Below are 56,630 nucleotides of genomic sequence, written 5' to 3'. Positions count from 1 at the left end.
TGCCCTTGCGGACGCCGGGCTCGGTCAGCAGCGGATCAGTCGAGGGTGAATTGAGCAGGGGATCGGTCAGCGACGGCGCCGTGATGGGGGACGGCGAGGTCGATGTAACCGGTTCGGCCAGCACCGGCGTAGCGGCGGCGGTGGCGACGAGCAAACTCAGGCGAAGCTTGATCATGGCGTCAGATATATCGTTGCTGGGTGGGCTTAGCGCATAAGCTGGTGGTGTTGGTGAAACCTTTGCAAGGTTCGGTGCCGTTGTGGAGCAGACTGCAGCAACCGAGCCATGCGCAGGGCGTTTTAGCCGGCGGACGATAGCCCGCTTTGTTGAAGAATTCGCAGCGCAGCCTGGCAGGGAACGAGAAATGTCTGCCAGTCGCCTGGGTTCTTCGGGTCGACATCATAACGAAATCCATTTTCGGGGGCGGCGGCACCCTTGGCGATGACACCGATCAAATTGCCTTTCTCGTCGATCACGGGGCCGCCGGAGCTGCCGGGCAGGGAATCGACGGTGGAGGCGATGTAGGTATACGGCGCACCGCGGAATTCGGCGCGGCCGAGGCCGACGAATTTGCCGCGGCTCCAGCGCTTCGTCTCGCTCATGCCCTTCAGCGATTTGCGCTGGGTGACACCGGGAAAGCCGATGGCGTAGATCTCCTTGCGCAAAGCGTCGTTGCAGTTGTGGCCGATCTGCAAAGGCGCACCTATCGGCGTCCTGGTGGGGGCCGTTACTTTGACGACGGCGATGTCATAGGCATCGTCGACCTGGACGGGGCGAACGTCACCGAGGCGGGCGGGGCGGGGCGCGCGTGTGATGCCGTCGGACTCAAAGCGCGGCTGGTTGATGTCGGCGGTGAGGTAGCGGTTCGGCTGCCGACAATCGTCGACGGCGTGGCCCGCTGTGATGAAGTAGAAGTCGGCGCGCTTGCCGTTTTCGCGCTTGCCGACGAGGAAGGCGCTGGCGACGTAGCGGCCGCCGCGGCCCTCGCATACGAAAGCGTACACAGAGTTCCACGCGGCGCGCACGGCGGCTGGTTGCTTGCCGACGAAGAAGCCTTCATCGGCTGCCGAGGGCAGCGGCGCGAAGGTGAGAGCAAGGAGATACCCGCAGAGGCGTTTTCTGCGTTCCCAAATATGCAAGCGCTGCCCCCGACCGGTTGAGCCCATCGACCCATCGATATGGAGCATTCGGGTAACGCTCGTCCAGCGAGAGCGGGGTTGCCTGCGGTTTAGGCGAAGCGCACGCCATAAATCGGCGGCAGGTGCTGAGCCGCGCATTGCCAGGAGTCGCCCTGATCCTCGGTCACCCAAAGGTTGCCCGTGGTGCTGCCGAACGATAGGCGATTGCCGGTGGTGTCGATATCGAGCGCGTGGCGATAGACGAGATCGTAAGCGTGCTTCTGCGGCAGTCCGTTGCGCAGGGTTTCGAAGCTGCGGCCGCCGTCGCGGGTGCGCGTCACGACGATCTCGCCGGACACGGGGATGCGCTTTTCGTCCTTAATGGCGGGGACGAACCAGGCGGTATCGGGTTCGGATGGGTGCACGGCCACGGCAAAGCCGAAGACGGAGGGGCCCGCTTCGGTGATTTCCTCCCAGCGGGCGCCGCAATTGTCGGACCGAAAGATGCCGTTGTGATGCTGGACCCAGAGGCGATCAGGGCTCTCGCGGCACTGCACGACGCGATGGGGGTCCTGAAGGTTGGGATCATATTGCTGCTCGGGCGGCATGTATGCGGCGCGCATGCCTTCGCCAGAGCAGTCCCAGGTGTCGCCACCGTCGAGCGAACTCCATACGCCGCCGCACGAGACGCCGATTTGAACGCGCTTTGAATCGCGCGGGTCGATGCAGATGGAGTGTATGCCGGGAAGGTCGGCGCCGCCGCCGACCCATTGCCGGCGCTTTGGATGATCCCAGAGGGAGCGCACGAGTTCCCAACTCGAGCCGTGGTCGCTGGAGCGGAAGAGACCGCCCGGGATTGTCCCACACCACAGCAAGCCCGGTTGATCGGGGCCGCCTGCTTCCAGCGCCCAGACGCGCACGGTCGACCAGGGAATGGGTCTGCCCCACATGTCGACGTCGTCTTCCTGGCCCTCGGGCTTCTCGGGAAAGGTGGGCGTGGCGCATTCTTCCCACGCGCCGTCACCCGACTTGCGGTGGAGCTTTACGCCGAAATGCCCGTGATCGAGCGCAACGTAGAGCGTGTCGTCGCGCGGATCGGCGAGCATCATCGACACGTTGTCGGCGAGGAAGTCGGTGCCGGAGATTTGCCAGGTGCCGTCTTGGCGAGCAAGTGTGAAAAGACCTTTGCGCGTTGCGACGTAAATGCGGTCGGACATGCTGCCTCTTCGGGTGGCTTTGCCTCAATGCGCCGAGCTAGCCGCCCGACAGGGCCTGCAATACGAAGATCTCTCCGTTCTCGAGGACGGGATCGGAGAGATTCACGCGATCCTGGACACGTTTGCCGTCGATGAAAATCACCATGTGCTTGCGCAGCGCGGATTGGTCATCGAGGACGTAAGCGCGAGCGCGAGCATTTCCGGCAAAGGCGGCATCGAGCGCTTCGCGCACCGTCGCAGCGGCTACGTCAACGGGCGGACAGGCGATGTGCCGCTGCAATGTTGGTGTGAAGGAGACGCGCGCCATGCTCTTGCAATTGGATCGTCTGTGATCAAACGACCGGGAGCATGCGGGCATTGCAGCGGCTTGTCCAGACGCTATTGCTTGTCCTCGCCGGGAGCATCGCCGAGCACGAATTGTAACAGTCCAGTCATGTCGTTCGACGTGCCGTCGGGCGGGAGGTCTAGCTGCTCGGCCGGAAGATTGAAGCGGTTCACCCAGTAGGTTGGATAGCCGAAGCTCTTGGCGCCGAACGCGTCCCAGCCGCCGAACGCAGCGAAGGCGATTTCATTCTTTTTCAGGCCAAGCCGCTCCATTCCGAGGGCGTACGCCCGGGGCTCGGGCTTGTAGCTGTGATTGACCTCCGTCGACAGCAACTCGTCGAAAAGGCCGGTGATGCCAGCGCGATCGGCATTGGAGCGGAGCATCAGCGGAGAGAAGTTGGCGATGGTGATGATGCGCACGCCGGCGGCTTTGAGCTTCTTCAACGCGTCGACCGTGTCGGGCCAGGGATCGAGCGCGAGATAGGCGTCGAGCAGGCGCGCGCGAACGTCGGGCGGCAACGGCAGCTTCATGGCCTCGGCGGTGTAGACGAGCGCCTCTTCGGTGACCTTGAAGAAATTGCTCTGACGATTGGTGATGGAGCGCAGGAAGCCGTAGTCGAACTGGCGGGCGCGCCAGGCCTGGGTGAATGCCACGCCCTTGCCAGGGAATTCCTTCTCGACCTTGGGAATGACGGAGTTGGCGTTGAAGAGGACGAAGTAGTCGAAGGCGACAGCTTTAAAGCGCGGGGCTGCGTTGGCCTTTGCGGCAGAGAAGAGCGCGCAAATGGCCAATAGGAATATCGAGAACTTGCGCACGATCCCTCCTAGAGGTGTCAAACTGCGCCCGACTGTCTACCGGTCGTCGCCGCAGGTCACGACCGGTAGAAGAGCGCAGGAGGAGATCTCAGAATGTAGGCAACCCGGCTGCAGTCGCTGGCGTCGCGAGACAGCTCAGTAGCCGTGACAGATGACGCTGCCGTTGATGACGTAGCAGTGATAGGGGCCAGGACTCGCTTGGGCCGCAAGCGATGCGACTAGCGCGGTGCCTGCCACGATCGCCGCGAGAACGGAATGGACCAAGAATGATTTGCCGGTTGTCATGTGTGGTCCCCTGAAAAAAGGAGAGATGGAAAATGCACTCTTGCTCCGCCCAGCCGATCTGAGCGGAGGTGCCACATCAAGTTGGCACAGGTAAAGCGCGGCGAAAAGCGCCAGACTCGGTCGATCCCACCGGGAATACCAGCCGCAAGCCTTAGTGGGCGAGGGCTTTGACGATCTCTTCTGTCATCTTCTTGGCGTCGCCGAGCACCATCACCGTGTTGTCGTTGTAGAACAGCGGATTGTCGATGCCGGCATAACCCGAGGCGAGCGAGCGCTTGTTGAACAGCACCGTGCCGGCCTTCCACGCCTGCAGCACGGGCATGCCGTAGATCGGTGAAGTCTTGTCGGTCTCGGCTGCCGGATTGACGACGTCGTTGGCGCCGATGACGTAGACGACGTCAGCCTGCGGGAACTCGGAGTTGATGTCCTCGAGCTCGAAGACTTCGTCGTAGGGGACGTTCGCCTCGGCGAGCAGTACGTTCATGTGGCCAGGCATGCGACCGGCGACGGGGTGGATGGCGTATTTCACCTCGACACCCGCCTTCTTCAATTGATCGCCCATCTCGCGTAACGCGTGCTGTGCCTGGGCGACGGCCATGCCGTAGCCGGGGACGATGATCACCTTGGAGGCGTTCTTCATCACGTAGGCCGCGTCCTCAGCCGAGCCGAGCTTAACCGGCTTCTGCTCGCCGCCGCCCGCAGGGCCAGCGGTCTCGCCGCCGAAGCCACCGAGGATCACGGAGATGAAGGAGCGGTTCATGCCCTTGCACATGATGTAGGACAGGATCGCGCCGGAAGAGCCGACGAGTGCGCCGGTGATGATGAGGGCGATGTTCGACAGCGTGAAACCGATGCCGGCGGCGGCCCAGCCGGAATAGGAGTTCAGCATCGACACGACGACGGGCATGTCGGCGCCGCCAATGGGGATGATGATCAACACGCCGAACAGCATCGACACGAAGGTGATGGCCCAGAACAGGGTGGGATCGCCGCCCGACTGGCAGAACAGGTAGATCAGGTAAATGAGCCCGGCAAAGAGGGCGATATTGATGAGGTGGCGCGCGGGCAGGATGATGGGCTTGCCGGACATGCGCGCCGACAGCTTCAAGAAGGCGATGACAGAGCCGGTGAACGTGATGGCGCCGATGGCGACGCCGAGTGACATCTCGATCAGCGAGGCAAAGTGGATGTTGCCGGTTTCGCCGATGCCGAAGGCGTCGGGCGCGTAGAGGGCGGCCGCGGCGACGAACACGGCGGCAAGGCCGACGAGCGAGTGGAAGGCGGCGACCAGCTCGGGCATCGAGGTCATGGCGATGCGGCGGGCGGTGACGGCGCCGATCGTGCCGCCGATGCCGATGCCGATGGCCAGCAGGATCCACGTGAGCGTCGTCTGCGGGTTGGCGACGGCAAGCGTCGTTGCCATGGCGATCAGCATGCCCAGCATGCCGAAGTAGTTACCCTGGCGCGATGTGGCGGGGCTCGACAATCCGCGCAGCGCTAGGACGAACAGCACGCCGGAGACGAGATAGAGGATGGCGGTGAGGTTGGGTGTCAGCATGGCAGGCGATCCCCGTGGGCGCTGTGGAGCGTCATCACTTCTTGTCGCCCTTCTTCTTGTACATGGCGAGCATGCGCTGGGTGACGAGGAAGCCGCCGAAGATGTTGATTGCGGCCATGATCAGAGCGAGGACACCGAACGTTTTGGAAGCGAGGGTGTCGCCCGAGAGGAAGCCGTCGACCGCGCCGTGCTCGACCGCGACGGCCAGCAACGCGCCGACGACGATCACCGAGGAGATGGCGTTGGTGACGGACATGAGCGGGGTGTGCAGCGCGGGCGTGACGCTCCAGACGACGTAGTAGCCCACGAAGATCGCCATTACGAACACCATCAGCTCGTGCACGATCGGGTCGACCGTGCCGCCGATGCCGCCGGCAGCGAATGCCGGGACAGCTCCCGATGCCGTCATGCCGGCAAGGAGCGCGAGTTTGAGCAACGGGGTTCGCATCAGGCCGCTCCCTGCAGGCTGGGGTGAACGAGGGCACCGTCGCGGGCGAGAAGCGTGCCCTTGACGATCTCGTCGTCCCAATTGATCGCCAGCTTCTTTTCCTTCTTGTCGATCAGAGTCTCGAGGAAGGCATAGAGGTTCTTGGCGTAGAGGCTGGAGGCATTGATTGCGAGGTCGCCAGCGAGGTTGAGCGGGCCGTAGATGCGCACGCCGCCGTGGTCGACGATCTCGCCGGGTTTGGTCAGCTCGCAGTTGCCACCGCGCTCGGCGGCGAGATCGACGATGATCGATCCGGGCTTCATGCTCTCGACCATGGCGCGGGTGATGAGGCGCGGCGCCGGGCGGCCGGGGATCAGCGCCGTGGTGACGACGATGTCCTGGTTCTTGATGTGATTGGCGACGAGCTCTGCCTGCTTGGCCTGGTATTCCACCGACATAGGCTTGGCGTAGCCGGCGGCTGTTTGCGCCTGCTTGAACTCGTCATCCTCGACGGCGATGAACTTGGCACCCAGCGAGGCGACCTGCTCCTTGGCGGCAGGGCGAACGTCGGTGGCGGAGACTTGAGCACCGAGGCGGCGGGCGGTGGCGATGGCCTGCAGGCCGGCGACCCCGGCGCCCATGATGAAAACTTTTGCGGCGGGAACCGTGCCCGCCGCCGTCATCATCATAGGCATGGCCTGCTGGAACATGGCCGCAGCATCGACGACAGCCTTGTAGCCGGCGAGGTTGGCCTGGCTCGAGAGCACGTCCATCGACTGCGCGCGGGTAATGCGCGGCATGAATTCCATGGAGAAAAGAGATGCTTTCGATGCGGCGAGGTTGGCTAAAGCGGCCTTGTCGCCGTAGGGGTCGAGCATTGCGATAACGAGGGCGCCGGGCTTCAGCTCGGCGACATCCGAGGCCGCGGGCCGGCGTACGCTAAGCAGGATGTCGGCGTCCCGCAGCGCATCGGCGGCCGTGGCCGCAATCTCGGCGCCGGCAGCGCGGAGCGTTTCGTCAGAGAAGCGTGAGCGCGTGCCTGCCCCGGCTTCCACCTTCACAGTGGCGCCGAGGGCCGCGAGCTTCTTGACCGTCTCAGGGGAGACCGCAACGCGCGGCTCATCCGCCGGTTCGGCCGTAACCGCAATAGTGACCATGCATCGTCCGATCGAGAGGGGTTTCTCTCGCCGCCGGTGCGAAGCGCCAGAATGAATTGGCGCCGAGCACTGCAGCGCGCGGCGCGAATTTCTTAGGTGAGGAAGAAGGCCATGCCGGCCAGCAGGAGCACCAGGAAGACAACTCCCACTTTCGCGAACAGCAGGAACTGCTTGTAGGTGTGTTCAGCCTGCCCGTAATCCATGTTGGGATTACCGCCGCTCAAATCGATCGCCACAGTTTTCTCTCCCCAATGCGTATTCTTTATATTTGACTTGGTACCTCAGTGGGCGCCGGCTATCAAGCACCCGAAGGGCCTAGTAAACCTGTCCCATCGTACGGGTTGTTAGTGGGGGCGGTGCTAGTCTGGTGATACGCAAGGCGGACGCGTTCATCATGGACCCCTATCAGCTTTTCCAGCGTCTGGCAGTCGCCCTCGCCATCGGCCTCATCATCGGCATCGAGCGGGGCTGGAAGCAACGCGCCGAGCCCGAGGGGGAGCGGGCGGCCGGTCTGCGCACGCTAACGCTGTCGGGCCTGCTCGGCGGCGTCTGGGGGGCGCTGGTCTATGGGGCCGGTGCCTGGGGGAGCATTGCGCTGGCCCTGGCGTTCGTCTGCTTCACGGTTGTCATCGCTGCATTTCGCTATCGCGAAATGGTGCACGAGGGCACGTTCGGGGCAACGACGGTGGTTGCCGCGATGCTGGCGTTTGCCCTTGGAGCGCTCGCGGTGCTCGGCGATCCTGGCCTTGCCGCTGCGGCCGGCGTTGCCACGGCGCTGCTTCTGGCCCTCAAGCAATGGCTGCATGCTTCGCTCGCCAAGCTGACATGGGAGGAGTTGCGCTCGGGGCTGGTCCTGCTGGCGATGACGGTAATCATGCTACCGCTGCTGCCGGACCGAGTGGTGACGCCGTGGTTCCCGGTCAACCCTCGCGAAGTGTGGCTGCTGACGATCTTCATCGCGACGCTTTCGTTCGCGGGCTACCTCGCTATTCGTGTTGCCGGGCCGGAGCTCGGCGCGCTGTTGTCGGGTGCTGCGGGCGGTCTCGTCTCTTCAACCGCTGTGACCGTGAACATGGCGCAGATGGCGCGGGCATATCCGACGCATCGTGAGATGTTCGCTGCGGCGACGATGGTGTCCGGGGCGATGATGATGGTGCGCGTGGCGGCTGTCGTGGCAGTGGTCAACGCCACCCTCTTGGTGAAGCTGGCGCTGCCCCTGGTTCTGGGGGCGCTAGTGCAGGCGGGGTTTGCGGCGCTCTCCGCGTGGCGCGCGGGCGCAGACAAGGAGGAGACGGCGCCTCTCACCCTCAAGAATCCGTTCGATCTCGTGTCGGTGCTGCAGTACGGCGCGCTGCTGGCGGTGATCATGGCGCTGGCGAATGGCATTGCCGTTTGGGCGGGGGCAATCGGTGCATATGCGCTGGCGGCCGTCTCGGGCATCCTCGACGTCGACGCGATCAGCATGTCGATGGCGCGCCTTGCTCCGCATAGCCTCTCGGCAACAAGCGCGGCTACCGCCATTCTCATCGCGGTCGGCGTCAATTCCATTTCGAAAGTGGGGCTTGGGATCAGCGCGGGCGGGCTGCGCTTCGGCAGGCTGCTCGGACCGGCGCTGGCGGCAACGCTGGTTGCACTCGGGGCGGGCTTCTGGGTGTCGATGGCGTGGTGAGCCGCCGCTTGTCTCGGCCGGTTGGCAACCGCGAAAACCCAGCAGCGCCCGTCGGCTTTCATCCGGCGCAAACGCCTTAGCAGCAGGGACACACGGAGCGATAAATGCGGACTGTTCTGCCGACAACGTAGAATGCGGAGTTGTGCAGCTTCTGATTGGTGGAGTAGACGGCGATGATTGCATGGATGAGCTCGCCCGATGCCTCTGCTCCAAAGAATACTCTGGTGCTGCGTGGTCGTTATATGCGCGAGCGTCGTTGCAGCTTGTGCGCCAGGCATTGACGACAGCAAATCGTTGAGCGCGCTCAAGAGCGCCAACGAAGGTGCCGCATTCTTGCAGATCAGCTACGGTGGTTTGCCCTGCAGGACTGGCAACGTCGCTTTGGCGACCGAGGCTGCGCCCGGACGTTTCCAGCTTTACAAGACGCTTATGGTGGGCGGCATGGCTGCCTCCGCCGCTTTGGCGCCTCGTCAAGTTTCCCTGCCCGCGGGGACGTACCATATCGGTTACGTGGCCTGCCAATCCGTCGGCGAGATGAAGTACATGATGGGAGTCGGCGAGCATGACGGCTCTGTTGTGTTGGGCAATCCCAGGCAATCGCTCGCCAAGTTCACGGTTTCGGCTGGAGAGGCCGTCAACGTTGGGAAGCTCAACCTGGAGCCGACCGACTATCTGGCTGACGCCGCGAGGATATCGGTCGCCGACATGGCACCAGACGTGATGCAGCAGTTGCGAGCCGAAGCTCCGGCGCTTTCGTCCTCCCTCGTTACGCGGTTGATGACGGTAACGTCGCCGGGGAAAGCCTACAGGATCGAGAGGGCACAGATTGGCCTCTGGTGAACGGTCGAGGCGCTGGATCGCGTCGGCTGCCGCGGGCATCGCCCTCGCGTTGGCTACGGTGCTGGCCGCGTGCACCAGCCACGTATCTGATGACCTCAACATGGATGCGCTCACGCAGAGCGGCGATGCCGTCATTCTGATGACGGCTGTGATCGATCGCAATCAGGAGATGTCCTGCAAGTCGGTCGCGCTGCGTACCCTCGACAACCAGATGCCGCGCTCAGTGAGCGGGAAAAAGGTATCGGACGTGAAGCTCGGCACCGGAACCATTCTGGATCCCGGTGCCGAGGTTACGGGCTCGGTCCAGATTGCTCCGGGAACCTACAAGGTGGTCGAGGCATCGTGCAGTCGTCCGGACAAGAGCGGAACGCTGAATGTCGTATCTGTCGACCCGAAAGGTTTTGCGACTTTCAGCGTTGCGGCGGGTGAAGTCGTCAATCTTGGAAAGCTCATCATCATCGAGGTTATCGCCAATCAACCCTCATTCATGCAGCCCGCCCGTTATGTCTATGTCTCGCACGTGACGGAGCTAAAGAGTGACCCGAGGTCGTCGCTCAATAAGGATCTTGCGGCGCGCTTGGTCGACCGGCCTATGACAATCAGTCATCCGCCCTTGCCGCAGGCGGAGCTGGCGCGCATTTGCCGTCTGCGACGTGAAGTTAAGGGGATCAGTTTGGCGACGAGAAGTCCGGCGGCGTGCACGTTGGCCGGTCTGTGACACGTCGCATCGGCGTACACGCCGGGGCGGTTGCCTAGGCAGCGATCACTTCGAAGGCTCCTGACGAAGCGACATGATGAACGCGGCGATGTCGTACATCTCGTCCTGCGTGAGGTGGTGGTTGGGCATCATCGGCGGGATCGACTGCAGCCATTCGACGACGCCTTCCTCCGTCTGCAGCGGCCGGTTGGCGACCGCAACGAAGCCAGGAACGCCCATCGGCCCACGCTTCTCACCCTGTGCGGGATTGAGATGGCATTCGGCGCAAAGTGTACGAGCGAGCGTCTCGCCCTTCTTGGCGTCGCCCACGTCCGCACACGCAGGCTGTAGCGGTGCGAGGAACAGCGCCACCGCCATTACCATCAGCGCGCGGGTCGGCAGCATTGAACTATCCCCGTATGGTTTGCAGCAAGACGCCGCCGAAGATTTGCGGTTTGCGGTGACTGCGCGTTGATACAGATCACAACGGCGCGTAGTGATCACCCTAGGATAATGCCTCGAAGGTCAAGTTGAGATTGGAGATGGTGCGATGGCAATCAACGAAGGCGGCCTCGATCGAGCTGTGCGGATCATCGCCGGATTGCTGCTCGTGGGTGTGGCGCTCGGACTTTATGGTCCTGAGTATCAGTCGATCTGGGGATGGATCGGTATCGTGCCCCTGATCACCGGGATTTTTGGCCGTTGTCCGGCCTACTCGCTGCTGGGCATCAATACGTGCAGCAAGCCCTGAGGCGAACGGCGCAAAAAGCGACAGGCGATCCGGGCGGACCGCCTGCGCGCGTTGGTCGATCGTGCGTTCAGCCTTTCGGCGGGCTGGACACGCACGAGGTCGGATGGTTGGCGTCGGAGCTGCCGGGGAAATAGAAGCAGCCGCAATAGGACAGTCCCTCGCAGCACTCGGATGTGGTCTTGCCATTGCACTGCTTGCGGGCGCCCTTGCCAGGTGTCTTCAGTTTGGCTGCGACCGGGCTGATGGGCGATTTTACTGTTTGATAGGTGCCCTGGCGCATTGCGTCCTGCGATGCGCCCGCTTGAGCGGGCGGAGCCAACAGGACGCCAGCCGCCACAAAAGCGGCTGCGACAAAGGCAGTCAGTCGAGAAATTTTCAAAGACGAAATCACGATCAATCTCCTTGGCGTTTCTGCAATGGCGCTGCTTGTCATTCGCAACGCCCAAGGAGATTTGCGGATCGAGACGGCTGCCGCTGTTACCGCGGTAACAATTCGCTTTCGCCGATGCGTGGATCAGGGGAGCGGAACGTGGCTCGCGGTGAACGCGGCGCGCTGGCGGCTCGTGAGTTCGTCGAGGTCGAAGCCGTCGATTGTCTCGTTGAACAGGCGATACCAGTTCTGACGCGCGCCCAGGTGCAGGAAAACGCCGCCGAGGCCGATGGCGGCGCGATCCATGAATACGAACTCGCGCGGGATTTTCACCGGTCCTTTGTCGCGCAGGATCTGGTGCACGGTCATCGCTTCCTTGCGGCCGTATTCGCCGGGGCTCGTGTGCTCGGCTATGGCGCGCTCGCGGTCGTCAAGGAGCGGCCCGTAGATGAAGCGGGCCCAGATGGTGAGGCCGTCGATCAGCTCGTTCGACAGGCCGGCAAAGCCCCACGTCTCGTAAGCGTGCACGACACGTTCGCGGTCACCCGCAAGGAGGCCTTGATAAAGGTCGATGACGCCCTGGACGAATTGCGGGCGGAAGCTGCGGATGCAGCCGTAGTCGAGCAGATTGATGCCCGCCGGATGCCCCGCCTGCTCGAATACGGTGTAATTGCCCAGGTGCGGGTCGCCGTGGATGACTCCGTAGTGGCTGAAGGGGAACCACCAGGCGCGGAACATGGCGCGAGCGATGGCGTTGCGGTCGTCGAGCGGCGCGTCCTTGTAGTCGAGCAGCTTAGCGCCATCGAGCCAGGTCATGGTGAGCAGGCGCTTGGTCGACAGCTCGGGGATGATCTCTGGTACGCGGATGAGAGGATCGTCCGCGAAGATGAGGGCGTAGAGCTGAGTGTGGTGCGCTTCCAGCTCATAATCGAGCTCTTCGCGCAACCGGGCGGCGATCTCTTTGAGGATCTCGCCCGTCTCGACCGCGGGGCTCATACGCGCATGGATGGCGAAGATCGCCCTGAGCTGCGTCAGGTCGGCTTCGACGGCGGAGGCCATGTCTGGGTATTGCAGCTTCACCGCCAGTGCGCGGCCATCGAGGGAAGTGGCGCGGTGCACTTGGCCGAGCGAGGCCGACGCTGCCGCTTCGACATCGAACGCGGCGAAGCGCGATGCCCAATCGGGGCCGAGCTCGACCTGCATGCGGCGCTTGGCGAATGCCGGCCCCATCGGCGGCGCGGCCGACTGGAGCTGCGTCAGCTCGCGCGCATACTCGGCAGGGATCGCTTCGGGAATGGTAGAGAGAAGCTGGGCCACCTTCATCAGTGGGCCTTTGAGCCCTCCCAGTGCAGCGGCGAGATCGGCGGCAGCACGCGAGCGGTCATGCTCTACGCCGAATAGCCGTTCCCCGGCAACGCGAGCGGCGATGCTGCCGACGTTGGCGCCGACCTTCATGTAGCGGGCGGCGCGTGCCGAAAAGCGGTTTTCCTCGTTGGCCATGGCACGCATATCGGCACAAACATGCGCGTTGGCAAGGCGCTTGCACCGACGCGGGTCAGACTGTGACGCGTGCCGTAGGGCAGAACGCATCAAACGGCGACTTGGGTTCCCACTTCGACGACGCGGTCGGTCGGAATCTGGAAGTAGGTCGTTGCATCCTGCGCGCTGCGCGCCAATGCGACGAACAACCTGTCCTGCCAGCCTGGCATCTCTGACTTCGGCGTTGTCCTGAGGTTGCGCCGCGACAGGAAGAAGGATGTTGCCCCGATGTCGATATTGAGATCCTTGCGCCGGCAGACGTCGAGGATTTTCGGGACGCTGGGCGTTTCCATGAAGCCGTAGCGGGCAACGACGCGCACGAATGAATCTGAGACGCGGTCCACACTGACTCGCTCGTAGCGGGGTACGCGCGGTACGTCCTCGGTGTGGATGGAGAGGATGATGTTGCGCTCGTGAAGCACGCGGTTGTGCTTCAGGTTGTGCATCAGGGCTGTTGGTGCGGCTGTCGGATCAGCGGTGAAGAATACCGCGGTGCCGGCGACACGATGGGGCGGCTTGGCTTCGAGCTTTCGCAGCAGCCAGTCGAGATCGGCCTCGTTCTTGCGGGTCTGTCTCGCAAGCAGGCGAGAGCCGCGCACCCAGGTGACCATAATCAGTCCTACGCAGCCGGCCATCAGCAACGGCACCCAGGCGCCCTCGAGGATCTTGAGCATGTTGGCGGCAAAGAAAGCTTGCTCGATCAGTAGCAGTGGGACGATCAGCAGGGCGGTCTGCCAGAGCTTCCAACCCCACATGCGCCAGATGACGAAGAAGGCGATGAGCGAGGTGATGACCATCTCGGCCGTGACGGCGACGCCGTACGCTGCTGCCAGGCTGCTCGACGACTTGAACAGCAGCACCATGAAGAGAACGGCGACGAGCAGCATCCAGTTGACGCGCGGCATGTAGATCTGGCCCGCCATACTCTCGGACGTGTGCTTGATGCCGAGGCGCGGGAAGAGACCGAGCTGGATGGCCTGGCGCGTCAGTGAGAAGGCGCCGGTGATGACGGCTTGGCTGGCGATGATGGTTGCGGCCGTCGCCAAAATGACCATCGGCACCAGTGCCCACTCCGGGTAGAGCAGGTAGAACGGGCTTTCGAGCGCCTGCGGATTGGTGAGGACGAGGGCGCCCTGGCCGAAGTAGTTCACGACGAGAGCGGGCAGCACGAAGCTGAGCCAGGCGGTCTGAATGGGCTTACGGCCGAAGTGGCCCAAGTCGGCGTAGAGCGCCTCGGCGCCGGTTACGGCCAGGAACACGAGGCCCAGCACGGTGAGCCCGACGACGCCGTGCTTGAGGACGAATTTGATGCCGTAGAGCGGGTTAAGCGCGACGAGCACGTCGGGATTGGTGGCGATGCTCATGATGCCGCCCACGAAGAGCGCAACAAACCAGACGACGGTGATGGGGCCGAACCAGGCGGCGACCTTGGCGGTGCCATGCGACTGAACGGCAAAAAGACCGATGATGATGACGATCGCGAGCGGCAAAACGAGATGGTCGAAGGCGGGTGAGACCAGATGCAGGCCTTCGACGGCGGAAAGCACCGAGATTGCCGGCGTAATGACGGCGTCACCGTAGAAGAACGCCGCTCCGGCGATGCCCAGTCCCATGATTACGGTCGTGCTGCGCTTGGCGACGGACTGACCGAGCGCCATCAGCGCGAAGATGCCGCCTTCGCCGCGGTTGTCTGCGCGCAGCAAGATGAAGACGTACTTCAGCGTCACGATGAGCAGGAGGGCCCAAGTGATCAGCGACAGGACTCCGAACACGGCCTCGCGACCGGCGAAGCTCGCGCCCTTAGCGGCGACGATCGCTTCCTTGAAAGCATAGAGGGGGCTCGTGCCGATGTCGCCGTAGACGACGCCGATCGATCCAACGACGAGGGCCCAGAACTTCTCGTTCGGAACTCCGTCGACGGAGCCCTGGTCGGCGCCCCGAGCCGCCGACTGCGATTGCGCCACTCGGCACCTCACAATTTGCTAGGCTGCAGTGCAGCAGATGGCGAGCGCTTCGATTCCCTAACGCCCCGTATCGGGGTGTCCCTTAATAGGTCACGGCCGAGCTTTACAGCCTTGACTTTAGCCGAATATTCTGAAGCGCAAGGAAAATAAGGGGCACGATTTTCCATCGTGCCCCTTTTCTTGTGCATCCGCTCACTAGGTATGGCCAACCATGAGGCGCTTCAAGCCTCAGGTGCTCTCCGTTTCCAGCTCGTCGATCATTCCCTCGATGACCTTCAGGCCCTTATTCCAGAATTCGGGTTTGGAGGCGTCGAGCCCGAACGGGGCAAGCAGCTCGGTATGGTGCTTCGAACCACCTGCTTTGAGCATATCGAAGTACTTGGTGACGAAGCCGGGGTGAGCCTCCTGGTAGAGGCCGTAGAGCGAGTTCACCAGGCAATCGCCGAAGGCATACGCGTAGACGTAGAACGGCGAATGGATGAAGTGCGGGATGTAGGCCCAGAACACTTCATAGCCAGGCTTGAGGTCGATCGCCGGACCCAGGCTCTCGACCTGCACTCCCATCCAGATCTCGCCGAGCTGATCGGGTGTCAGCTCACCCTGGCGGCGGGCTTCATGCACCTTGCGCTCGAAAGTATAGAACGCGATCTGGCGCACGACGGTGTTGAGCATGTCCTCGACTTTGCCGGCGATGAGCGCCTTTCGCTCGCCGGCGTCTTCGGTCTGCTTCAGCATCGCCTTGAAGGCGAGCATCTCGCCGAATACGGATGCCGTCTCGGCCAGCGTCAGCGGTGTCGAAGCCAGCAGCGCGCCTTGCGGGCGGGCCAGCATCTGATGCACGCCGTGACCAAGCTCGTGTGCAAGAGTCATCACGTCGCGCGGTTTGCCGAGATAGTTGAGCAGCACGTACGGGTGCACTGACGGCACGGTCGAAGCTGCGAATGCGCCGGGTGCCTTGCCGGGACGCGCTGGTGCATCGATCCAATTCTTGTCGAAGAACTCGCCGGCGACGTCAGCCATCTGCGGAGCGAAGTCACGATAGGCGCCCAGGACGAGGCGCTGCGCTTCAGACCAGGCGAATGTGCGATCGGGGCGCTGCGGCAGTGGCGCGTTGCGGTCCCAGTGGGCAAGCTTGTCTTTGCCGAGCCACTTTGCCTTCATCGCGTAATAGCGATGCGACAGGCGCGGGTAAGCCGCGCGCACGCTCGTTACCAGCGCATCGACAACTTCGGGCTCGACCTGATTGGCGAGGTGGCGCGAGTCGGCGACGTCCTTGAAGCCGCGCCAGCGGTCGGAGATCTCCTTGTCCTTAGCGAGCGTGTTGGTGATGAGCGTAAACAGCCGCACGTTGTCCTTGAAGACCTTGGCGAGCGCTTCGGCGCCGGCCTGGCGCTTCTTCTCGTCCGGGCTGGAGAGAAGGTTCAGCGTCATTTCGAGCGCGAGTGGCTCTGTCTCTCCTTCGACGGGGAAGCGCAACGCGGCGATGGTCTCATTGAAGAGGCGATTGAAGGCGCCGGCAGACGTCTGGCTCTTTTCATGGAAGAGGCGCTCCAGCTTTTCTTCGAGCTGGTAGGGCTTCTCCTTGCGGACGTTCTCGATCCACGGCTTGTAGTGCGCGAGCTTCTCGTTTTTCAGCGCTGCATCGAGAACAGCATCATCGATCTGGTTCAGCTCGAGCTCGAAGAAGATGATGTCGGTGGAGATGGCGGTGAGCTTCTCGGCGATATCGCCGTAGAATTTTGCGCGCGCGGGATCAGCTTGGTTGCCGGCGTAGTGAAGGCCGGCGAACGAGCCGAGGCGGCCGGTCAGTTCGACGAACTGTTCGAACTCTTCGATCGCCTTGGCGAGTGCGGCGCCGTCTGCGGCAACGGCGGCGACCTTGCCATAGTAGGTTTCCTTCAGCCGCTTTGCCTCAGCGGCAGCCTTATCCAGGTCGCGCGCGATTTCTGGGGAGGTCGGCGAAGGATAAAGATCGGCGAGGTTCCACTCCGGCATGGGGCCGAGTGCCGCGGCCGCGTTGGCCGACGCGCCGTCCTGCGCGGTGAAGGTTGCTCGCAGTTTTGTGGCGCTGACTCGCATCATTGGCTCCGTATTTGAGAGAATTAACCGTTCTGAAGTGCCTCGCGACGGGACACTGAAAGTGACCTCAAAGACTCGTGGGGCGCAAAAAAGGCTCAACCTGAGCTTTCTCGCAACAGCTTGTTTACCCTTGTTGGGCAGTCTTGCCCTTGTTGAGTGAGCCGCCGGTGGCCGAGTGTCCGATCCTGACGCAATCAGGGTATTTCGAACTCGGCTGAGACGGGGGCAGTCCCGCTTTTACGTTGAGTTCGAGTGCCTCATGGTCAAGAGTATACTTATCGTCGACGACGATCCCACCCAGCGTCGCATTCTCGAAGAAACAATCAAGCGTCTCGGCTTCGGTACTAAAACCGCGGGATCGGGCGAGCAAGCCCTGCAGATACTCGAAGGGCCCGAGCGCGCAGATATTTCCCTGGTTCTACTCGATCTCGTGATGGGCGGCCTCGACGGCATGGGTGTGCTGGAGAAGCTCGAGGGCAGACCGGGCGTTCCGCCGGTCATCGTGCAGACGGCCCACGGCTCGATCGATACCGCCATTAGCGCAATGCGTGCCGGTGCTGTCGACTTCGTCGTGAAGCCGGTGTCGCCGGAGCGGCTTGAAGTTTCGATCAAGAGCGCGCTCAAGATCGAGGCGCTGGCCGGCGAGATTTCGCGCATCAAGAAGAAGGTCGAGGGTACGCTCTCGTTTTCCGACCTCGTTGTACGTGGCGAAGGCATGGAGCGGGTGGTTGCTCTCGGCAAGCGCGCCGCGGCGTCGAACATCCCGGTATTGATCGAGGGTGAGTCGGGCGTCGGCAAAGAGCTGATCGCGCGGGCCATCCAGGGCGAGTCCGAGCGTGCCGGAAAGCCATTCGTGGTCGTCAACTGCGGCGCCATCCCGGAGAACCTCGTCGAGTCGACCCTGTTCGGTCACGAGAAGGGCTCGTTCACGGGCGCTACCGACAAGCGTATCGGCAAGTTCCAGGAAGCGGACGGCGGTACGCTGTTCCTCGACGAGATCGGCGAGTTGCCGCTCGATGCGCAGGTGAAGCTGCTGCGCGCGTTGCAGGAAGGCGAGATCGATCCGGTCGGCTCGAAGAAGCCGGTGAGCGTCAACTTCCGTCTCATCTCGGCGACCAACCGCAACATGATCGACATGGTGCGCGAAGGTAAGTTCCGCGAGGATCTCTACTATCGCCTCAACGTGTTCCCGATCTGGGTGCCGCCGCTGCGCGAGCGTCTCGGCGACGTTGCCGAACTGGCGCAGCACTTCATGGCGCGGTTCTCGGCCGAGGAAGGCAAACGCATCAACGCGATCAGTGATGACGCGCTGCGGCTGCTGAAGAGCTACCCGTGGCCGGGTAACGTGCGCCAACTGGAGAACGCAGTGTTCCGCGCTGTCGTGCTCGCCGATGGTCATGAGCTGACGGTTGCGGAGTTCCCGCAGATCGCCGCTCACGTCGAGGGCTTCGACACCGCTGTTCCCGCTGCGCCGGCGCCTGCGCCGAAGCAACCAGCCTTCAAGGGGCCGGCAGTGCTGGGAGCTGAAGGCATCATTCCGCAGACGATGGAAGTGCGGGCGGGTGCGGGCGACAGTGCACTGGGCATCCCGGTCGTCACCGAGGCGGGAGACATCCGTCCGCTGGACGAGATTGAAGCCGACATGATCCGTCTGGCGCTCGGCCGCTATCGCGGGCACATGACGGAAGTCGCCAAACGGCTGAAGATCGGTCGCTCGACGCTCTATCGTAAGATGCAGGAATACGGCCTCGAGCCGCGTGCCTAACCGGTAAGGCATGCAGCTCCTGGCTGGTGAGACGCGCCGCGCCGCCCCGAGGGGTGTGCGCGGCGTTGTCGTTTTCGGGTGGCTGGTGACGATCCAGATATCCTTGGGCGGTTATCACCATCTGCCGGGTCGATAGATCCCGTCAGTCAAAAGGAACGAAATGAGCCTTCACACAGTCCAGCCGACAAGAATTTGGGCCTTTGGCATCCTCGCGGTGGCCTTTCTTTCGATTGTTCCCGGGAGTGCTGCATTCGGAGCGGCACTCGAGGGCTGGTCGCGGTCGATGGTAGAGAAAGGCGACGTCCGCCTGGAGATATTCCAGAAAGGGAGCGGGAAGACCGTCTTGATGCATCCCTCGCTTGGGCGGCCAGCTCAGGACTTCGAAGCTCTCGGCAACAGCGTGGCCAAGGCGGGCTATCACGTCGTTCTCATCAACCCGCGTGGAATCGGCGCAAGCACCGGTCCGATGGACGACGTGAAGCTGCAGAATCTCGGAGAGGACGTCTGGATGGTTGCGGACCGGTTGGGCCGCGACAGGGTCTTCATGCTTGGCCAGAACTTCGGCAACCGCGTCTCCAGAACGGTTTCGGCGCTTCATCCTGACCGCGTGATCGGCCTCATCCTGCTCGCCTGCGGCGGGGAGATTCAGCCCGACAAGGCGACATGGGACGAGTTCTGGAAAATCTACGATGCCGCCCTTTCGCCGGAGCAACACCGCGAGGCGGTGGCGAACTCGATGTTTGCCAAGGGCAACAATCCGGACGCCTTCATTGACGGCTGGCATCCGAAGACGGCGAAGCTTCAGGCCGCCGCCGCCGAGCGCACGGACTTCAAACCGTACTTCAATGGCGGCACGGCACCGGCACTTGTCGTCCAGGGACTAGAGGACAAGATCGCGCCTCCGCAGAACGCCTTCGATTTCGTCACCAAGCGAGCCGACGCGCGGCTGGTCGCCTTCCCGCACATGGGGCATGCCATGCTGCCGGAGCAGCCAAAGCACATCGCGGATGCTGTGATCGATTTCTTGAACGATCAGAGATGAGGACATTGCGGCCGGAAGGCCGGAACGCGTTCGCAACGATTTCAAAACTATCAAGGGTGATATGAGACGCATCGCTTTGGCTGCTTTGATCGCGTATTTCGCTGCTGCTCTCACCGGGGCGGCATTTGCCGAGACGGCGGCTCCTGCAGGCGGAACCCTTGCTGAGGACGTCAAAGCGCTTCGCTCGTACGCTCCGCCGACAAATCCAGGCCAGACGAATTTCAACGCGACCGATAGGGCGGCAATCGCCAATCAGATCTATGCGTATGCATTCGCCTACGACAACGGGGATGCGGACGCGTGGTTCGGACTGTTCACGCCGGATGCGGTGTTCGTTGCCGGCATTCCGGGCGAGACGCCGGTGGCATTCACTGGCGCGGGATTCAGGTCGTTCTGGACTGAGCGATTGAACGCGTTCCGCTCATCCGGAAATGTCCGGCGGCATCTGATGTCCAACATTCTGTTTCTCGATCAGACCGCTGAAACTGCGCACGTCAGCGTCGTCGGGTTGCTGACGAATGCGAAGGACGGCAAGACCTTCGGCGATGTGACGAGCCTTAATTACGAGGGCTGGCTGGTGAAGGGTCCCAAGGGCTGGAAAATTCAGCGCTGGCACGACTTTCCAGATTCAGTCGTGCCGCAGTAATTGCGCTGACAGTACTGCAGGGATCCGAGCAATCAGCCGACCTGCTGGGAGTCGCTACTGCTCGGATACGTGTCCGGGTTATCGCTGCGCAGGGAACCGCGTCGGCGGCCGCGCAGAACGGGCGGAGAGAATGCTGCCGCGACGACGCGGTTTCGTCCCTCCTGCTTGGCGCGGTAGAGCGCGCGGTCCGCTGCAATCAATAGGGACGGCAGGTCGGAGTTGAGGCGGTCCGTCGCCGACATGCCGACGCTGACGGTCCCCGCCAGCCGTGTCGAGCCCGCATCGAACTTCATCGCGGCGAAGTCGTTGCGGATCTCTTCGGCGATCGCCATGGCGACGGACTGCGAGGCATTGGGCAAGAGGCAGGCGAATTCTTCGCCCCCAAGACGTGCGAAAAGATCTGTCCGCCGGATCTTGGTCGTTGCAACACGGCAGAACGCCCTGAGCAGATCGTCGCCGGTTGCGTGGCCATATTGATCGTTCACGCTTTTGAACCGGTCGAGATCGAACAGAAGCAGGGCCGTCGGCTGGCCGGATATCTCGGCCCGGTCGATGATCTTCGCGCCCTGGCCGAGGAAAGCGCGCCGGTTGGCGACACCCGTGAGCGGGTCCAACAGCGACGTTTGCTCGTGGCGAAGGGCTAGGCGCTCCTTGCTGAGACTGCCGAGCAGATAGACGCCGCAAATACAGAACAGGAGCGTCTCGAAGATGACGGAACCGACCACCAGGGGGTGCGTCTGAGGTCCACCATTCAGCGCAGACACAAGCGGCACGCGGAGCGGAAGTGTGGCGGCATGGACAATGAGAATGACGATGAGGGGCCAGCGGGCGGGTAGCGGTTCGCCACGTCCGCGCCACAGCTCAGCGGCGGCGGCCAGCGAATAGGCCATGCTGATTGCCATGATCAGAAGTGCCCGGGCTGTGCCCACGGCATAGAAGGCCGGCACAGCGCAAGCAGTGAGCCAGATGACTGCTCCAGCGCCTATGAGCGCGGGATGTGAGCGATGTCCCTCAAACGTGCGCACGCCTTGCCACATCACTCCGTAGGCCGAGGTGAGCAACGCATTGGCTGCGAGAATGGACCAAGCGTCCGGGATGCGGCCCCTTGCTCCGATGAGGGCAATTCCAACGGCTCCGAGGAAGAAGGCAAAGGCCCATTGGGCCAGTGACTTGTTACTTCGATGGTGCAGCCAAGACAGCAGTAATAGGGCGCCTGCGATCGCGAGCATGAAGACACCAATGATGAACGTCTGCAGGTCGAGCGACATGTGGAATAGGGCATTCCGGAGCTGCCGGCGGGGTGCGGCAGGGACGTCGAGGCGGGATGGAGAGAAGCTAGGTATATTGAACAGCTGTCAGAACTCAAAGTGAAGATTCGGGCGGTGTGGAGGCCACCCGAGCAGCGGTCTCGGTTCATTTGAGCGGGGTCATTGTTGCTGGCCGCCATCCGGGCTCGTGTAGGCGGATGAAGGGGCCTGGGGTGCGCGGTTGCCTGCGTGCGCCTTGAGAAGGGTCGACTTGCGCGGCGAACCATGCGACGCGCGCTGGCCTGTTCGACGCGGATACAACGTGTCAGAAGACTGGCCGTACTTCAGGGGCGGGGGCGCAGAGAGAAGTCCACATGACAACTTTGATCACGGCGGGACAGCGGCTCGCCTGGGCATCGGTGCCGCGGCCGTCCTCTATCGCGGTCGATAAGATTGCTGCGGCGCTGGCGATGCTCGTTCTTTGCGCCAGCATGTATGCCATGTGGTTCGGCCAGGTCAGCGCGGGCAGCGCGGCACCTCCCGCAGCGGGGAATGCGTCGTCGCAATCGCGTTACGCGCAGCGCGAGACCGTGGTCAGCGCCTACGCAGGCGCGCCGGTCTACCATCGCAGCGACCTCAAACTTCAGCGGCCCGACGGCACCGACATGACGCTGAAGAATATGGGCTGGGATGGAGATTCCTTCTACTTCCCCATCGATGGCGGCGCGCGCGTGATCCGCTGGTCGGGCGCATTCGGGGGAATGATCGACTTCCTGCACAACAAGGCCGTGACGCGGCTCGGGAAGGGCGCGCACGGTCGCAAAATCAAGAATGGCGTAATCGAGGACGTCGAAACGACCGGAACTCTCAAAGGGCAGCCGGCGCCATCTCCGCTGCATCTGACGGATCTGCTCGAGCGGCTAGAGTTTACGCACGGTCACAACGTGCTCATTCCGACAGCGCTGGTGCGGCTCGTTCCACTTTCGCCGGCTCTGCGGCCTTATCTCGGCATCGGATTTGGTGCGGCGGTGCCGCATGTCGAAGTGCGGTTCAAAGGCGAATCCCCCAACAAGTGGACGAACGAATATCAGTACGCTGGACCGGCGTTTCAGGTGGTGGCCGGAATCGAGATGCGCATTGGCCGAGGATCGTATTACGTCGAGTACAAGTTCATCTGGTCGGCCATCCATGCGGCGCTGACCGGAGGCAATTCCTGGTCGCTGAAGGACCTTCGTTCGGACTGGCTGCCGCGCTGGCTGATCGAACCACTGGCTGGCCTGACGGAAATGCCGGGAGATCTGTGGCGGCAATTCTCGCGCTGGCGGTCGGGGACTGCTCCGGCGGAAGGCACGATCGAGACGCACCTCACATCGCACGAGATCGTCATCGGTGGCGGCTACGTGTGGCCAGGCGCTGCGCCCGTCGAACCGGTGCAGCCGTAATTCGGACGAGTGGGGGCGATGGCCGATACCGCGGCGCCGCGCGGCCGTCACCCTTTCGCCGAGGGGCAAAGCGCGTCCTCGAGGGTACGCCGCGTCAAAATGACGATCGGATGACGTCGTAATTGCGCAACAGTTGGCCATCAGGTTCGCGCCCCGGTGCCGCAGGTCGGCATCGCGGGTGGAATCGGCCCTGGCGAGCGGCTAGCGTGCCCGGCAAGGACAAGTGGGAGTATTGCGTATGTTGCGTTGGCGTCCATTGGCATTGGGCATGGCGGCGAGCCTTGCATTCGGGGTTGCGGCCGAGGCGCAGCAATCGGGCGCCAAGCAGGTAGCCGCCGCGGATGCAATTCAAGCTGCCGCTCCCGCTCCGGCCGTCGCGCCGCCACCGGCACCGCAAGATCCTGTCGGTGTCGCCTTGCAGCAGAAGCTGGCCATGAAGGTGCGTGCCGACGAGGGCGAGATCCGGGATCGAGGCGCGCTCGCTGACTATTACGCCGCCCAGGGGTTCAAGGCGTTGTGGGTGGATCAGGCTGGCCTCAACGACAAGGGCCGCGCGCTCGTGGCTGAGATGGGCCGCGCCAACGACTGGGGCCTCGAAGCGAAGGACTTTGCCGTTCCGACGATGGCGGCCGAAGGCGCCCAGGTGAGCGCGGATGCGCTCGCCGATGCGGAAATGACGCTGTCGCTGTCGGCGCTCAAGTATGCGCGCTATGCGCGTGGCGGGCGGATTACCGATCCGGCCACGCAGTTGTCCTCGTACCTCGATCGCAAGCCGCAGCTGGTCGATCCGAAGGTGGTGATCGGGAAGCTGGCGGCGGCTGACGCGCCGGACGCGGTGCTGAGGGGTTTCAATCCGCAGCATCCGCAGTTCGAGAAGCTGCGTCAGAAGTATCTGGAAATGCGTGCAGCCAAGGCAGCCGAGGAAGTCATCCGACTTCCGAACGGGCCGGTGCTCGGGCCGGGCAAGACCGACCCGCAGGTCGCGCTGCTGCGCAAGCGCCTTAAAGTGGCACTCCCGGTTGCAACGGCGGACAAGCCGGTCGATGAGAATTTTTACGACGACCAGCTGAAGGCGGCGGTGATCGCGTTTCAGACGGAAGCGGGCACGCGCCCCGACGGTTATGTCGGCAACGCCACGCGCGCGCTGCTGAACAACGTCGAGACACTGAGCCCTTCGAAGCTGCTGGCCAACATGGAAGAGTGGCGCTGGATGCCGGAAGATCTCGGCAGCCTCTACGTGACCGCCAATATTCCAGAGTTCATGATGCGGATCGTGAAGGATGGGAAGGTCATCCACTCAGAGCGCGTCATCACCGGTCTGCCTGCCAAGCAGACGCCGGTCTTCTCCGAACTGATGACGTCGATCGCCTTCCAGCCGCGCTGGAACGTGCCCAATTCGATCAAGGTCAACGAGCTGTGGCCGAGCTTGGCGCGTGGTGGCACCTACTTCCAGCGGCAGGGCCTGCGCGTGTCGAAGAATGGACGCGACATCGATCCAGAGAGCGTCGATTGGGAATACGCGGACATCCGCGCCTACGACGTCTATCAGCCGCCGGGTGCGCGCAATGTGCTGGGCGAACTGAAGTTCAACTTCCGCAACAAGCACCTCGTCTACATGCACGACACCAACGCGCGAGGGCTGTTCGAAGAGGCGAACCGCACGTTCAGCCATGGCTGCGTGCGCGTGCGCAATCCGCGCCGCATGGCCGAGATCCTGATGAACGAGGACAAGGGCTGGGGACCGGAGAAGATCGCTGACCTGATTGCCAATGGTCCGCCGAATAACGAGGTGCCGATCGACAAGCATATCGACGTGCACATCACCTATTTCACCGCGTGGGTGGACGACGCCGGGGAACTGCAGACCGCGCGCGATGTCTACGGCCACGAGAAGCGCATTACGCTGGCGCTCGAAGGCCGCTGGTCCGAGATCGACAAGGGTATCGACCATCTAGCACCCGTGCGCGCTCCCGAGGCCGTCGCCTCGTCGGGTTGGTCGTGGGGCTGGGGCAGCAGCAAGAAATCGCCCAACAGCGTCGGCGATTTCATCAACCAGGCGCTGGGCGGTTTCTAAAATCATAGCGATTCCGTTAACTCTAAGCGTGGGTTAGCGGAATCCTCCGTTGCCACCGTATTGCCCTTGGGGGGCCAATTTGCGCCCCCATTCGACCCTTAGGAAGCTCAGTTACCGATCATTAATGGTTGGCGATTAACCCTGAGGGAACGTGAATGCCGGTCGCATACCGGGGTTCGGCAGCGCCAGGCGCCGCTGGAACGCCACGACCGGTCAGAACACGGGGTGGCACGTTGGTATCGCGTAAAAAGGCTATCCTCGGCGCGCTGACCGCCGCGCTATTGGGCATGAGCGCAGGCTCGCCCGACGTCGTCGCAGCCTTCGGCTCGACGCGCACGATATCGATGCATCACATCCATACGGATGAGACCATCACCATCACCTACAAAAAGAACGGCAAGTACGATCCAGAAGCGCTGAAGAAGCTGAATTGGTTCCTGCGCGACTGGCGCCAGAACAAAGCGATCGAGATCGACCCCAAGACAATCGACCTGCTGTGGGAGATGCACACCGAGCTTGGCAGCAAGGTGCCGATCGACATCATCTGCGGATATCGCTCGGAAGCGACGAACAGCATGCTGCGCAAGACGCGTGGCGGCCAGGCGAAGAAAAGCAAGCACATGACCGGGCAGGCGATCGACGCCACGTTCCCGGATATCCCATTGAAGCAGTTGCGCTGGTCCGCGGCCATCCGTGAGGTCGGCGGCATCGGCTATTATCCGACATCGGGCGTGCCGTTCGTGCACGTCGACACCGGTCCGGTCCGTGCGTGGCCGCGCCTGCCGCGCCAGGAGCTGGCAATGCTGTTCCCCAGTGGGCGGACAAAGCATCATCCCTCCAGCGGTGGTGACCTTACGCGCGACGACGTGAGAAATGCGCGTCAGAATTCGCAGCTCAGCGCGCAGATGGCGGCATTCTTCGAGCGCCGCAGTCATCCGCGCACCGAGCAAGAGATCATGATGGCGGAGGCGGGCATTACGGCGCCTGCGCCAGTGTTGAAGGCGGTGCCGATGCCTGTCGCCCGCCCGGCGCCGGAAGTGCGTGTCGCTTCGCTCGAGCAACAGGCTGGTGTGCCGCGAGCGGTGTCATTGCCGACGCCGAAGCTGGCGCAGGCCCCGCGCCCTGCCGTGCGGCCGCCGTCCGAGGCGGATCGCGGTCAACTGAACAAGCTGGTGACGCTCGCGTCGCTTGATCCCAGCGAGGCGCTGGGGCGTGCGCGTCCGGCAGTCGACACGGAGCGCCGAAAGCTCGATGCCATGGTGGCGACGGCCTCGCTCGGGTCCGAGGCGCCTGCGCCGAGGACAACGGTCGATACGGGCCGCACAGCAGCCATTGCGCACGATACATCCGCACCTGCGGAGCAGCAGCCGAGCGCCGACGAAAATTGGGCCCCCGCGCCGGAGTTCGATGACGATCATCCCGAGGAATTGTCATACCGGCCGTTCCCGGTCGCTCCATTGCTGACGCAGTCGGCATCGGCGGACGACGAGGCGCTGGTGAAGCTCGTACACCCCGATCTGCGCCGCACGCTCGATCTTCTGGAAGACAAGGAGATCGTGCTGCCGATGCGGCTGCGGCCCGGCAATCAGGTCTCGCACGTGATGTGGGCGCAGCAGTTCCAGGGCGGGGCAGTGGACTTCACCGCACAGCATGCCGATGAAGTCGCGCATGCGTCGGGCATCGCATCACGGTCGGTCAGGACGACGGCTCGCTGAGCGGGCGCGTGTGGCGTGGATGCTTGCGGCCGGGCGGAACGCATCCCTGTGACCATGCCAGCTTAATGAGGCGCGCGAGCGCTTCGAAATCTGCGGTGCGCGGCGAGGTCGATCGCCAGGCTAGCCCGACCGATCGAGAGGGCTCGGGGTCGGCGAAGCGCGTTAAGCCGAGATCGCGTCCGCGCAGCTCGACGTTGAGGCACATTTCGGGCAGCAGCGTAATGCCGTATCCGGCGGCGACCATCTCGACGATGGTCGACAGGCTCGAGACGCCAAAGGTGTTGATGGTCGAGGCCTGTTGCAGGCTGCAATAGGTGAGCGCTTGCTCGCGCAGGCAGTGGCCTTCCTCGAGCAGCAACAGTCGCTCGTGCTCAAGAAGATCCTTGGTGGCGCGTACGCGGCTCGAGAGCTTGCGTTCCGGCGGCAACGCCAGAAGAAAGCGATCGTCGAACAAGGCGCGCGTCTCGATTTCGGGCTGAATGATGGGGAGCGCGAGCAGCAGCACGTCTAGCTTGCCGTCGATCAGTTCCTGGACGAGCGGCAGTGTCTGCGTTTCGCGCACGTGCAGTTCGAGCGTGGGGTAGCCCTCGCGCAGCAGAGGCAGGAGCGGGGGCAGCATATACGGCGCGATCGAGGGAATGACGCCGAGGCGCAGCGAGCCCGACAAGACATTATTGCAGTGCTGGGCGTACTCGATCATCTCGTGCACGTCGCCGAGGATGCGTGCGGCTCGGGTGGCGATCTCTCGCCCTTTGTCTGACAGCAGAACGCCGGCGCGCGTACGTTCGACGAGAAGCAGGCCCAGCTGCTCTTCCAGCTCATGGATCTGCATCGACAGCGCGGGCTGAGTTACGGCGCACGATTCGGCGGCGCGGCCGAAGTGCTGCTCGCGTGCGAGTGCATCGAAATAGCGAAGCTGCTTGAGGGTGACGTGCGGAGGCATAAGAATCTCTGATCTGATGCCGGATAATATACGATTAGAACTTATCCAGAGGGCTGTCTATACGAGGTGGGGACTGGTGCGCACACCTTCTCGTGAACATCGCTGGTTGGGCGTTGAAACGCCCTGGCATGCGAACGCGCGGGTGTGCGGCCTCAAACGATCGGCGGGGTAGGGGCGATCCCTCTCCCCTCAGCCGTGGGCGCCTCGGCCGAGCGCCGAATCGGGCCGGGGCGCCCTCTTTGCTCGAAGGCATCGCTCGGATCATGGCGCATGGAAAAGGGCCGGCTCATGTTGGCCGACCCTTGGAATTATCGCGTGGACCGATCTTGGATCAGTGGATGAGCTTCATCAGATCCTGACCGGCCGGGGAGGCGAGCTCCTTGGCATCGACGGTGCCGTCGTCGTCCGGGTTAGCGGCCTTGAACTTGGCTTCGACGACCGCGGCGTATTCCTTCTCGTCGAGCGTGCCGTCGTTGTCAGGATCGGCTGCCTTCAGGGCAGCTGCGTCAAGAATGCCGCTGAGCTCCTTCTCGTCGAGCGTGCCGTCATTGTCGGGGTTCAGCTTGGCGAATTTGGCTTTCGCACCGGCCAAGGCTTCGGGCATGTCGATCGTTCCGTCGTTGTCGGGATCGAGCGCCTTCAGGGCGGCATCAACGTCGGCGTGTGCGACGGCCGTGCCGGCGAGAAAAAGGGCGGACGCAATCAGCTTTGCCGCAAATTTCATTGTCTTCCTCCTGGGATTGTGGCGCCAAGACAAGGTGGCTCCGGGATTTACCTTGTCACTCCCGTCACTCTAGGAAAGCGTGGCAAAGTGTAACGGGAAAAAATCCTATAACTTTTCGGGAATCGGCGACGCCTTGCGAGGCCCCTAGTCCGATAAATTCGGGCCCGTATTTCTGCAATTTTCTTAATGTGTTACCCGCTGCAAGCTATCCCAGCATGAACTTTTTGGGGTGAGCCGCGCTTATCCAACGAGATGTATTCGTGGAATTGCCCGACCGGGATTCGAACCCGAAATGGATCGGGAAACGCGGACGGGCCGGATTTGACCGCGTCGGCGATTTCCGGCCCGGAAGCGAAAGCTTTTCCGTCACGCGCTAGAATTGGCCTCGGCGCTATTTGGCGTGTTTGGCGCCGACGTTCTTGGCGAGCTGCTCCACCAGGGCTTTATCGATCTTCGCTGGCCGTCTGTGGATGGGCCTATCGGGTTCGGTGGCAGTGGCGTCCCCGGTGGCGAGGGCGTCACTGGCAGGAAACGTCTCCTGCAAGGCCTCGTTCAGCTCTGCGTCTTGCTCGTTCTTGGTCAATCGATTTTTAGCGTCCATAGCCGCACCTTTTTGCCGGAGTGCGAATAACGCCGTGGCGCGGCTAAGCGTTCCGGGCGCTTCCTAGCGCACGAGAAGCGCCGCAACTAAGCCGATGCCTGCCGCGACGAGCATGGCCTTCGTTGGAGACTGGCGAATAGCCCGGTTTACCGGATCGTGGTCGTCGAAGTAGGTGCGCGCTCGCGTAACCCGTTCAAGCTCGTGCTGATAGTTCGTGTCGGTGGACTTGGGGGTCTGCGGGTCCACCGCGGCGTGATCGAGTATCGTTCGCGACGACGACGGCGTTGAGAGATGTTCTTGCATGTTGGCGCGGCCTTCTGCTGATGCACGTGGATAACGCACGCTTTGAACTCCGCGTTCCTCGCTTCGTGCATGGCCGACCGGGCGCGTGAGGCCAGGCAAGGCCGATAAGCTCTGCCGGCGAGCACTCAAAGCCGCAGATTCAACGCTTATTTTCCGGGGGTGGCGTGTCGTTCTCGCGGCGCCAGATGTGCACGATCATCAGTTTGATCTTGAGCGGCAGGTCGCGCCAAACTTGGCTGGCGGTGAACACTTCGAATGACTCACTAGAGGAGTGCACCTTGCCCTGGGGATCTTTTGGGACTGGGATCACCGTCGCCACCTGCTCATGATCGCAATGCAGGCAAACGCATCGCGAGCGCCAGGGTTCCCGCTCACGCGGGCTCGCCGGCGGTCAGGCGACTGCAGAGCCCGAATTCGGCGATGAGATGATCGGAAAGTTGTGCACCGCGCGGGAAGCAGGGAGCCCTGCAAACTCCAGGATTAGTGCGGACTCAAGCGGTTGATTGAGTTGGTGGAGCCAAGCGGGATCGAACCGCTGACCTCTTGCATGCCATGCAAGCGCTCTCCCAGCTGAGCTATGGCCCCTACCGTTGGGAAGGTCCGAGGGCGATGACGCCCCCGAACGAGTTGGCCTCTCTAGTGCCTTCGCCACAAAACTGCAAGGGCGAAATTAGCGCTGCGCGGCGGTGGGCCGGAGAGGCGCAAAAGCTACGCGACGCGAGGGCTTATGGCTCCTCTTCACCCTCGACGCTGCCACCGACGATATCGGAGACATTGCCTTCGTCCTCTTCCTCCTCGAGGAAGGTCTCGTCGGCGTCATCGGCAGCTGCGTCATCGGCGTCGTCATCGACATCGACCAGCACGTCCTCGGCCTCGGCCTCGGCGCCCTCAGCCTCGAACTCGGGCTTCTTGGCCTTGCGCGGAGCCTTTTCCTCGGTGGGAAGTGGGCTGCCGGCAGGCGCGTGGGCAATGGCGTACTTCGATCCGCAGATCGGGCAGACAATTGGATTGCGGTTGAGATCGTAGAAGCGGGCGCTGCAATCGCTGTTCTGGCAGGTCCGCTTGGTCCCGCGGTCTTTATTGGTCGCCATGGAGCCAACCTTTATCGTCGATAAGGGGAATTTTCCGCGGCATGCCACATGGCTGGAGGCTTGTCAAAAACAAACCTTGGCCGGCTTGGGTATCGTTGACACGGGCCCGGCCCGTCGGCTCTATCGCAGCCGCATCCCGCACCGCATTCGCGGTTTCCGCCAACGCCGGAGCTAAGTCCTCTTGTCCGCCGATCCTGCTATTGCCGCCAGGCCCTTGGCCTCTCTTGCCTCAGGTCCTCTCAAGGGACGGGTGCGCGTGCCCGGCGATAAATCCATCTCGCACCGGGCGCTGATGTTCGGTGCGATCTCCACGGGGACGACGCGTCTCAGAGGTTTGTTGGAGGCAGAAGACGTTCTCAACACCGCGAAGGTGCTGAGCGCGCTCGGCGCGCCGGTGACGAAAGCCGGTGGGGAATGGCACGTCAAAGGCCGTGGCGTTGGCGGGTTGAGCCAGCCAGATAGCCCGCTCGATTTCGGCAATTCCGGTACCGGTACGCGACTGATGCTGGGCATCATTGCCGGGCACGACATGACCGTCGAGATCATCGGCGATGCGTCGCTTAGTCGGCGGCCGATGGGGCGCGTGCTGGGGCCGCTGCAGCAGATGGGCCTCGAGATCGAAGGCGCGCGCGATCGGCTGCCGCTCGTTGCGCGCGGCTCGTCGAACCTCATACCAATTACATATGAACTGCCGGTGCCGTCGGCGCAGGTGAAGAGCGCGGTGCTGCTGGCGGGGCTGCACGCGCCCGGCGAGACGAGCGTGATCGAGAAGGAAGCAACGCGCGATCACACTGAGCGGATGCTGCGCCACTTCGGTGCGGAGCTGAGCGTCGATACGCTCGACGGCAAGACTAAGATCACGGTCAAAGGCGATGCCGAGCTCAAAGGTTGCGACGTCGTCATTCCAGGTGATCCAAGCTCGGCGGCATTCCTGGCAGCGGCTGCGGCGTTGGTGCCTGGATCGGATGTCACCATCGAAGGGGTGCTGATCAACCCGACGCGCGTGGGTTTCTACGAAGTGCTGCGCGAGATGGGCGCTGACGTGTCGTTTCTCAACGAGCGGGACGAGGGCGGCGAGCCGGTGGCTGATATTCGCGTGCAGCAGGCGCCATTGAAGGGCGTTCACGTCGCGGCACATCGTGCGCCGAGCATGATCGACGAATATCCGGTTCTGTCAGTCGTTGCTGCGTTTGCCCAGGGCGAGACGCGGATGGACGGCCTTGCGGAATTGAAGGTCAAGGAGAGCGATCGGCTGGCGGCCACGGTTGCCGGACTGATCGCCAATGGAGTCGATGCCGCTTCGGAAGGCGATGTCTTGATCGTCAGGGGCAGCGGGGCTGTGCGCGGCGGCGGATTGGTGGAGACGCACCTCGATCACCGCATGGCAATGTCGTTCCTCACGATGGGGCTCGCCAGCAAAGAGCCGGTGACGGTCGACGATGTTGCGATGGTAGCCACCAGCTTCCCTGAGTTCCTATCACTGATGCAGAGCTTGGGGGCGCGCTTCGGCATGGGCGCGGAGGCGCGCGGATGATCATCGCCATCGACGGGCCGGCGGCCTCGGGCAAGGGCACGCTGGCAAAGCGCATTGCCGATCTATGGGGGCTGCCGTGTCTCGACACCGGGCTGCTCTACCGGGCCGTTGCGCGCGACGTGGCCGCGCGCGGCTTCAGGCTGGATGATCCATGGGCGGCTCTGGCGCTGGCGCGCAGCATCAATGCTGGCGAGCTGTGCGATCCGGAACTGCGTACCCCCAAGGTCGGCGATGGGGCGTCGATCGTGGCGCGGATGCCTATGGTGCGGGGTGCTTTGCTCGCCTACCAGCGCAATTTTTCGGCGCAACCGGGGGGCGCCGTGCTCGATGGCCGCGATATCGGCACCGTCGTATGCCCCTGGGCGGACGCCAAAATCTATGTGACGGCGACCGCGGAAGTGCGCGCCAAGCGCCGCTACAACGAATACGTGTGCCGCGGGGAGCCCGTGGTCTATGAGGCCGTCCTGGCCGATATCCTGAAGCGCGATGAAAGGGATTCATCGCGGGAAAGCGCTCCTATGCGGGCAGCGGCCGACGCCGACTTGCTCGATACATCGGAGTTGGATATAGAGGCGGCATTCGACGCCGCTGTCGGATTGATCAAGAGGAAGATCGGCCAATAGGGGGCCCGAAACGGGTCCCAAATTCGTGTTGGCAGGGCGGAAGGCCCATCACAGCGGCACTAGATCTCAACACACCGCCGGCAGGGGACTGTCCGCACACGCGTGTCGTGGCGGAGGGCTTTGCCGCAATCCGTATCCCTGGGCCGTAGCCGCGGTCCGCGACAACGATTTGAGGAGCACTATTCGCATGCCCGAAACCGCCATCCCGAAAGAGTTTACGCCGACGCACGACGAGTTCGCTGCGTTGCTGGCCGAGAGCCTCGCCAAGGAAGACCTGTTTGAAGGCAGCGTCGTCAGGGGCAAGGTCGTCGGCATCGAGAAGGACCTCGCTGTCATCGACGTCGGTCTGAAGACCGAAGGCCGCGTGGCGCTGCGCGAGTTCTCCGTCGCCGGCAAGCCGTCCGAGATCAAGATCGGCGATGAGGTCGAGGTTTACCTGGAGCGCGTCGAGAATGCGCTCGGTGAAGCTGTGCTCTCGCGCGACAAGGCTCGCCGCGAAGAGAGCTGGACCCGCCTCGAGAAGCAGTTCGAGAAGGGTGAGAAGGTTTCGGGCGTCATCTTCAACAAGGTCAAGGGCGGCTTCACTGTCGACCTCGACGGCGCCGTGGCGTTCCTGCCAGGCAGCCAGGTCGATATCCGTCCGGTGCGCGACATCGGTCCGCTGATGCATCAGCCGCAGCCGTTCCAGATCCTCAAGATGGATCGCCGTCGCGGCAACATCGTCGTTTCGCGCCGCTCGGTGCTCGAAGAGACGCGTGCTGAGCAGCGCGCCGACATCGTCGCCCGCCTCGAGGAAGGCCAGGTCATCGACGGCCTCGTCAAGAACATCACCGATTACGGTGCGTTTATCGACCTCGGCGGCATCGACGGCCTGCTGCACGTGACCGACATGGCTTGGCGCCGCGTCAATCATCCGTCCGAGATCCTCAACGTCGGCGACACGGTGAAGGTGCAGATCATCCGCATCAATCCGGAGACGCAGCGCATCTCGCTCGGCATGAAGCAGCTGCAGGCCGATCCGTGGCAGTCGATCGAGGCCAAGTATCCGGTTGGCGCGCGCGTCAAGGGTACGGTCACGAACATTGCCGACTACGGCGCGTTCGTTGAACTGGAGCCGGGCGTCGAAGGCCTGATCCACGTCTCGGAGATGAGCTGGACGAAGAAGAACATCCACCCAGGCAAGATCGTTTCGACGAGCCAGCAGGTGGAAGTTCAGGTGCTCGAGGTCGACGCCAACAAGCGCCGTATCTCGCTGGGCCTGAAGCAGACCCAGGACAATCCTTGGGAGTCGTTCCTCGCCATCCACCCGAAGGGTTCGGAAGTCGAAGGCCCGATCCGCAACATCACCGAGTTCGGCCTGTTCATCGGCCTCGAGGGTGGCGTCGATGGCATGGTCCATCTGTCCGACCTCGACTGGACGAAGCCGGGCGACGAGGTGATCAAGGACTACAAGAAGGGCGACAACGTCAAAGCCGTCGTGCTCGACGTCGACAGCCAGAAGGAGCGCATCTCGCTCGGCATCAAGCAGCTCGCCGGCGATCCGATCGACTCGCTGTCGAAGTACAAGAGGGGCGACACCGTCACCTGCAGCGTCGTTGCTGTTCAGGAGAACGGTATCGAGGTGAAGACCGCCGATGGCGAACTGACCGCCTTCATCAAGCGCTCCGACCTGTCGCGCGATCGCTCCGAGCAGCGCCCTGAGCGCTTCAATGTGGGCGACAAGGTCGACGCGTTCGTCGTTTCCGCCGACAAGGCTGCACGCCGCCTGTCGCTCTCGATCAAGGCACTGGAAATCGCCGAGGAGAAGCAGGCCGTGGCTCAGTACGGCTCGTCTGACTCGGGTGCCTCGCTGGGCGACATCTTCAAGGCTGCGATCCGCAAGCGTGAAGAGGGCGAGGACGACAAGGAAGACAAGGAATAAGAGCCGCTACAGGAATAGCGGTCTCGGCAACTTACAGCGCGGCGGAGGGCTTCCTTCTGCCGCGCTAGGTTTTTGGCAAGGCTTGTCCATCAGTTCTCTTGTCGACCGCGCTATCCTTGCCTAACGTCGCGGTTGCCCTGGGGCACGCCCCAGTTGTGGTCGGAGTGTCGGATGACGGCAGAGATCGATACCGTGCTGGATCGTCGGCGTTTGCGCCGACGGCTGACTATCTGGCGCGGCCTCGCCATTGCGGCGCTGGTGGGCGTCGTGTTTGCGCTTGGCGCCAGCACGGGTGAGTGGTCGGAGATCGGCGCGAAGCAGATCGCGCGGGTGACGATCACCGGCACGATCACCGAAGATCGCGATCAGCTCGAGATGCTGAAGAAGATCGCGGATTCCGACAAGGCAGCGGCGCTGCTGGTGTTCGTCAACAGCCCGGGTGGCACCACGACGGGCGGCGAAGCGCTGTTCGGCGCGCTGCGCGACGTTGCCAAGAAGAAGCCAGTAGTTGCGCAGTTCGGTACGGTGGCGGCATCGGCCGGATATATCGTCGGGCTCGGTGCGGACCATATCGTGACGCGCGCCAATACCATCACGGGCTCCATCGGCGTCTTGATCCAGTGGCCGGAAGTTAGCCAGATGCTGGATAAGATTGGCGTCAAGTTCAACGAGATAAAGAGCGGCGACCTAAAGGCCGTTCCGTCGCCGTTCGAGCCGTTGAGCGAGGAGGGCCAGAAGGTCACCAAGTCGATGATCGACGAGGGTTTCCGCTGGTTCCTGGGCCTCGTAGAGGCGCGGCGTGGCATTAAACCCGACCAGATCCCGGGTCTGACGCAGGGCCGGGTGTTCACGGGCCGGGAGGCGGTTCAGCTGAAATTGGCCGACTCTATCGGCGGGGAAGACGAGGCGGTGGCGTGGCTGCAGAGCGCCCGCAACGTCGATAAGGGTTTAAAGGTCGTGGACTGGAAGCCGAGTTCTGAGGCTTCACTTGGGCTGTTCAGCTCAGTCGGGTCTGCGGCGGCGAGCTTTTTCAACCACACCTATTTGGCCCAAATGCTTGGCCGGGCACCCTCTATGGCCGGTCTTGGCCTTGACGGGCTTATCTCGGTTTGGCACCCTTCGGAAAACTAATAGATTACAGTAATTTGCTGGCGGGGCAGCGATGATTAAATCCGAGTTGATCCATAAGATTGCAAGCACCAATCCTCATCTTTACCATCGTGACGTAGAACGCATTGTCAAAGTTGTGTTCGATGAGATCGTAGAGGCACTGGCGCGAGGTGATCGCGTCGAACTCCGCGGTTTTGGCGCATTCACGGTGAAGCATCGTGCCGCCAGACAGGGTCGCAACCCGCGCACTGGAAGATCGGTTTCTGTGGCTGAGAAATTCGTGCCCTTCTTCAAGACCGGTAAAGAGCTGCGCGATAGGCTCAACCACGGCAAGGAAAGCCACTAACTCAAACGTCGAGGCGCGCAAGTGTTGAAGCGGATCGTCTGGCTGCTCATCGCCCTTCCCGCAGGGCTGTTGCTGGTGACGCTTGCTGTCGTCAATCGCCACGAAGTGCGCCTCGTGCTCGACCCGTTCCGGCCAGAGAACCCCGTCATCTCGCTGGCGCTGCCGTTTTACGTCTACCTCTTCGTCGCCATGCTGGTTGGCGTGGTGCTGGGCGGGACTGCCGTGTGGCTGACGCAGGGCCGATGGCGCCGCACTGCCCGCGAACAGGGCCGTGCCGCTGCACGATGGCACGCCGAGGCTGACCGTCTTACGCGCGAGCGCGATGCGGTTGCCGCCACGAAGTTGCCCTCTACGCGCCGCCCGCGGCTTGCGGCAACCGGCTCGTAAAAGCAAATTCGCGACAGCCGAGTTCTTTGCACCGCGCATGACGCGGCCGAAGCCATTATCTATCCGGGTTATATGCGATCAGGCGTCCAGTGAGGCGCCAGCGAGCCATTGCTACGATGACGACGAAAGTCAAAATATGCGGGCTGCGCGATGAAGCGGGGCTCGAAGCTGCGCTGAACGCGGGTGCCGACTACGTCGGGTTCGTGTTCTTTCCGCGCAGTCCGCGTAACATCGCGCCGGCAACGGCGCGTGTGCTCGCCGACAGAGCGCGCGGGCATGCGAAGATCGTGGCGCTGCTGGTCGATCCGGACGATCAGCTGCTGGAACAGGTTGTGGGCGTGGTTGACCCCGACATCATCCAACTGCATGGCACCGAAAGTCCGGCGCGAGTTGGCGAGGTGGCGCGGCGGTTCGGCAAGCCGGTGATGAAGGCGGTTGCTGTTGCCAGCGCTGACGATGTCACCGCCGCGCTCAGCTATCGGGGTGTTGCCGAGCGCATCCTGTTCGACGCCAAGGCGCTGCCGGGCGAGGCAGCCGCACTACCGGGCGGCAACGGCATCGCGTTCGACTGGCAGGCGTTGGCGGGCCTCGAAGCCGGGCTCGATTTCATGCTGGCGGGCGGACTTACTCCGCTCAACGTCGCCGAGGCAGTACGGTTGACACGGGCACCCGCGGTCGACGTTTCCTCGGGTGTCGAGACGAGACCCGGCGAAAAGGACCCCGAACTCATCCGCCGCTTTATTAGCGCGGCAAAGACGGCTAATCAGACCCCCTGAACGAAGGCCCGCGTGCAAAGGGCCGCAAAGGATCGACCATGGCGAGCGCGAACGACAAGTCGAAGGACGCCAAACTTAATACCCTACGCAGCGGGCCCGACGAGCGCGGGCACTTCGGCATTTTTGGCGGCCGCTTCGTCGCCGAGACGCTGATGCCGCTGATCCTCGATCTGGAGAGAGCGTACAACGAGGCGAAGGCGGATCCGGCGTTCCACGCGCAGCTCGCCTATCTCAATACCTACTACTCGGGGCGGCCGAGCCCGCTCTATTTCGCCGAGCGGCTTACCGAACACCTCGGCGGCGCGAAGATCTACTTCAAGCGCGACGAGCTCAATCACACCGGCTCGCACAAGATCAATAACTGCCTCGGCCAGATCCTGCTGGCCAAGCGCATGGGCAAGACGCGCATCATCGCCGAGACGGGCGCGGGGCAGCACGGCGTTGCGGTGGCGACGGTGTGCGCGCGCTTCGGACTGCCGTGCGAAATCTTCATGGGCGCGACCGACGTGCAGCGGCAGAAGCCGAATGTTGCGCGCATGCACATGCTGAAGGCGAAGGTGAACCCGGTGACGAGCGGCGCGGGCACCTTGAAGGATGCGATGAATGAGGCGTTGCGCGACTGGGTCACCAACGTGCACGATACGTATTACATCATCGGCACCGCGGCAGGCCCGCACCCCTATCCAGAGCTGGTGCGCGATTTCCAGTCGATCATCGGCAAGGAAGTGCGCGAGCAGATGCAGGCTGCGGAAGGGCGGCTGCCTGACACGCTCGTTGCTTGCATCGGCGGTGGGTCGAACGCGATCGGCCTATTCCATCCGTTCCTCGACGACGAGAGCGTGAAGATCTACGGCGTCGAAGCCGGCGGTCACGGCGTCGACGTCGAGAACGGGCACGCGGCCTCTATGACGGGCGGGCGCCCCGGTGTGCTGCACGGCAACCGCACGTATCTTCTGCAGGATGCCGAAGGGCAGATCCTCGAGGGCCATTCGATTTCGGCCGGCCTTGACTATCCGGGGGTTGGCCCTGAGCACTCGTGGCTGAAGGATACCGGGCGCGTCACCTACGTGCCGGCAACTGACAAGGAAGCACTGGATGCTTTCCAGCTCTGCGCGCAGCTCGAAGGCATCATTCCGGCATTGGAGCCAGCGCATGCGCTGGCGTTCGTGCAGAAGCTCGCGCCGACGCTGCCGAAGGACAATCTGTTGGTCATGAATATGTGCGGGCGCGGCGACAAGGACGTGTTTGCCGTCGCCGGCTATCTCGGCATGGATATTTAGGGAGGCAGTGGGCGGTCGGCAGTCGGCAATAGGCGGTGTCAAAACTGCCGATTGCGAACTGCCTACTGCCTTCTCACGCATGAGCAAAGAGACACGCATCGATCGGCGTTTCGCCAAGCTGAAAGCCGAGGGACGGCCGGGACTCGTCACGTTCATCACGGCGGGCGATCCGGACCTCGAAACCTCGAAGAAGATCCTCAACGGCTTGCCGGCGGCGGGTGCGGACGTGATCGAACTCGGCATGCCGTTCTCCGATCCGATGGCGGACGGTCCGGCGATCCAGGCGTCGTCGCTGCGCGCGCTAAAGGCCGGGCAGAAAATGCGCGATACGCTGGCTATGGTCGCGGAATTTCGCCGCCAGGACGACGAAACGCCGATCGTGCTGATGGGTTACTACAACCCGATCTACGTTTACCCGGGCGAGGCCTTCATTGCCGACGCGCTGGCTGCTGGTGTCGACGGGCTGATCGTCGTGGACCTGCCGCCGGAGGCGGACGACGAGCTTTGCGTGCCGGCCACCGAGAAGGGGCTCAACTTCATTCGCCTCGCCACTCCGACCACCGACGACAGGCGGCTGCCGGCGGTTCTCAAGAACACCTCTGGCTTCCTCTATTACGTGTCGATCACCGGGATCACCGGTTCGGCAGCCCCGAATGTTAACAATGTTCAAAAGCAGATCGCGAGGATCAAAGAGTCGACGGCCCTTCCCGTCGCGGTCGGTTTCGGCGTAAAAAGCCCCGATCAGGCGAAGGCGCTCAGCAAGGTCGCCGACGCTGTCGTGGTTGGCTCGGCGCTTGTTGGTGCTATCGAGAAGAGCCTTGGTGCCGATGGTCGCTCCACTAGCGAGACGGTGCCGGCTGTCCTAGATTTGGTTGGCGCACTCGCGGCTGCGGTGCGGGGCGCTTGAGCCCAGCCGATGCCGCGGTTTAACCGCTTCGTTGCCGCAGTGCGGCAAGAGGCCTATAAGCGCCATAATTAGGGGGATGTTCTCGCCTGTGTGTTAGGCTGAACCCCTTGAAATACAAGCATACACTGCCGAATAGTCGGGCCATGTCGAGAGGCCAAAGAGCGTGAACTGGATTAACAACGTCGTCCGGCCGAAGATCCGCAGCTTTCTGACGACGAAGCGCGAGGTCCCCGACAACCTGTGGATCAAGTGCCCCGAAAGCGGGCAGATGGTCTTCTACAAGGACCTCGAGGCGAACCAATTCGTGGTGCCGGGGTCCGACTACCATATGCGCATGGCGTCGGATGTGCGCCTGCAGCTGCTGTTCGATGGCGGCCAGTTTGCGCGCGTGCCGATCCCGTCCGTCCCGCTCGACCCCCTGAAGTTCCGCGACGGCAAAAAGCGCTACACCGACCGCCTGCGCGATGCCAAGGCCGAGACCAACCTGGAAGACGCGGTGCTGGTCGGCGAGGGCAAGCTCGACGGTATGGAGATCGTGGCGGCGGCCCAGGACTTCCGCTTCATGGCTGGATCGCTCGGCATGGCGGCGGGTGAGGGCGTGATCGCCGGTATGCTGCGCGCGGTCGAGAAGAAGACACCTTTCATTCTGTTTGCGGCTTCGGGCGGCGCGCGCATGCAGGAGGGCATCCTGTCTCTGATGCAGATGCCGCGCACGACGATTGCGGTGGAGCGCCTGCGCGAAGCTGGGCTGCCCTATATCGTGGTGCTGACCGATCCGACGACCGGTGGCGTGACGGCATCTTACGCGATGCTGGGCGACATCCACATTGCGGAGCCGGGCGCGCTGATCTGCTTTGCCGGACCGCGCGTGATCCAGCAGACGATCCGCGAGAACCTGCCGGAGGGCTTCCAGCGCGCCGAATACCTCCTGGCGCATGGCATGATCGACATGGTCGTGCATCGCCATCAGATGCGCGAGACGCTGAGCCGGATCTGCCATCTGTTGATGCACCAGCAGCCCTCGAAGCACGTCGACAAGAAGAAGCTCAACGGCAAGACGCACCTCAATGGCAACGCCAGCGAAGCTCACCTCATCACCACGCGCACCACAACGGTGCAGGTGATCGAGCCGGAGATCGTCGAGCCGGAGGAGCGTTTCGATCCGGCGCGCATCGAGCATCACGAAAGCGAAGGCGGCACCGAGGAGGCGACGAAGCGTTCGCTTCCCAAAGACAGACAGCATTGATGTCTGCTAACCCATTGCGGTCTCCCGGGTGGTTCAGTGCCGGGGGACAGCTGCTCAATCCGCCACCACTGGCGCGCCGAGCTTAGCGGCGGAGGGCCCGATGCCGACGAGCGCAAAGCTCCTCGCCGAAATGAAGCTGTTGCACCCGCTGCTGATCGATCTGTCGCTCGGCCGCGTCGAGCGGCTGCTCGCAAAGCTGGGCGATCCGCAAAAAAAGCTGCCGCCGGTCGTGCATGTTGCGGGCACCAACGGCAAGGGCTCAGTCACGGCGTATCTCAAGGCCATGCTGGAGGCGGCGGGCGCGCGCGTGCACGTCTATACGTCGCCGCATCTCGTTCGCTTCCACGAGCGCATCGAACTCGCCGGCGCGGACGGCAAGGCGGCGCCGATCGGCGAAGCCGAGCTGGTCGACGTGCTGACGCGCGCGCAAGCGGTGAACGGGCATGACGACATCACGCAATTCGAGATCACGACGGCTGCCGCGTTCCTAGCGTTCGCGGAAAATCCTGCTGACGTGCTGCTGCTGGAAGTCGGTCTGGGCGGGCGGCTCGACGCGACGAATGTGGTCGAGCGGCCGGCGCTGGATGTGATCACGCCCATTTCGCTCGACCATGCGGAGAAGCTGGGTGCGACGCTAGCTAAGATCGCGGGCGAGAAGGCGGGTATCCTGCGCCGCGGCGTTCCGGCGGTGATCGCGCAACAGGATCCGGAAGCTGAGGACGTTATCCGCGCCGAGGCGCTGAAGGTTGGCGCGCCGCTGATCGTTTGGGGCGAGCACTTCGACGCTTACGAGCAGCGCGGGCGTCTCGTCGTGCAGTCGGAAGATTTGCTGCTCGACCTGCCGCTGCCGTCGCTGGTCGGCTGTCATCAGGTGGTGAACGCAGGCACGGCTGTTGCCGCGGCGTTGCGCCTTGCAGCTATGCTGCCGCACCTCGGTATAGGTGAGCGCGCAATCGAGCAAGGATTGACGAGCGCACGCTGGCCGGCACGCATGCAGCGTCTCGACAGCGGGCCGCTGCCGTCGCTGCTTCGTCCGGGCGCGGAGCTGTGGCTCGACGGCGGGCACAATCCGGCTGCGGGGCGCGCGCTGGCGCAGACGCTGGCCGATCTCGAAGAGCGCTCGCCAAAGCCGTTGCATCTCATCGTCGGGATGATGGGGCTGAAGGATGCGGCCGGTTTCCTGGCGCCGTTCCGTGGGCTTGCACGCCACGTCGTTACGGTGCCGATCCCGGGTGCGCACGAGGCGCCGCATGCGCCGGAGACGCTGGCCGAGACCGCGCGCGAAGTGGGCCTCGATGCCGAGAGCGCCAATGACATCATCTCTGCGCTGAAGCGCACGGATGCTGTAGAGCCCGGGCCGAAGCGGGTGATGATCTGCGGGTCGCTTTATCTCGCCGGCCACGTGCTCGGCCTGCAGGAAGGCGTCGAGCCGCAGGCTAATTGAAGTTTGCTGACACGGGCTGAGAGAAGCTTGTTTGCGGCTGGCTGCTCGCGGGCTGATGGCCGGCTTGCGCCGGGCTCCCCCTGATGATCGCTTCGTCGCACAGGGCGCGGCATGTGCGGGTGGCGGCGAACCTGTGCTATCAATTCGCGGGAACGGACAGGGCTGCGAATGACGATTTCAAACGAAGAAGAGCTGGATCGCCTGAAGGAGATTGGCCGCGTTGTCGCGAACACGCTCACTGCGATGGGCGCTGCGATCGAGCCAGGTATGACCACTGGCGAGCTGGACGCGCTTGGCCGAGCTCTGCTGGAGAAGGCAGGGGCTACGTCTGCTCCCGAACTCTGCTACGGATTCCCTGGGGCCACGTGCATCAGCGTCAACGAGGAGATCGCGCACGGCATACCGGGCGAACGCAGGATTGCCAAAGGCGACCTGATCAACATCGACGTTTCCGCGCAGAAGGATGGCGTTTTCGCCGATACGGGTGCGTCATTCGCCGTGCCGCCGGTTTCCAAGTCGATCGAGCGGCTGTGTCGCGATGGACGGCGAGCGATGTGGACGGGTATCAGGCAGGTCGGTGCCGATAAGCCGCTCGGTGGCATCGGAAAGGCGATCGGCGAATTCGCACGCCGCAACCGCTACACGCTCGTTCAGAACCTCGCCAGCCACGGCGTCGGGCATTCGTTGCACGAGGAGCCTACAGAGATTGCGACTTGGTTCGATGCATCCGAGCGGCGCATCATGAACGAAGGGCTCGTGTTCACGGTCGAGCCGTTTTTGTCGTTGGGTGCGGAATGGGCGGAGGATAGCGGGCGCGCTGGAGATGCGTGGACGCTCTTCGGCAGCCCGAGGGCGCCGACGGTGCAGTACGAGCACACCGTGGTTGCGACCCGCAACGGGCCTCTGGTCGTTACCTTGCCAGGCTAGCTACCGGCAGCCGACGTCTCGTGGCGTAATCAGGCGCGGTCGACGAAACTGTCGACGACGCGTTTGCGGCCGGCTTCGTCGAATTCGATGGTGAGTTTGTTGCCGTCGACGTCGGTGACAGTGCCAAGACCGAACTTCTGGTGCAGCACACGCTCGCCGCGCTTGTAGCTCGCAGGCTCTGAGGACGAAGCGACAAGCTCGCCTTCGATGGTGAGGGGCCCGCGCTTCTTGCGGTGATCGGAAGGCGACCACTTCTTCGGCTCAACACGTGTGCGCTCTTGTGCGCGCTGCCAGCCGGGCGTGTCGTAGTGGCCCTCGAACGGTTCGGCGTCATCGAAGCGGCTTTTCGCATAGCCGGAACGGCCGAAGGTGCCGCCAAAGTTCTGGTAGGCGCCCCCGAAAGGCATCTTGGCTTCCGTCACCTCGACGTGAGCTTCGGGCAACTCGTCGACGAAACGCGAGGGCAAAGCGGATTGATAGAGCCCGCGGTTGCGGCGGTTCTGAGCGAAGGAAACCTTGGCGATGCGCTTGGCGCGCGTAATGCCGACGTAGGCGAGACGGCGCTCTTCTTCGAGGCCGGCCTGTCCGCTTTCATCGAGGGAGCGCTGGTGCGGGAAGAGGCCTTCCTCCCAGCCGGGCAGATAGACGATCTCGAATTCGAGGCCCTTGGCGGCGTGCAGCGTCATCAGCGAGACGCGCTCGCCGTCGCCAGCCTGGTCGACGTCCATGACGAGGCTGACGTGCTCGAGGAAGCCTTCGAGCGTCTCGAACTCGTGCATGAAGCGCACGAGTTCCTTGAGGTTTTCGAGCCGCGACTGGGCCTGCGGGCTTTTGTCGGCCTGCCACATGGCGGTGTAGCCGGACTCATCGAGGATCAGCTCGGCAAGCTCAGTGTGCTTCATGGTGCGGATCTGGCCGCGCCAACGCTCGAAGCTGGCGATGAGATCGGCCAACGCCTTGCGCGCCTTGCCGGGAAGCTCCTCGGTTTCGGCCATGAGCTGCGCGGCCTGATACATCGGCATGGAGCGGGCGCGGGCAAGCTCGTGTACGCGCTTGACGGAGGTATCGCCGATGCCCCGCTTGGGGACGTTGACGATGCGCTCGAACTTCAGGTCGTTGGCCGGATTGGCGGTGATTTCGAGGTAGGCGATGGCGTCCTTGATTTCCTGGCGCTCATAGAAGCGAGGGCCGCCGATCACGCGGTAGGGCATGCCCATGGTGATGAAGCGGTCTTCGAAGGCGCGCATCTGGAACGAGGCGCGCACGAGGATCGCCACCTCGTTGAGCGGCTGGTTCGAGCGCTTCTGCATCGTCTCGATGTCGTCGCCAATTGTGCGGGCTTCTTCCTCGTCGTCCCAGACGGCGGTGACGGCGACCTTGGTGCCGAGGTCACCGTCGGTGAAGAGGGTTTTGCCCAGGCGTCCGGTGTTGGCGGTGATGAGGCCGGAGGCGGCGCCGAGGATGTGTCCGGTGGAGCGATAGTTGCGTTCCAGGCGGATGACGGTCGCGCCGGGGAAGTCCTTGTCGAAGCGCAGGATGTTGTCGACCTCGGCTCCGCGCCAGCCATAGATCGACTGATCGTCGTCGCCGACGCAGCAGATGTTGGGCGAACCCTGGGCGAGGAGACGCAGCCAGAGGTACTGCGCGACGTTGGTGTCCTGATACTCGTCGACGAGGATGTAGCGGAAGCGGCGCTGGTAGTCGGCGAGCACGTCGGGGTGCTGGGTGAAGAGGCGCAGGGTCTCCAGCAGCAGATCGCCGAAATCGCACGCGTTCAGCTCTTTGAGACGCTGCTGGTAGGCGGCGTAGAGCTGGGCGCCCTTGCCGGAGGCAAAGCCGTAGGCCTCACCGGCCGGAACCTTGTCGGGCGTCAAGCCGCGGTTCTTCCAGCTGTCGATCAGGCCAGCGAGCTGGCGCGCAGGCCAACGGTCCTTATCGAGTTTCTCGGCTTCGATCACCTGCTTCAGGAGGCGGATCTGGTCGTCGGTGTCGAGGATGGTGAAGCCGGACTTGAGGCCGACAAGCTCGGCGTGGCGGCGCAGGATCTTGACGCCGATAGAGTGGAAAGTGCCGAGCCAGGGCATGCCTTCGACAGCGCCGCCGACGAGGAGGCCGATGCGCTCCTTCATCTCGCGCGCGGCCTTGTTGGTGAACGTGACGGCGAGCACTTGGCCGGGATAGGCGCGCCCGGTGGCGAGGATGTGGGCGATGCGTGTTGTCAGAACGCGGGTCTTGCCGGTACCGGCGCCGGCGAGGACGAGCACGGGGCCATCAACGGCTTCGACGGCGGCGCGCTGTTCAGGGTTGAGGCCGTCGAGATAGGGCGCGGCGGCCATCGGCGCGACGCCTGCGCTTTGCAGGGCGCGGGCGGATATCGATTGCCGCGGTGCCGTGGGCGCGGGCGCTGGCGGCGCTGCTTCGGGAAGGTCGAATGGGGGCTCGTGGCCGGCGTTCAACGGCGCTGCAGATGCAGGCTGCGCGGGGGCCGCCGGCAGGTCGAACGGCAACTCGTCCGCGTCCTCCGAAGATGCCGCGTTCGCCAAATGTTTTCTCGTGTGCACCATGGTTTCGGACTATAGCACCCGGCCTCTGCGGGCAACGCCCGCGGTCGGGCAACCCACATCAGATATGGGGGCCAGCGGACACAGCCGCCATAACGGGGCTTTGCGCCCAATGTTTGGGCGGTAAGAGGCGCTTTCCAGGCTTGGCGATGCGCCATTTTTCTGTTGCGCTGACGTGTGATTGTGCTCCGATCGCGATCAAGACTGACGAGCGCGAATAAGTTAGAGTGCGCGCAAACCTGGGGGGTGCGGCGGGCGCAATTTGCTCGCGCGTGCCCTGCTGGCTTGTTGGGGACCGACCGGTGGACTGTGGAGCGGTATGCTCCACGCTGCTTTGAGAGAGGGCCGAATACCGATTCGGTGCCTGAAAGGTTAGATGAGCAACGGGCTTCTTTATATTGCGGGGCTGATCTCGCTCGCCCTCGCCGCGCTGTTCGCCGTTCCTTATTTCGTCGATTGGAATGGCTATCGGGGCGTGTTCGAGGAAGAGGCAACTCGCATCCTGGGGCGCGAGGTCCGCGTCGGCGGGGACGTCAACGTGCGCTTCCTGCCTTCGCCCTACGTCAGCTTCGAGAAGCTGCGCATTGCCGATCCGACCGGTTCGACGGGTGAGCCGTTTTTCCGCGCCGAAAGCTTCACCATGCGCCTGTCGGCGCCGCCACTGCTCAAGGGCGTGATCGAAGCGAATGAAATCGTTCTCGAGAAGCCGTTCGTGCGGCTTGCGGTCGATGCCAATGGCGAGGGCAACTGGAGCAGCTTTTCGATCGCGCCCGGGTCGCTGCCGTTCGTTCCGGCGGGTGTCACGCTGCAATCGGTGAAGATCAACGATGGCACTATTGCCCTGCATGGACCCAAGGGCATCGGATTTGCCGAGGTCGGCGGCCTCAATGGCGAGCTGAAGGCCGAATCGATCGAAGGGCCGTTTTCGTTCAAGGGCGTCGCCGTCTGGGATGATGGTGCGCGCGACGTTCGCATCGCAACCGGCGCTGCTGATGCGGACGGGAGCATCCGGTTCAAGGCGACGGTCCGTGGCACGGGCGCGGGCGCCAATCTTTATGCGATCGATGGGCGCCTGCAGGATGCCAAGGGCAAGCCGCGGGTCGACGGTGAGATTACGGCCAAGCTGACACTGCCTGCGGATGAAGCGGCGCTGACTTCGGCGCCTGCTGTTCCGGGTGCCAAGGCGGAGGCCCCGCTCGTCGATTTCAAGGCGCGGATCGACGGCAACTCCGAAGGTCTGCGCGTCGATGATATTGCGCTTTCGTTCGAGCACATCGGTCAGCCGCAGCTCATTGCAGGGTCGGCGACGGCGACGTGGACTGATGCTTTGAAGATCGACATGGGGCTCTCGTCGCGGTGGCTCGACCTCGATCGGGTGGCGAAACCGTCCGCGGCCGGTGCGCCGTTCGAGACTGCGCGCAACTTCATCCTCGCGATGATGGAAGCGCTGCCGAAGAACGCGGATAGCCGCGTTGCCTTCGACCTGGATCAGGCAACGCTCGGTGGCGAGGCGGTAAGCGACATCAAACTCGAAGTGATGCGCAACGGTGGCGTGCTAGGGGTCAGCAACCTGCGCGCGGGCATGCCTGGCGGCGCGCGTATCGCGCTGGACGGCGCGGTCGATGCGGCGGGTGCAAAGGGCCAAGCGTTCAGGGGGGACCTGACGCTGTACGGGACAAGTCTGGCCCGCTTTCTGAACTGGGCGGTGAAGGACAAGGCCGTCGCCGAGGTGGTGCGTAACGAGGGGCCATTTTCATTGCAGGGCGATTTCGCCATGAGCGAGAACGCCATCGACCTGACCGATGCGGGCGCCGAGATCGGCGGGCGCGCCATGACAGGCGCGGTGCATTACAGCAAGAAAGAGAGACCGCGTTTCGAGCTGGCTCTCGAAGGCGTCGAGATGGACGCTGAGGAGTTGTGGCCTGCCGGGATCGCGGGGCTGAAGCGCGTGCTAGCGGGCGGCGAGGCAGACGCTGCGCCTGAAAAGCCGAAATTCGCCTGGCTGGATCCGGCTGCGACCGACGTGCAGCTGCGGCTGCGCGCTGGGTCCCTGCTGGCGGGCAAGGACCGGTTGCGCGACGTCGACATGGACATCGGCATCAATGGCGGTCGTCTCGATGTGCGGCGCGCGGCTTTCGCGTCCGACAATGATCTCAACGTGGAGATCGACGGTAGCGTCGCGGAAACGATGAAGGATCCACGCGGGTCGCTGCACTGGACCATCGCTGCGCCGAGTAAGGAGGCGTTCGCCACGCTCGTTGCGCTGTTCGATCTTGACGATCAAACGCGCCGTCAGGCAGACGCGCTTTCCGCGCTAACGCCATTGCGTCTTGCCGGCTCCGTCGAGCTTGGCAGGCGCCTGCCGCAGTCAGCAGATGTTTCCATCGATGGCAGCGTGCAGAGCGGTGGCCGGCTGGTGATGAGCGCGCTTCTCGATGGCGGTCTCGACGGATGGCGGGCGGCCCCGGCCGATATCACCGCGACCGTCAACAGTGCGGATGTCGGAGCAGCATGGGAAGCGATGAGCGGGCGTCCGTCCATCGTACGCTCCAAAGTCACTCCGATCGCGGGCGAGATGTTCTTCAAGGCTGTTGGCACCGGCCTCAGCGGTATGACGGCGACGGCATCGGTGAAGGCGCCCAACCTGTTCCTGGGCTACGATGGGCGCGTGACATTGCCGGCAGATGGTCAGCGTGGTCTCGACGGAGAACTGCGTGTTGCGGCGAATGGTCTGGCCGACGTGATGGAGGTTGCCGGCCTCGGTGGCGGCACTTCGTTGGAGCAGATTGCGGTCAATGGCTCGATGCGCGTCGTCTCGAGCGATCATACCTTCGAGCTGCATCCAGAACGGCTGACACTCGGCGGCAGCAAGGTATCGGGCGCGGTTGCGCTTTCTTATCCGAGCGAGGGCTCGGCGATCGTCACTGGTGCGATCGACGTCGATCAAGCGACTATTCCGGGATTGCTGGCCTTCGTGCTCGATCGCCAGCAGGTGGCCGATGCGCCCGGCGCCGAGCCGCTGGCGACGGGCAAAACGATCTGGCCCGAGCATGCCTTCGACTTCGGAGCCCTCGACGGCATTGAAGGCAAGCTCAACGTCACCTTCGGCAGTCTGGTGCTGACGGAGAAAATGGCCGTTGCCAAAGCCAAGGCTGAGGTTGAACTGGCACCGGGCAAGATCGCGATCAACAACCTTGCCGGCAAAGTGCTGGGCGGGGACATGGCGGCCAACGTCGCGCTCGATCGGGCGCCGGGCGGCGCGAGCCTCAAGGCAAACGTGCGCATGAGCGATATGCAGGTGCGCGCGGTGCAGCCGGGCCAGGCGGCAGACAGCGTGAAGGATCAGAAGGCGTCGCTGGCGCTGGAGTTCTCGGGACATGCCTCGACGCCTGGCGCGCTCGTTTCGGTGGTAAGCGGCAAGGGTGAGCTGCAACTTGGAGATATTGCCGTGGCGGCGCCGACGCCGTTGGCGGTCGTGACAACTTCCGAAGCGGTGCTGAGCGGCGATGCTGGCGGCAGTGGCGAGGCGCTCGCGACCGCGCTGCGCAGCCAGATCGACGCCAACAAAGTGAAAATCGGCCCGCGTACGGTGTCCATCGACATTGCGGACGGTGCGGCCAAGCTCGCGCTGGTCACACTGGAATCCGACGCGGGAAAGACAAAGGTCGAGACGACGGTCGATCTTGCTTCGCTGGTGGTGGACAGCGCCTGGGTGGTCGAGCCGCGCGGGCCGGACGTGGCGCAGGCGGAGAAGCCACGCCATGGCGCACTGCCTAGCGTCGGTGTCGTCTACACGGGTGCGCTTGCCAACCTATGGACGCTCGATCAGCGCATCACGGTCGAGCCGCTCGAGCGCGAGCTGGCGATCCGCAAGATGGAACTCGATGCTGATCAGCTCGAGCGCCTGCACAAGGCGGATGCAGAGCGTGCGCAGCGCGATGAAGAGCGCAGAAAAGCGCTCGAGTCCGACGAGAGCATACCGGCGCCTCCGGGACCCACTCCGGCCGAAGGCGGCCTGATGCCGTCGGATCCGCCAGCGGCAGCGGCTCCGACCGATCCGACGTCGCAGCAGAGCAGCGGGTCCGTGACACCGGCGATCCCGCCGAGCAGTGCGAGTGCTGCGGGCCTTTCGGTGCCTCCTGCTCCAGGGCAGGAAGGGCAGACGTTCGGTGCTGCGCAGGCGGCGAACCCGGCGCTCGGTGCGCCGACAGAGGCCGGCAGCATTCCGCCTGCTGCTGAACCGGTTCCTGCGTATCGTCCGCGGCGCGTACAGCCGCAGCGGCAGGTGCGCCCGAACGAGCAGGTGCTGCGCAACCTAATGAATACAAACTGATCAGCGCAGCGGGATCACACGGGCGGCGGCAACGCGCGCTGGCGAAAATAGTCTAGGATCCAGACGCGCACGGCGCTTGAGAGCCCGGCTTCGCCGCGGGCCTTGTCGATGGTGGCGACGAGGCCGGCGAGAGAGGTGTTTTCCAAGGTGGCCACCTGCTGCAACGCATCCCAGAACGGGGCTTCCATGGAAATGGAAGTGCGGTGGCCGCCGATGGTGAACGAGCGCTTCGACGGACGCGCCATCTGTTGAAGTGACGGAGCCTCGACGCCGGTGGTCATGTCAGGTCTCCGGGTCGTCAGACTCGCGGCGCATGGCTTCGAGCCGGCGGGCATTCAACTCGGTTTCAGCGCGGGTTGCCTCGCGCTCTTGCTTTGACCGGCCAAACTTGGCGCGGTTCTCGTCGGCGCGCACCTCCGCTTCACGCCGCAGTTTGGCTTTGCGTGCTCGCCGCAGATTGACGATTTCAGCGGTCATGGGCCTCAAGATCCAAAGAAAGCCGGTCGCGCGGCTCAGTCGGGGCCGATCATCTTGCTAGGGTCGACGATCTCGTCGAACTCCTTGTCGGTGACGTAACCGCCGCCGACTGCTTCATCGCGCAACGTGGTGCCGTTCTTGTGTGCGGTCTTGGCGATCTTGGCGGCAGCGTCGTAGCCGATCTTGGGCGCGAGCGCGGTGACGAGCATGAGCGAGCGCTCGAGGCCAGCCTTGATGTTGTCTACGCGTGGCTCGATGCCGACAACGCAATTGTCAGTGAAGGAGACAGCGGCGTCCGCCATCAGGCGCACCGACTGCAGGAAGTTGTAAGCCATTACGGGGTTGTAGACGTTGAGCTCGAAGTGGCCCTGGCTGTCGGCAAACGTGATGGCGGCGTTGTTGCCGAAGATCTGCACGCACACCTGGGTCATGGCCTCGCACTGGGTCGGGTTGACCTTACCCGGCATGATCGAGGAGCCGGGCTCATTCTCGGGCAGCGCCAGCTCACCGAGACCGGAGCGCGGGCCCGAACCCAGAAAGCGGATGTCGTTGGCGATCTTGAACAGGCCGGCCGCGAGGGTATTGATGGCGCCGTGCGTCATCACCATGGCGTCGTGAGCGGCGAGCGCTTCGAACTTGTTCGGCGCTGAAGTGAACGGAAGCTGCGTGATGGCGGCGATGCGCTCGGCAATCTTTTCGGCGAAGCCCTTGGGTGCGTTGAGGCCAGTGCCAACGGCGGTTCCGCCCTGGGCCAATTCCATCAGCGAGGGCAGCGTCTGCTCGATGCGCTTGATGCCGTTCTCAACCTGGCTGGTATAGCCTGAGAACTCCTGGCCGAGTGTTAGCGGGGTTGCATCCTGCGTATGGGTGCGGCCGATCTTGATGATGTGCTTCCAGGCTTGCGCCTTGTCGTTGAGCGCGTTGCGCAGCTTTTGCAGCGCGGGCAACAGCCGATGGACGATCTCCTCGGCGCAGGCGATGTGCATGGCCGTGGGATATGTGTCGTTCGACGACTGGCTCATGTTGACGTGGTCGTTGGGATGAACGGGCTTCTTGGAGCCCATCTCGCCGCCCAGCATTTCAATGGCGCGGTTGGAGATCACCTCGTTGGCGTTCATGTTCGACTGGGTGCCGGAGCCCGTCTGCCAGACTGCGAGCGGGAAGTGGCTGTCGAGCTTGCCCTCCATCACTTCCTGCGCGGCTTTGACGATGGTGTCGCCGATTTTCGGATCGAGGCGGCCGAGCGCCATGTTGGTCTCGGCGGCGGCGCGCTTGATGATGCCGAGCGCTCGGATGATGGGCAGCGGCTGCTTCTCCCAGCCGATCTTGAAGTTGCCGAGCGAGCGCTGGGCCTGGGCACCCCAATACTTGTCGGATTCGACCTCGACGGGGCCGAAGGTGTCTGTCTCGGTGCGGGTCTGCTTGGCTGTCATCGGCAAAGTCCAGATATCGAATGTGGGAGATTGCCGTCGCCATAGCACTTCTCAGGCCGTGAGGGCAGCAGGCAGTTGGGTGGATTTGGCGGGAGTCAGTCGACGTCGCGCAGCATGGCAAGGGCTGAATTTCGATCGGAAGGCTTCAGCTTTAGAAAGGCTGCGCGAGCTGCCTTGATGTCTCGCTCGGCGCCGCTGTCGGAGGCGGTCTGCAGGGCGATGGTGGTGGGGTGCTGGGGGCCGCAAATGAAGCTGAGCGCTTTGGCGAGGCGGCCCATCGCGGCGCGATCTATGGTGGGTTCTTGCATGGCCGGAATATAGGCCGGGCGTGAAGCGGAGGAAAGCTATCGCTGTAGCGCCCCCTACAGAGAAAAGGTGACCCCTTTGAAGAGGGTCACCCATCGCTTAACCGAAGTAGAAGTAGACGCCGCCGCGGCGACGCCGACGGAACCGCCGCCGTCTGCGCCGGCGGCCATACCAGACTGCTGGACCTCTGCGGCGACGCCGACGGGCGCTTGCCGGGGTTGAGGTCGTGGCCAGCGAGAGCGCGGAGATGCCCGCGAGGCTGAGCCCATAACTACCGACCGAGCCGATGCCGTAGATCACAATCATCGCGACGGCGGCGCTGACAGCAACAACACCACGACGCACGCCCTGTCCCAGCGTGCGCAGTCCGTATCCGACTTTTTTTGTTGTCGTAACGAGGTTATCTGCCATTCGAATGCCTCCGGCCTTTCACCGCAACAGCGGTCTTCAGCAAGAATGCAAGACGCCACCCGACCAATTTCGGAAGGCACCCCGATATGTAGACTAGAGAGTGCGGCAGTATTGCGCTTTTTGCTGGCGCTGCCAAGCGAGACGTGCCGAAAATCCAGCTCAATGTCGGTGACAGTGGTTGGACTGCGGATAATTTGATTCAACCGAGCCCAGGGGAACGAGAAGTCGATGTCGAAGAAACACGCGTACGTTCTCGGAATCAATGCCTACGATCATGATGTCAGCGCCTGCCTGTTGCGGGACGGCGAGATTGCCTACGCGATCTCGAAAGAGCGCATCACACGCGAGAAGCATGCGACCGGCTTCTATCAGGAGGTGGTCGACTATTGCCTTGAAGCAGAAGGCATAAAGCTGGGTGATGTCGATCTCGTCGTGCGCAACTGCTACGTGCTTCCCGTCGAAGACATGGAAGAGCGTCTGACGTACGAGGACGTTCCCGAGTTCCTCGCGACCAGCGAGCGACGGCTAGTGGGGAGTAGCCCGCTCTACCGCGCCAAGTCGGACAAGGTCGTCACGGTCTCGCACCACGTCGCGCACGCCTACAGCGCGTTTGCCGCCTCGCCGTTCGATGAGGGCGTGGTGATGATCGTCGACGGGGTCGGCAATTACGCCTGCGATATCCACGAGCCCGGTCAAATGACCGAGGGCGTAGAGCCTTTGGCGCGTGAATCGGAGAGCTACTACAGCTTCAAGGGCTCGGAGCTGACGACGCTGAAGAAGGTGTGGCTGCAGCCGACGCGCGGTTTTCTCAGCGACGAGTTTTTCTTCATGCCGGGGCTCGGTGCTCTCTATAGCCGGGTGTCGAGCTATGTTTTCGGCGACTGGAACAAGTGCGGCGAGGTGATGGGGCTGGCGCCGTACGGCAGGCCGGACAGGGTGCAGCCGCTGCTGAGCATCGAGAACGGCAACCTCGACGTGCCGCAGTGGACCGCGGCATTCAACAAGCTGTGGTTACCGGACATCGACGTCGACTGGGAGAAGAGCCGCAACCGGTCCAACTGGGAAGACCTCGCCTGGCGGGTGCAGCACGACACGGAGACGGTGCTGCTGGAGCGGGCGCGGTGGCTGCGCGAGACGACGGGCGCCAAGAACCTGTGCATCGCGGGCGGTGTCGGGCTCAACTGCGTCGCTAACGGACGACTGGTGCGCGAATCCGGGTTCGAGAATGTCTGGATACAGCCGGCGGCGGGCGATGACGGGATCGCCATCGGCTGCGCGTACTACGGCTACCTGCATCTGCAGGGCAACAAGCGCTCATACGTCATCACACATGCGAACTTCGGCAAGTCGTATGAGGAAAAGGACATCGAGGGGGCTCTGACCACCGGGCTGGCGCGGCTCGAGACGCAGGTGGAGAAGAGCGAGGACATCTTCGCCGACACGGCGCGGCTGTTGTCTGAGGGTAAAGTGTTCGGCTGGTTCCAGGGGCGGTCGGAGTTCGGTCCACGCGCGCTCGGCAACCGCAGCATCATCGCCGACCCGCGCACGGCGGAGATGAAGGACATCCTTAACAAGCGCGTGAAGCACCGGCAGGCGTTCCGCCCGTTCGCGCCCATCGTGCTCGCGGAGCGCGCTGCGGAGATATTCGAGGGCGAGGAAGAATCTCCGTTCATGCTGGTGGCCAAACACGTCAAGCCGGAGTGGCGCGATCGCATCCCGGCAATCGTGCATGTCGACGGCACGGCGCGGGTGCAGACGGTGCGGCGAGAGAGCAATGAGCGGCTTTATCGGCTGCTGGAGGCTTTCGAGGCGCGGACGGGCGTTCCGGTGTTGCTTAACACCTCGTTCAACGTGAAGGGCGAGCCCATTGTCGAGACGCCGCGCGATGCGGTGCAGTGCTTCCTGACGACGGGCATCGACTACCTGGCGCTGCACGATACGCTGGTGTCGAAGAACGTGATGCACAGGGTGCTGTCGCCGATCCTGGGCATGTATACCGACGTATCGACGATGGTGCGGACCGGGCTGCATGCCGACTGAGCTTCCCGAGGGGCTGATCGCGGGGTTCTGGCGCCAACGTCTGCCGGGCGATGGCGTGATGATCGATGCCCTCGTCGGGGGCTCGGGGCCGCCGCTGCTGCTGCTGCATGGGTATCCGCAGACGCGGGTGATGTGGCGGGCTATCGCTCCGGCGCTGGCGCAGCGCTTCACGGTGGTCGTTCCTGATCTGCGCGGCTATGGCCGCTCAGACAAGCCCGCGGGGGATGGGGGAGAGACCGTCTACGCGAAACGCACCATGGCCAAGGACCAGCTGGCGACTATGGCTGCGCTGGGGTTCGACCGCTTCGCGGTCGCCGGGCACGATCGCGGTGGGCGTGTGGCGTATCGCCTGGCACTGGATCATCCTCGGGCGGTTTCGGCGATAGCGGTTCTCGACATCATCCCTACCGCCGACGTCTGGGCGCGGATGACCGCTGAGGGGGCGATGGCGATGTACCATTGGTACTTTCTTGCCCGACCGCATCCGTTGCCAGAGCAGCTCATTGGCGGGAATGCAGAGTTCTATCTGCGGACGACGATGCAGAGCTGGGCCGGCCGGGGGTTTTCGTTCGCGCGGGAAAACATGGCCGACTATGTCGCATGTTTTGCGGATCCTGCCACGATCCACGCCTCGTGCGAGGACTATCGGGCCGGCTGGAGGGTCGACCGTGGGCTCGACGAAGAGGATCGCGGTGTCGCGAAGATCTCTGTGCCCTTACTGGCGATCTGGAGCGCGGAGTTCGGCGTTGCCCGTTCGGAGCCGCTCAAGACTTGGTCCGCGTGGGCCGAAAACGTCTGCGGTCACGAAGTTGCCGGCGGGCACTTCGTTTGTGAGGAGCAGCCAGAGCAGGTTGGGCAGCTGCTGGCGCAGTTTTTCTCTGAGAACGCGGCCTGAACGAGGCGCAAAGGCTGTGGGACGCGTTCTGCGGGAGCAGATGCCATCCAGAGCTCATGCATGGGCGTGAGCAGCGGCGATTGAGCTGACGGCGCAATGTCTGGCAGCGCTTTGCAGTTGAACGGACCCGCTCGGACGGCGCGCGCAAGCGGCTTGCGGCAAGCATCGGGTAACCATTCGATTGGGAGAAGTGCAGCCGGCTGAGACTTTGCGCCTCCGCCACATCGGAGCGCCGGTAGCGGGCGGCACCGGACTGGCAGCACCACTTCAGCGCACGACAACAAGTTCGATGTCGCCGGAAACTGCTGCGACGGCGTCGCGGCGTTGCGGCGTAGTGCGTTTGCGGTGGGCGTCCAGCTTCGGGCATGGGCATCTCAATCGCGGGAGGAGATGTTGTAGCGAGGAATCTCTTCGCCGTCGATGCTTACGAACGTCGCGATGTGAAAGATGAGTTTGCACATCGTTACGGTGCGCGATGAGTGCGATCAAACAATCACCGCGCAGCGCGCTTGTGTGCAAGGTGAGTCAGGTGTCGCGATCTGCTGCGTTTGGCACTGATGCATGATGAATGCTTGCAGCGGCTTGCGTGTCGCGTTGCTTGCGGAAGCGCTTCCGGTGCGCCTTCGAACGAATGGCTGCGTGCTGCTGAAGGATGCTTGCATGCGGCCGTCGCATCCGCACGGGCTGTGCGCTGATGAGTTCGCGCAACTTGGCAGGCGCGAACGTTCGATCGGTCGCTTGCGCCGGATGCGTTCTGATGCGCGCGGTGTCGAGGCTCAACTGGGCGGCGCGGGTCGGCGGGCTCAGGCTTCGACTGACCCATGTCGGGGGCCAAAAACAGGTCGGCAAGGTTTTTGCACCGCACCACCGCGAAACCGTGTTTGTCGCAAACCCGACGTTCGGAGATCTGGATGACGACGATCGAGAATACTGCCCTCAACCGGCTGGCTCAGGAGGGACGCCTTCTGAATGCAGTTTTCAAAGGGCCAACAACGAAGCCCGGCCGCTATGGGTTCCGCGGTGAAATCGCGCTGAAGTTCCAAACCCAGGTCGCTGACGAGAAGCGGCCGCCGGACTACTCGATGGAGCAGGTGCTGACGGTGGTCGAGGAAGGAAAGCCGACAATCCCGGTGCTGGTCGGCTACCTGCACTCGTTTGCTTACCTGGGGGATCTCATCAACGTGGTGGGGGACCTGCTGGAGCCCAGCGGCACTTACATCGTCTTCTGCAACAACATCGACCTCCTGGCCAAGTACAAGGTGACCATCAAG

General features: G+C 63.3%; 54 protein-coding genes and 1 tRNA gene (2 of these 55 cut by a window edge). 26 read left to right on the top strand and 29 right to left on the bottom strand.

Going from position 1 to position 56,630, the window contains the following annotated elements; genetic code table 11:
• The 10 genes from NDB2M4_RS00785 to NDB2M4_RS00745 all read right to left on the bottom strand — a co-directional run.
• Positions 1–175, bottom strand: the 5' portion of a protein-coding gene (locus NDB2M4_RS00785; RefSeq protein ID WP_072369094.1) for a hypothetical protein. Its footprint begins 167 nt before the window's first position; the window shows 175 of its 342 coding nt (coding positions 1–175); its start codon is at positions 173–175; its stop codon lies beyond the left edge, outside the window.
• Between the two features lie 122 nt (positions 176–297).
• Complete coding sequence (locus tag NDB2M4_RS00780; RefSeq protein WP_171987993.1) at positions 298–1,137, bottom strand: S1 family peptidase; 840 nt, start codon at positions 1,135–1,137, stop codon at positions 298–300.
• 89 nt (positions 1,138–1,226) lie between these two features.
• A complete protein-coding gene (locus NDB2M4_RS00775; protein ID WP_072369092.1) occupies positions 1,227–2,333 on the bottom strand; it encodes a WD40/YVTN/BNR-like repeat-containing protein in 1,107 nt (368 codons plus the stop codon).
• A gap of 37 nt (positions 2,334–2,370) precedes the next feature.
• On the bottom strand, positions 2,371–2,640 hold the full coding sequence (locus NDB2M4_RS00770) for a MoaD/ThiS family protein (RefSeq protein ID WP_072369091.1): 270 nt from the start codon (positions 2,638–2,640) through the stop codon (positions 2,371–2,373).
• A gap of 71 nt (positions 2,641–2,711) precedes the next feature.
• Positions 2,712–3,473 (bottom strand): haloacid dehalogenase type II, encoded by a 762-nt coding sequence (locus NDB2M4_RS00765; RefSeq protein ID WP_072369090.1) that lies wholly within the window; start codon positions 3,471–3,473, stop codon positions 2,712–2,714.
• Between the two features lie 135 nt (positions 3,474–3,608).
• The gene (locus tag NDB2M4_RS20115) at positions 3,609–3,758 is read right to left on the bottom strand and encodes a hypothetical protein (RefSeq protein WP_171987992.1); all 150 of its coding nucleotides are present in this window, start codon (positions 3,756–3,758) and stop codon (positions 3,609–3,611) included.
• A 151-nt stretch (positions 3,759–3,909) separates the two neighbouring features.
• Complete coding sequence (locus NDB2M4_RS00760; RefSeq protein ID WP_072371532.1) at positions 3,910–5,313, bottom strand: NAD(P)(+) transhydrogenase (Re/Si-specific) subunit beta; 1,404 nt, start codon at positions 5,311–5,313, stop codon at positions 3,910–3,912.
• A gap of 37 nt (positions 5,314–5,350) precedes the next feature.
• Positions 5,351–5,725 (bottom strand): proton-translocating transhydrogenase family protein, encoded by a 375-nt coding sequence (locus tag NDB2M4_RS00755; RefSeq protein ID WP_244536056.1) that lies wholly within the window; start codon positions 5,723–5,725, stop codon positions 5,351–5,353.
• Between the two features lie 38 nt (positions 5,726–5,763).
• Positions 5,764–6,900 (bottom strand): Re/Si-specific NAD(P)(+) transhydrogenase subunit alpha, encoded by a 1,137-nt coding sequence (locus NDB2M4_RS00750; protein ID WP_072369088.1) that lies wholly within the window; start codon positions 6,898–6,900, stop codon positions 5,764–5,766.
• 92 nt (positions 6,901–6,992) lie between these two features.
• Positions 6,993–7,136 (bottom strand): aa3-type cytochrome c oxidase subunit IV, encoded by a 144-nt coding sequence (locus tag NDB2M4_RS00745; protein WP_072369087.1) that lies wholly within the window; start codon positions 7,134–7,136, stop codon positions 6,993–6,995.
• A 131-nt stretch (positions 7,137–7,267) separates the two neighbouring features.
• On the opposite strand from NDB2M4_RS00745, the gene NDB2M4_RS00740 reads away from it, so the two are divergent.
• The 3 genes from NDB2M4_RS00740 (at position 7,268) to NDB2M4_RS00730 (ending at position 10,127) form a co-directional block, all read left to right on the top strand.
• Positions 7,268–8,569, top strand: a complete 1,302-nt coding sequence (locus NDB2M4_RS00740) for an MgtC/SapB family protein (RefSeq protein ID WP_244536013.1) — start codon at positions 7,268–7,270, stop codon at positions 8,567–8,569.
• 294 nt (positions 8,570–8,863) lie between these two features.
• The gene (locus NDB2M4_RS00735; protein WP_139247039.1) at positions 8,864–9,409 is read left to right on the top strand and encodes a hypothetical protein; all 546 of its coding nucleotides are present in this window, start codon (positions 8,864–8,866) and stop codon (positions 9,407–9,409) included.
• Entirely contained in the window at positions 9,396–10,127 is a 732-nt protein-coding gene (locus NDB2M4_RS00730; protein WP_072369085.1) for a hypothetical protein, read from the top strand. The genes NDB2M4_RS00735 and NDB2M4_RS00730 overlap by 14 nt, the downstream gene beginning before the upstream one ends.
• Positions 10,128–10,172: 45 nt before the next feature.
• Here NDB2M4_RS00730 and NDB2M4_RS00725 read toward each other — a convergent pair whose 3' ends face one another.
• The gene (locus tag NDB2M4_RS00725) at positions 10,173–10,511 is read right to left on the bottom strand and encodes a c-type cytochrome (protein ID WP_072369084.1); all 339 of its coding nucleotides are present in this window, start codon (positions 10,509–10,511) and stop codon (positions 10,173–10,175) included.
• 145 nt (positions 10,512–10,656) lie between these two features.
• Between NDB2M4_RS00725 and NDB2M4_RS00720 the strand changes: the two genes are divergently transcribed.
• Positions 10,657–10,857, top strand: coding sequence for a YgaP family membrane protein (locus NDB2M4_RS00720; RefSeq protein WP_072369083.1), 201 nt, complete (start codon positions 10,657–10,659; stop codon positions 10,855–10,857).
• Between the two features lie 67 nt (positions 10,858–10,924).
• Here NDB2M4_RS00720 and NDB2M4_RS00715 read toward each other — a convergent pair whose 3' ends face one another.
• The 4 genes from NDB2M4_RS00715 to NDB2M4_RS00700 all read right to left on the bottom strand — a co-directional run bounded on the left by NDB2M4_RS00715 (position 10,925) and on the right by NDB2M4_RS00700 (position 16,809).
• Complete coding sequence (locus NDB2M4_RS00715; protein ID WP_139247038.1) at positions 10,925–11,290, bottom strand: hypothetical protein; 366 nt, start codon at positions 11,288–11,290, stop codon at positions 10,925–10,927.
• An 81-nt stretch (positions 11,291–11,371) separates the two neighbouring features.
• Positions 11,372–12,727, bottom strand: coding sequence for an ABC1 kinase family protein (locus NDB2M4_RS00710; RefSeq protein WP_139247037.1), 1,356 nt, complete (start codon positions 12,725–12,727; stop codon positions 11,372–11,374).
• Positions 12,728–12,816: 89 nt separating this feature from the next.
• Entirely contained in the window at positions 12,817–14,730 is a 1,914-nt protein-coding gene (locus NDB2M4_RS00705; RefSeq protein ID WP_072369080.1) for a potassium transporter Kup, read from the bottom strand.
• A 228-nt stretch (positions 14,731–14,958) separates the two neighbouring features.
• On the bottom strand, positions 14,959–16,809 hold the full coding sequence (locus NDB2M4_RS00700; RefSeq protein ID WP_072371527.1) for a M3 family oligoendopeptidase: 1,851 nt from the start codon (positions 16,807–16,809) through the stop codon (positions 14,959–14,961).
• A 259-nt stretch (positions 16,810–17,068) separates the two neighbouring features.
• Here NDB2M4_RS00700 and NDB2M4_RS00695 point away from each other — a divergent pair, with 259 nt between their 5' ends.
• The 3 genes from NDB2M4_RS00695 to NDB2M4_RS00685 all read left to right on the top strand — a co-directional run bounded on the left by NDB2M4_RS00695 (position 17,069) and on the right by NDB2M4_RS00685 (position 20,262).
• Positions 17,069–18,574, top strand: coding sequence for a sigma-54-dependent transcriptional regulator (locus tag NDB2M4_RS00695; protein WP_072369079.1), 1,506 nt, complete (start codon positions 17,069–17,071; stop codon positions 18,572–18,574).
• A 160-nt stretch (positions 18,575–18,734) separates the two neighbouring features.
• Complete coding sequence (locus NDB2M4_RS00690; protein WP_083555573.1) at positions 18,735–19,616, top strand: alpha/beta fold hydrolase; 882 nt, start codon at positions 18,735–18,737, stop codon at positions 19,614–19,616.
• Between the two features lie 61 nt (positions 19,617–19,677).
• Positions 19,678–20,262, top strand: a complete 585-nt coding sequence (locus tag NDB2M4_RS00685; RefSeq protein WP_139247036.1) for a nuclear transport factor 2 family protein — start codon at positions 19,678–19,680, stop codon at positions 20,260–20,262.
• A gap of 32 nt (positions 20,263–20,294) precedes the next feature.
• Here the strand turns inward: NDB2M4_RS00685 and NDB2M4_RS00680 are convergent, their stop codons facing one another.
• Complete coding sequence (locus NDB2M4_RS00680) at positions 20,295–21,530, bottom strand: GGDEF domain-containing protein (RefSeq protein WP_072369077.1); 1,236 nt, start codon at positions 21,528–21,530, stop codon at positions 20,295–20,297.
• A gap of 353 nt (positions 21,531–21,883) precedes the next feature.
• Between NDB2M4_RS00680 and NDB2M4_RS00675 the strand changes: the two genes are divergently transcribed.
• From NDB2M4_RS00675 to NDB2M4_RS00665, 3 genes are all read left to right on the top strand, one after another.
• The gene (locus tag NDB2M4_RS00675; protein ID WP_072369076.1) at positions 21,884–22,951 is read left to right on the top strand and encodes a lipid A oxidase; all 1,068 of its coding nucleotides are present in this window, start codon (positions 21,884–21,886) and stop codon (positions 22,949–22,951) included.
• A 238-nt stretch (positions 22,952–23,189) separates the two neighbouring features.
• Positions 23,190–25,025 (top strand): L,D-transpeptidase family protein, encoded by a 1,836-nt coding sequence (locus tag NDB2M4_RS00670; RefSeq protein WP_083555570.1) that lies wholly within the window; start codon positions 23,190–23,192, stop codon positions 25,023–25,025.
• Between the two features lie 233 nt (positions 25,026–25,258).
• Positions 25,259–26,740 (top strand): peptidoglycan L,D-endopeptidase MepK, encoded by a 1,482-nt coding sequence (locus tag NDB2M4_RS00665; protein WP_072369074.1) that lies wholly within the window; start codon positions 25,259–25,261, stop codon positions 26,738–26,740.
• Here the strand turns inward: NDB2M4_RS00665 and NDB2M4_RS00660 are convergent.
• From NDB2M4_RS00660 to NDB2M4_RS00635, 7 genes are all read right to left on the bottom strand, one after another.
• Positions 26,721–27,683 carry a hydrogen peroxide-inducible genes activator gene (locus tag NDB2M4_RS00660; RefSeq protein ID WP_083555565.1) on the bottom strand — a complete coding sequence of 321 codons (963 nt, stop codon included), beginning with the start codon at positions 27,681–27,683 and terminating at the stop codon, positions 26,721–26,723. The genes NDB2M4_RS00665 and NDB2M4_RS00660 overlap by 20 nt on opposite strands.
• 331 nt (positions 27,684–28,014) lie before the next feature.
• The gene (locus NDB2M4_RS00655) at positions 28,015–28,407 is read right to left on the bottom strand and encodes an EF-hand domain-containing protein (protein ID WP_072369073.1); all 393 of its coding nucleotides are present in this window, start codon (positions 28,405–28,407) and stop codon (positions 28,015–28,017) included.
• Positions 28,408–28,798: 391 nt separating this feature from the next.
• The gene (locus NDB2M4_RS00650) at positions 28,799–29,008 is read right to left on the bottom strand and encodes a hypothetical protein (RefSeq protein WP_072369072.1); all 210 of its coding nucleotides are present in this window, start codon (positions 29,006–29,008) and stop codon (positions 28,799–28,801) included.
• Between the two features lie 63 nt (positions 29,009–29,071).
• Positions 29,072–29,350, bottom strand: coding sequence for a hypothetical protein (locus NDB2M4_RS00645; RefSeq protein ID WP_139247035.1), 279 nt, complete (start codon positions 29,348–29,350; stop codon positions 29,072–29,074).
• A gap of 100 nt (positions 29,351–29,450) precedes the next feature.
• Positions 29,451–29,621, bottom strand: coding sequence for a hypothetical protein (locus tag NDB2M4_RS19885; RefSeq protein ID WP_171987991.1), 171 nt, complete (start codon positions 29,619–29,621; stop codon positions 29,451–29,453).
• A 199-nt stretch (positions 29,622–29,820) separates the two neighbouring features.
• Positions 29,821–29,896, bottom strand: a tRNA-Ala gene (locus NDB2M4_RS00640).
• Between the two features lie 140 nt (positions 29,897–30,036).
• The gene (locus NDB2M4_RS00635; RefSeq protein ID WP_072369070.1) at positions 30,037–30,402 is read right to left on the bottom strand and encodes a TIGR02300 family protein; all 366 of its coding nucleotides are present in this window, start codon (positions 30,400–30,402) and stop codon (positions 30,037–30,039) included.
• Between the two features lie 199 nt (positions 30,403–30,601).
• Between NDB2M4_RS00635 and aroA the strand changes: the two genes are divergently transcribed.
• The 12 genes from aroA to map all read left to right on the top strand — a co-directional run bounded on the left by aroA (position 30,602) and on the right by map (position 42,903).
• Positions 30,602–31,936, top strand: coding sequence for a 3-phosphoshikimate 1-carboxyvinyltransferase (gene aroA, locus NDB2M4_RS00630; protein ID WP_139247098.1), 1,335 nt, complete (start codon positions 30,602–30,604; stop codon positions 31,934–31,936).
• Positions 31,933–32,559 (top strand): (d)CMP kinase, encoded by a 627-nt coding sequence (cmk, locus tag NDB2M4_RS00625; protein WP_072369068.1) that lies wholly within the window; start codon positions 31,933–31,935, stop codon positions 32,557–32,559. The genes aroA and cmk overlap by 4 nt, the downstream gene beginning before the upstream one ends.
• 187 nt (positions 32,560–32,746) lie before the next feature.
• Positions 32,747–34,480, top strand: coding sequence for a 30S ribosomal protein S1 (gene rpsA, locus NDB2M4_RS00620; RefSeq protein WP_072369067.1), 1,734 nt, complete (start codon positions 32,747–32,749; stop codon positions 34,478–34,480).
• A gap of 171 nt (positions 34,481–34,651) precedes the next feature.
• Positions 34,652–35,611, top strand: coding sequence for a signal peptide peptidase SppA (sppA, locus tag NDB2M4_RS00615; RefSeq protein WP_072369066.1), 960 nt, complete (start codon positions 34,652–34,654; stop codon positions 35,609–35,611).
• Positions 35,612–35,642: 31 nt separating this feature from the next.
• The gene (ihfB, locus tag NDB2M4_RS00610; RefSeq protein ID WP_072369065.1) at positions 35,643–35,936 is read left to right on the top strand and encodes an integration host factor subunit beta; all 294 of its coding nucleotides are present in this window, start codon (positions 35,643–35,645) and stop codon (positions 35,934–35,936) included.
• 21 nt (positions 35,937–35,957) lie between these two features.
• The gene (locus tag NDB2M4_RS00605; RefSeq protein ID WP_072369064.1) at positions 35,958–36,323 is read left to right on the top strand and encodes a LapA family protein; all 366 of its coding nucleotides are present in this window, start codon (positions 35,958–35,960) and stop codon (positions 36,321–36,323) included.
• Positions 36,324–36,439: 116 nt separating this feature from the next.
• Entirely contained in the window at positions 36,440–37,099 is a 660-nt protein-coding gene (locus NDB2M4_RS00600; RefSeq protein ID WP_072369063.1) for a phosphoribosylanthranilate isomerase, read from the top strand.
• Between the two features lie 38 nt (positions 37,100–37,137).
• Positions 37,138–38,379, top strand: a complete 1,242-nt coding sequence (gene trpB, locus NDB2M4_RS00595) for a tryptophan synthase subunit beta (protein WP_072369062.1) — start codon at positions 37,138–37,140, stop codon at positions 38,377–38,379.
• A gap of 79 nt (positions 38,380–38,458) precedes the next feature.
• The gene (gene trpA, locus NDB2M4_RS00590; RefSeq protein WP_072369061.1) at positions 38,459–39,286 is read left to right on the top strand and encodes a tryptophan synthase subunit alpha; all 828 of its coding nucleotides are present in this window, start codon (positions 38,459–38,461) and stop codon (positions 39,284–39,286) included.
• A 163-nt stretch (positions 39,287–39,449) separates the two neighbouring features.
• Positions 39,450–40,532: an acetyl-CoA carboxylase, carboxyltransferase subunit beta gene (accD, locus tag NDB2M4_RS00585; RefSeq protein ID WP_072369060.1), complete on the top strand. Its 1,083-nt coding sequence runs from the start codon at positions 39,450–39,452 to the stop codon at positions 40,530–40,532.
• 100 nt (positions 40,533–40,632) lie between these two features.
• Positions 40,633–41,976, top strand: a complete 1,344-nt coding sequence (locus NDB2M4_RS00580) for a bifunctional folylpolyglutamate synthase/dihydrofolate synthase (protein ID WP_072369059.1) — start codon at positions 40,633–40,635, stop codon at positions 41,974–41,976.
• A gap of 168 nt (positions 41,977–42,144) precedes the next feature.
• Entirely contained in the window at positions 42,145–42,903 is a 759-nt protein-coding gene (gene map, locus NDB2M4_RS00575) for a type I methionyl aminopeptidase (protein WP_072369058.1), read from the top strand.
• A 29-nt stretch (positions 42,904–42,932) separates the two neighbouring features.
• Here the strand turns inward: map and NDB2M4_RS00570 are convergent, their stop codons facing one another.
• Positions 42,933–45,359 carry an ATP-dependent helicase gene (locus tag NDB2M4_RS00570; RefSeq protein WP_072371521.1) on the bottom strand — a complete coding sequence of 809 codons (2,427 nt, stop codon included), beginning with the start codon at positions 45,357–45,359 and terminating at the stop codon, positions 42,933–42,935.
• 481 nt (positions 45,360–45,840) lie between these two features.
• On the opposite strand from NDB2M4_RS00570, the gene NDB2M4_RS00565 reads away from it, so the two are divergent.
• Complete coding sequence (locus NDB2M4_RS00565; RefSeq protein ID WP_072369057.1) at positions 45,841–49,797, top strand: AsmA family protein; 3,957 nt, start codon at positions 45,841–45,843, stop codon at positions 49,795–49,797.
• Between the two features lie 14 nt (positions 49,798–49,811).
• Here NDB2M4_RS00565 and NDB2M4_RS00560 read toward each other — a convergent pair whose 3' ends face one another.
• From NDB2M4_RS00560 to NDB2M4_RS00540, 5 genes are all read right to left on the bottom strand, one after another.
• Positions 49,812–50,078 carry a ribbon-helix-helix domain-containing protein gene (locus tag NDB2M4_RS00560; protein ID WP_083555559.1) on the bottom strand — a complete coding sequence of 89 codons (267 nt, stop codon included), beginning with the start codon at positions 50,076–50,078 and terminating at the stop codon, positions 49,812–49,814.
• 1 nt (position 50,079) lies between these two features.
• Positions 50,080–50,274 (bottom strand): DUF4169 family protein, encoded by a 195-nt coding sequence (locus tag NDB2M4_RS00555; protein WP_072369056.1) that lies wholly within the window; start codon positions 50,272–50,274, stop codon positions 50,080–50,082.
• Positions 50,275–50,309: 35 nt separating this feature from the next.
• Positions 50,310–51,707 (bottom strand): class II fumarate hydratase, encoded by a 1,398-nt coding sequence (fumC, locus tag NDB2M4_RS00550; RefSeq protein ID WP_072369055.1) that lies wholly within the window; start codon positions 51,705–51,707, stop codon positions 50,310–50,312.
• Positions 51,708–51,802: 95 nt separating this feature from the next.
• The gene (locus tag NDB2M4_RS00545) at positions 51,803–52,015 is read right to left on the bottom strand and encodes a hypothetical protein (RefSeq protein WP_072369054.1); all 213 of its coding nucleotides are present in this window, start codon (positions 52,013–52,015) and stop codon (positions 51,803–51,805) included.
• A 97-nt stretch (positions 52,016–52,112) separates the two neighbouring features.
• Positions 52,113–52,424: a hypothetical protein gene (locus NDB2M4_RS00540; RefSeq protein WP_072369053.1), complete on the bottom strand. Its 312-nt coding sequence runs from the start codon at positions 52,422–52,424 to the stop codon at positions 52,113–52,115.
• 228 nt (positions 52,425–52,652) lie between these two features.
• Here NDB2M4_RS00540 and NDB2M4_RS00535 point away from each other — a divergent pair, with 228 nt between their 5' ends.
• The 3 genes from NDB2M4_RS00535 to NDB2M4_RS00520 form a co-directional block, all read left to right on the top strand.
• Positions 52,653–54,464, top strand: a complete 1,812-nt coding sequence (locus tag NDB2M4_RS00535) for a carbamoyltransferase family protein (RefSeq protein ID WP_072369052.1) — start codon at positions 52,653–52,655, stop codon at positions 54,462–54,464.
• Entirely contained in the window at positions 54,454–55,359 is a 906-nt protein-coding gene (locus NDB2M4_RS00530; RefSeq protein WP_072369051.1) for an alpha/beta fold hydrolase, read from the top strand. The genes NDB2M4_RS00535 and NDB2M4_RS00530 overlap by 11 nt, the downstream gene beginning before the upstream one ends.
• A 911-nt stretch (positions 55,360–56,270) precedes the next feature.
• Positions 56,271–56,630, top strand: the 5' portion of a protein-coding gene (locus NDB2M4_RS00520) for a hypothetical protein (RefSeq protein WP_072369049.1). Its footprint extends 231 nt past the window's final position; only the first 360 of its 591 coding nucleotides appear in the window; the start codon lies at positions 56,271–56,273; its stop codon lies off the right edge, out of view.

This window comes from Hyphomicrobium sp. NDB2Meth4 (assembly GCF_900117445.1).
Classification (GTDB): domain Bacteria; phylum Pseudomonadota; class Alphaproteobacteria; order Rhizobiales; family Hyphomicrobiaceae; genus Hyphomicrobium_A.
The sequence above is the reverse complement of the archived record's forward strand: the minus strand, read 5'-3'. Positions and strand labels throughout refer to the sequence as shown.

Bases quoted from the DNA above. Each gene is read 5' to 3' on its own strand.
- NDB2M4_RS20115 (WP_171987992.1), bottom strand. From the start codon at position 3,758: ATGACAACCGGCAAATCATTCTTGGTCCATTCCGTTCTCGCGGCGATC.
- NDB2M4_RS00680 (WP_072369077.1), bottom strand. From the start codon at position 21,530: ATGTCGCTCGACCTGCAGACGTTCATCATTGGTGTCTTCATGCTCGCG.
- NDB2M4_RS00770 (WP_072369091.1), bottom strand. From the start codon at position 2,640: ATGGCGCGCGTCTCCTTCACACCAACATTGCAGCGGCACATCGCCTGT.
- NDB2M4_RS00670 (WP_083555570.1), top strand. From the start codon at position 23,190: ATGTTGCGTTGGCGTCCATTGGCATTGGGCATGGCGGCGAGCCTTGCA.
- sppA (WP_072369066.1), top strand. From the start codon at position 34,652: ATGACGGCAGAGATCGATACCGTGCTGGATCGTCGGCGTTTGCGCCGA.
- rpsA (WP_072369067.1), top strand. From the start codon at position 32,747: ATGCCCGAAACCGCCATCCCGAAAGAGTTTACGCCGACGCACGACGAG.
- NDB2M4_RS00710 (WP_139247037.1), bottom strand. From the start codon at position 12,727: ATGGCCAACGAGGAAAACCGCTTTTCGGCACGCGCCGCCCGCTACATG.
- map (WP_072369058.1), top strand. From the start codon at position 42,145: ATGACGATTTCAAACGAAGAAGAGCTGGATCGCCTGAAGGAGATTGGC.
- ihfB (WP_072369065.1), top strand. From the start codon at position 35,643: ATGATTAAATCCGAGTTGATCCATAAGATTGCAAGCACCAATCCTCAT.
- NDB2M4_RS00690 (WP_083555573.1), top strand. From the start codon at position 18,735: ATGAGCCTTCACACAGTCCAGCCGACAAGAATTTGGGCCTTTGGCATC.
- NDB2M4_RS00775 (WP_072369092.1), bottom strand. From the start codon at position 2,333: ATGTCCGACCGCATTTACGTCGCAACGCGCAAAGGTCTTTTCACACTT.
- trpB (WP_072369062.1), top strand. From the start codon at position 37,138: ATGGCGAGCGCGAACGACAAGTCGAAGGACGCCAAACTTAATACCCTA.
- trpA (WP_072369061.1), top strand. From the start codon at position 38,459: ATGAGCAAAGAGACACGCATCGATCGGCGTTTCGCCAAGCTGAAAGCC.
- NDB2M4_RS00580 (WP_072369059.1), top strand. From the start codon at position 40,633: ATGCCGACGAGCGCAAAGCTCCTCGCCGAAATGAAGCTGTTGCACCCG.
- NDB2M4_RS00650 (WP_072369072.1), bottom strand. From the start codon at position 29,008: ATGGACGCTAAAAATCGATTGACCAAGAACGAGCAAGACGCAGAGCTG.
- NDB2M4_RS00555 (WP_072369056.1), bottom strand. From the start codon at position 50,274: ATGACCGCTGAAATCGTCAATCTGCGGCGAGCACGCAAAGCCAAACTG.
- NDB2M4_RS00565 (WP_072369057.1), top strand. From the start codon at position 45,841: ATGAGCAACGGGCTTCTTTATATTGCGGGGCTGATCTCGCTCGCCCTC.
- NDB2M4_RS00720 (WP_072369083.1), top strand. From the start codon at position 10,657: ATGGCAATCAACGAAGGCGGCCTCGATCGAGCTGTGCGGATCATCGCC.
- NDB2M4_RS00700 (WP_072371527.1), bottom strand. From the start codon at position 16,809: ATGCGAGTCAGCGCCACAAAACTGCGAGCAACCTTCACCGCGCAGGAC.
- NDB2M4_RS00535 (WP_072369052.1), top strand. From the start codon at position 52,653: ATGTCGAAGAAACACGCGTACGTTCTCGGAATCAATGCCTACGATCAT.
- NDB2M4_RS00655 (WP_072369073.1), bottom strand. From the start codon at position 28,407: ATGAAATTTGCGGCAAAGCTGATTGCGTCCGCCCTTTTTCTCGCCGGC.
- cmk (WP_072369068.1), top strand. From the start codon at position 31,933: ATGATCATCGCCATCGACGGGCCGGCGGCCTCGGGCAAGGGCACGCTG.
- NDB2M4_RS00540 (WP_072369053.1), bottom strand. From the start codon at position 52,424: ATGGCAGATAACCTCGTTACGACAACAAAAAAAGTCGGATACGGACTG.
- NDB2M4_RS00660 (WP_083555565.1), bottom strand. From the start codon at position 27,683: ATGCCTCCGCACGTCACCCTCAAGCAGCTTCGCTATTTCGATGCACTC.
- NDB2M4_RS00695 (WP_072369079.1), top strand. From the start codon at position 17,069: ATGGTCAAGAGTATACTTATCGTCGACGACGATCCCACCCAGCGTCGC.
- NDB2M4_RS00545 (WP_072369054.1), bottom strand. From the start codon at position 52,015: ATGCAAGAACCCACCATAGATCGCGCCGCGATGGGCCGCCTCGCCAAA.
- NDB2M4_RS00715 (WP_139247038.1), bottom strand. From the start codon at position 11,290: ATGACAAGCAGCGCCATTGCAGAAACGCCAAGGAGATTGATCGTGATT.
- NDB2M4_RS00725 (WP_072369084.1), bottom strand. From the start codon at position 10,511: ATGCTGCCGACCCGCGCGCTGATGGTAATGGCGGTGGCGCTGTTCCTC.
- NDB2M4_RS00685 (WP_139247036.1), top strand. From the start codon at position 19,678: ATGAGACGCATCGCTTTGGCTGCTTTGATCGCGTATTTCGCTGCTGCT.
- NDB2M4_RS00600 (WP_072369063.1), top strand. From the start codon at position 36,440: ATGACGACGAAAGTCAAAATATGCGGGCTGCGCGATGAAGCGGGGCTC.
- NDB2M4_RS00675 (WP_072369076.1), top strand. From the start codon at position 21,884: ATGACAACTTTGATCACGGCGGGACAGCGGCTCGCCTGGGCATCGGTG.
- NDB2M4_RS00635 (WP_072369070.1), bottom strand. From the start codon at position 30,402: ATGGCGACCAATAAAGACCGCGGGACCAAGCGGACCTGCCAGAACAGC.
- NDB2M4_RS00530 (WP_072369051.1), top strand. From the start codon at position 54,454: ATGCCGACTGAGCTTCCCGAGGGGCTGATCGCGGGGTTCTGGCGCCAA.
- NDB2M4_RS00750 (WP_072369088.1), bottom strand. From the start codon at position 6,900: ATGGTCACTATTGCGGTTACGGCCGAACCGGCGGATGAGCCGCGCGTT.
- fumC (WP_072369055.1), bottom strand. From the start codon at position 51,707: ATGACAGCCAAGCAGACCCGCACCGAGACAGACACCTTCGGCCCCGTC.
- NDB2M4_RS00755 (WP_244536056.1), bottom strand. From the start codon at position 5,725: ATGACGGCATCGGGAGCTGTCCCGGCATTCGCTGCCGGCGGCATCGGC.
- NDB2M4_RS00560 (WP_083555559.1), bottom strand. From the start codon at position 50,078: ATGACCACCGGCGTCGAGGCTCCGTCACTTCAACAGATGGCGCGTCCG.